General features: G+C 63.0%; 65 protein-coding genes and 1 tRNA gene (1 of these 66 only partly in view). 15 read left to right on the top strand and 51 right to left on the bottom strand.

The genetic code is table 11. The features are described 5' to 3' along the window. A protein-coding gene (locus tag BMY84_RS01440; protein ID WP_093018429.1) for a hypothetical protein crosses the window boundary here: on the top strand, window positions 1–38 show its 3' end. The gene continues 184 nt to the left of window position 1, outside the view; the window shows 38 of its 222 coding nt (coding positions 185–222); its start codon lies beyond the left edge, outside the window; it ends in the stop codon at window positions 36–38. Between the two features lie 17 nt (window positions 39–55). Next, on the top strand, window positions 56–937 hold the full coding sequence (gene rarD / locus BMY84_RS01435; protein WP_093079706.1) for an EamA family transporter RarD: 882 nt from the start codon (window positions 56–58) through the stop codon (window positions 935–937). 142 nt (window positions 938–1,079) lie between these two features. Here the strand turns inward: rarD and BMY84_RS01430 are convergent, their stop codons facing one another. Beyond that, the gene (locus BMY84_RS01430; RefSeq protein ID WP_093079704.1) at window positions 1,080–2,015 is read right to left on the bottom strand and encodes an SDR family oxidoreductase; all 936 of its coding nucleotides are present in this window, start codon (window positions 2,013–2,015) and stop codon (window positions 1,080–1,082) included. 13 nt (window positions 2,016–2,028) lie between these two features. Further along, the gene (locus tag BMY84_RS01425) at window positions 2,029–2,904 is read right to left on the bottom strand and encodes a BKACE family enzyme (RefSeq protein WP_093079701.1); all 876 of its coding nucleotides are present in this window, start codon (window positions 2,902–2,904) and stop codon (window positions 2,029–2,031) included. 119 nt (window positions 2,905–3,023) lie between these two features. Between BMY84_RS01425 and BMY84_RS01420 the strand changes: the two genes are divergently transcribed. Next, entirely contained in the window at window positions 3,024–3,860 is an 837-nt protein-coding gene (locus tag BMY84_RS01420; protein ID WP_093079699.1) for a helix-turn-helix transcriptional regulator, read from the top strand. Window positions 3,861–4,000: 140 nt separating this feature from the next. On the opposite strand, the gene BMY84_RS01415 is transcribed toward BMY84_RS01420, so the two are convergent. From BMY84_RS01415 to BMY84_RS01400, 4 genes are all read right to left on the bottom strand, one after another. Next, window positions 4,001–4,264: a hypothetical protein gene (locus BMY84_RS01415; RefSeq protein ID WP_093018419.1), complete on the bottom strand. Its 264-nt coding sequence runs from the start codon at window positions 4,262–4,264 to the stop codon at window positions 4,001–4,003. A 38-nt stretch (window positions 4,265–4,302) separates the two neighbouring features. Next, window positions 4,303–4,974: a DUF4197 domain-containing protein gene (locus BMY84_RS01410; protein WP_093079696.1), complete on the bottom strand. Its 672-nt coding sequence runs from the start codon at window positions 4,972–4,974 to the stop codon at window positions 4,303–4,305. 142 nt (window positions 4,975–5,116) lie between these two features. Next, on the bottom strand, window positions 5,117–5,536 hold the full coding sequence (locus BMY84_RS01405) for an acyl-CoA thioesterase (RefSeq protein WP_093079694.1): 420 nt from the start codon (window positions 5,534–5,536) through the stop codon (window positions 5,117–5,119). Further along, window positions 5,533–6,201 (bottom strand): glutathione S-transferase family protein, encoded by a 669-nt coding sequence (locus BMY84_RS01400; RefSeq protein WP_093079691.1) that lies wholly within the window; start codon window positions 6,199–6,201, stop codon window positions 5,533–5,535. Before BMY84_RS01400 ends, BMY84_RS01405 begins: the two co-directional genes overlap by 4 nt. Before the next feature lie 201 nt (window positions 6,202–6,402). Between BMY84_RS01400 and BMY84_RS01395 the strand changes: the two genes are divergently transcribed. From BMY84_RS01395 to BMY84_RS01380, 4 genes are read left to right on the top strand one after another with little or no spacing between them, the layout of a single operon-like run. Continuing rightward, window positions 6,403–7,167 (top strand): glutathione S-transferase family protein, encoded by a 765-nt coding sequence (locus BMY84_RS01395; RefSeq protein ID WP_256214999.1) that lies wholly within the window; start codon window positions 6,403–6,405, stop codon window positions 7,165–7,167. A 3-nt stretch (window positions 7,168–7,170) separates the two neighbouring features. Continuing rightward, window positions 7,171–7,992: a glutathione S-transferase family protein gene (locus tag BMY84_RS01390; RefSeq protein WP_256214998.1), complete on the top strand. Its 822-nt coding sequence runs from the start codon at window positions 7,171–7,173 to the stop codon at window positions 7,990–7,992. Between the two features lie 11 nt (window positions 7,993–8,003). Further along, window positions 8,004–9,440 carry an aldehyde dehydrogenase family protein gene (locus BMY84_RS01385; RefSeq protein ID WP_093079689.1) on the top strand — a complete coding sequence of 479 codons (1,437 nt, stop codon included), beginning with the start codon at window positions 8,004–8,006 and terminating at the stop codon, window positions 9,438–9,440. Then, window positions 9,440–10,351 (top strand): CmcJ/NvfI family oxidoreductase, encoded by a 912-nt coding sequence (locus BMY84_RS01380; protein ID WP_093079686.1) that lies wholly within the window; start codon window positions 9,440–9,442, stop codon window positions 10,349–10,351. Before BMY84_RS01385 ends, BMY84_RS01380 begins: the two co-directional genes overlap by 1 nt. Before the next feature lie 7 nt (window positions 10,352–10,358). On the opposite strand, the gene BMY84_RS01375 is transcribed toward BMY84_RS01380, so the two are convergent. After that, window positions 10,359–11,690 (bottom strand): dihydroorotase, encoded by a 1,332-nt coding sequence (locus tag BMY84_RS01375; protein WP_093079683.1) that lies wholly within the window; start codon window positions 11,688–11,690, stop codon window positions 10,359–10,361. Between the two features lie 66 nt (window positions 11,691–11,756). Between BMY84_RS01375 and BMY84_RS01370 the strand changes: the two genes are divergently transcribed. Continuing rightward, a complete protein-coding gene (locus BMY84_RS01370) occupies window positions 11,757–12,494 on the top strand; it encodes a CAF17-like 4Fe-4S cluster assembly/insertion protein YgfZ (RefSeq protein WP_093079681.1) in 738 nt (245 codons plus the stop codon). Further along, a complete protein-coding gene (locus BMY84_RS01365) occupies window positions 12,491–13,237 on the top strand; it encodes a glutaminyl-peptide cyclotransferase (protein WP_093079678.1) in 747 nt (248 codons plus the stop codon). The genes BMY84_RS01370 and BMY84_RS01365 overlap by 4 nt, the downstream gene beginning before the upstream one ends. A 143-nt stretch (window positions 13,238–13,380) precedes the next feature. Here the strand turns inward: BMY84_RS01365 and BMY84_RS01360 are convergent, their stop codons facing one another. Continuing rightward, window positions 13,381–14,082, bottom strand: a complete 702-nt coding sequence (locus BMY84_RS01360; RefSeq protein WP_093079676.1) for a hypothetical protein — start codon at window positions 14,080–14,082, stop codon at window positions 13,381–13,383. Window positions 14,083–14,327: 245 nt separating this feature from the next. Beyond that, entirely contained in the window at window positions 14,328–14,714 is a 387-nt protein-coding gene (locus BMY84_RS01355; RefSeq protein ID WP_093079673.1) for a PH domain-containing protein, read from the bottom strand. 124 nt (window positions 14,715–14,838) lie between these two features. Between BMY84_RS01355 and BMY84_RS01350 the strand changes: the two genes are divergently transcribed. Then, window positions 14,839–15,387 (top strand): nuclease, encoded by a 549-nt coding sequence (locus BMY84_RS01350; RefSeq protein WP_093079671.1) that lies wholly within the window; start codon window positions 14,839–14,841, stop codon window positions 15,385–15,387. A 12-nt stretch (window positions 15,388–15,399) separates the two neighbouring features. Here BMY84_RS01350 and BMY84_RS01345 read toward each other — a convergent pair whose 3' ends face one another. The 4 genes from BMY84_RS01345 to lepA form a co-directional block, all read right to left on the bottom strand. Then, window positions 15,400–16,110: a hypothetical protein gene (locus tag BMY84_RS01345; RefSeq protein WP_093079668.1), complete on the bottom strand. Its 711-nt coding sequence runs from the start codon at window positions 16,108–16,110 to the stop codon at window positions 15,400–15,402. Between the two features lie 104 nt (window positions 16,111–16,214). Then, complete coding sequence (locus BMY84_RS01340; RefSeq protein WP_093079666.1) at window positions 16,215–16,514, bottom strand: hypothetical protein; 300 nt, start codon at window positions 16,512–16,514, stop codon at window positions 16,215–16,217. 213 nt (window positions 16,515–16,727) lie between these two features. Continuing rightward, complete coding sequence (locus BMY84_RS01335) at window positions 16,728–17,240, bottom strand: hypothetical protein (protein WP_256214996.1); 513 nt, start codon at window positions 17,238–17,240, stop codon at window positions 16,728–16,730. A 4-nt stretch (window positions 17,241–17,244) separates the two neighbouring features. Next, window positions 17,245–19,053 (bottom strand): translation elongation factor 4, encoded by a 1,809-nt coding sequence (gene lepA, locus BMY84_RS01330; RefSeq protein WP_093079663.1) that lies wholly within the window; start codon window positions 19,051–19,053, stop codon window positions 17,245–17,247. 152 nt (window positions 19,054–19,205) lie between these two features. Between lepA and BMY84_RS01325 the strand changes: the two genes are divergently transcribed. Then, the gene (locus BMY84_RS01325) at window positions 19,206–20,018 is read left to right on the top strand and encodes a CsgG/HfaB family protein (RefSeq protein ID WP_093079660.1); all 813 of its coding nucleotides are present in this window, start codon (window positions 19,206–19,208) and stop codon (window positions 20,016–20,018) included. 52 nt (window positions 20,019–20,070) lie between these two features. Here BMY84_RS01325 and BMY84_RS01320 read toward each other — a convergent pair whose 3' ends face one another. The 29 genes from BMY84_RS01320 to rpsL all read right to left on the bottom strand — a co-directional run bounded on the left by BMY84_RS01320 (window position 20,071) and on the right by rpsL (window position 39,115). Continuing rightward, window positions 20,071–21,114, bottom strand: coding sequence for an acyltransferase family protein (locus tag BMY84_RS01320; RefSeq protein WP_093079656.1), 1,044 nt, complete (start codon window positions 21,112–21,114; stop codon window positions 20,071–20,073). Window positions 21,115–21,254: 140 nt separating this feature from the next. After that, window positions 21,255–21,791: an SRPBCC family protein gene (locus BMY84_RS01315; RefSeq protein WP_093079653.1), complete on the bottom strand. Its 537-nt coding sequence runs from the start codon at window positions 21,789–21,791 to the stop codon at window positions 21,255–21,257. A 36-nt stretch (window positions 21,792–21,827) separates the two neighbouring features. Further along, window positions 21,828–22,484: an adenylate kinase gene (locus BMY84_RS01310; RefSeq protein ID WP_093079651.1), complete on the bottom strand. Its 657-nt coding sequence runs from the start codon at window positions 22,482–22,484 to the stop codon at window positions 21,828–21,830. 50 nt (window positions 22,485–22,534) lie between these two features. After that, window positions 22,535–23,899 (bottom strand): preprotein translocase subunit SecY, encoded by a 1,365-nt coding sequence (gene secY, locus BMY84_RS01305; protein ID WP_093020399.1) that lies wholly within the window; start codon window positions 23,897–23,899, stop codon window positions 22,535–22,537. A gap of 192 nt (window positions 23,900–24,091) precedes the next feature. Then, the gene (gene rplO, locus BMY84_RS01300) at window positions 24,092–24,625 is read right to left on the bottom strand and encodes a 50S ribosomal protein L15 (RefSeq protein ID WP_093079648.1); all 534 of its coding nucleotides are present in this window, start codon (window positions 24,623–24,625) and stop codon (window positions 24,092–24,094) included. 409 nt (window positions 24,626–25,034) lie between these two features. Beyond that, window positions 25,035–25,214 carry a 50S ribosomal protein L30 gene (gene rpmD / locus BMY84_RS01295; protein ID WP_093020403.1) on the bottom strand — a complete coding sequence of 60 codons (180 nt, stop codon included), beginning with the start codon at window positions 25,212–25,214 and terminating at the stop codon, window positions 25,035–25,037. A 5-nt stretch (window positions 25,215–25,219) separates the two neighbouring features. Beyond that, complete coding sequence (gene rpsE, locus BMY84_RS01290) at window positions 25,220–25,942, bottom strand: 30S ribosomal protein S5 (RefSeq protein WP_093079646.1); 723 nt, start codon at window positions 25,940–25,942, stop codon at window positions 25,220–25,222. Between the two features lie 2 nt (window positions 25,943–25,944). Beyond that, the gene (gene rplR, locus BMY84_RS01285) at window positions 25,945–26,310 is read right to left on the bottom strand and encodes a 50S ribosomal protein L18 (protein ID WP_093079643.1); all 366 of its coding nucleotides are present in this window, start codon (window positions 26,308–26,310) and stop codon (window positions 25,945–25,947) included. 1 nt (window position 26,311) lies between these two features. Continuing rightward, on the bottom strand, window positions 26,312–26,845 hold the full coding sequence (gene rplF / locus BMY84_RS01280) for a 50S ribosomal protein L6 (RefSeq protein ID WP_093079641.1): 534 nt from the start codon (window positions 26,843–26,845) through the stop codon (window positions 26,312–26,314). Next, window positions 26,845–27,240, bottom strand: a complete 396-nt coding sequence (rpsH, locus tag BMY84_RS01275; protein WP_093020411.1) for a 30S ribosomal protein S8 — start codon at window positions 27,238–27,240, stop codon at window positions 26,845–26,847. The genes rplF and rpsH overlap by 1 nt, the downstream gene beginning before the upstream one ends. 12 nt (window positions 27,241–27,252) lie before the next feature. Beyond that, complete coding sequence (rpsN, locus tag BMY84_RS01270) at window positions 27,253–27,558, bottom strand: 30S ribosomal protein S14 (RefSeq protein WP_093079638.1); 306 nt, start codon at window positions 27,556–27,558, stop codon at window positions 27,253–27,255. 69 nt (window positions 27,559–27,627) lie between these two features. Next, on the bottom strand, window positions 27,628–28,200 hold the full coding sequence (rplE, locus tag BMY84_RS01265) for a 50S ribosomal protein L5 (protein ID WP_093079635.1): 573 nt from the start codon (window positions 28,198–28,200) through the stop codon (window positions 27,628–27,630). After that, complete coding sequence (rplX, locus tag BMY84_RS01260; RefSeq protein WP_093020415.1) at window positions 28,200–28,511, bottom strand: 50S ribosomal protein L24; 312 nt, start codon at window positions 28,509–28,511, stop codon at window positions 28,200–28,202. The genes rplE and rplX overlap by 1 nt, the downstream gene beginning before the upstream one ends. After that, window positions 28,511–28,879: a 50S ribosomal protein L14 gene (gene rplN / locus BMY84_RS01255; RefSeq protein ID WP_093020417.1), complete on the bottom strand. Its 369-nt coding sequence runs from the start codon at window positions 28,877–28,879 to the stop codon at window positions 28,511–28,513. Before rplN ends, rplX begins: the two co-directional genes overlap by 1 nt. Window positions 28,880–29,043: 164 nt before the next feature. Further along, window positions 29,044–29,307 (bottom strand): 30S ribosomal protein S17, encoded by a 264-nt coding sequence (rpsQ, locus tag BMY84_RS01250; protein WP_093079633.1) that lies wholly within the window; start codon window positions 29,305–29,307, stop codon window positions 29,044–29,046. A 12-nt stretch (window positions 29,308–29,319) separates the two neighbouring features. Beyond that, entirely contained in the window at window positions 29,320–29,523 is a 204-nt protein-coding gene (gene rpmC / locus BMY84_RS01245) for a 50S ribosomal protein L29 (RefSeq protein ID WP_056691689.1), read from the bottom strand. 3 nt (window positions 29,524–29,526) lie between these two features. Continuing rightward, complete coding sequence (rplP, locus tag BMY84_RS01240) at window positions 29,527–29,958, bottom strand: 50S ribosomal protein L16 (RefSeq protein ID WP_093020421.1); 432 nt, start codon at window positions 29,956–29,958, stop codon at window positions 29,527–29,529. A gap of 21 nt (window positions 29,959–29,979) precedes the next feature. Continuing rightward, window positions 29,980–30,675: a 30S ribosomal protein S3 gene (rpsC, locus tag BMY84_RS01235; protein WP_066700950.1), complete on the bottom strand. Its 696-nt coding sequence runs from the start codon at window positions 30,673–30,675 to the stop codon at window positions 29,980–29,982. A gap of 4 nt (window positions 30,676–30,679) precedes the next feature. Beyond that, window positions 30,680–31,066 (bottom strand): 50S ribosomal protein L22, encoded by a 387-nt coding sequence (gene rplV / locus BMY84_RS01230; protein ID WP_004208717.1) that lies wholly within the window; start codon window positions 31,064–31,066, stop codon window positions 30,680–30,682. After that, entirely contained in the window at window positions 31,066–31,344 is a 279-nt protein-coding gene (rpsS, locus tag BMY84_RS01225) for a 30S ribosomal protein S19 (RefSeq protein ID WP_093020425.1), read from the bottom strand. The genes rplV and rpsS overlap by 1 nt, the downstream gene beginning before the upstream one ends. Window positions 31,345–31,349: 5 nt before the next feature. After that, the gene (gene rplB / locus BMY84_RS01220; protein ID WP_093079630.1) at window positions 31,350–32,186 is read right to left on the bottom strand and encodes a 50S ribosomal protein L2; all 837 of its coding nucleotides are present in this window, start codon (window positions 32,184–32,186) and stop codon (window positions 31,350–31,352) included. Window position 32,187: 1 nt separating this feature from the next. Next, window positions 32,188–32,505 carry a 50S ribosomal protein L23 gene (locus BMY84_RS01215; RefSeq protein ID WP_093020429.1) on the bottom strand — a complete coding sequence of 106 codons (318 nt, stop codon included), beginning with the start codon at window positions 32,503–32,505 and terminating at the stop codon, window positions 32,188–32,190. Then, complete coding sequence (rplD, locus tag BMY84_RS01210) at window positions 32,498–33,121, bottom strand: 50S ribosomal protein L4 (RefSeq protein ID WP_093020431.1); 624 nt, start codon at window positions 33,119–33,121, stop codon at window positions 32,498–32,500. The genes BMY84_RS01215 and rplD overlap by 8 nt, the downstream gene beginning before the upstream one ends. Before the next feature lie 3 nt (window positions 33,122–33,124). Continuing rightward, complete coding sequence (gene rplC / locus BMY84_RS01205; protein WP_093079627.1) at window positions 33,125–33,874, bottom strand: 50S ribosomal protein L3; 750 nt, start codon at window positions 33,872–33,874, stop codon at window positions 33,125–33,127. 283 nt (window positions 33,875–34,157) lie between these two features. Continuing rightward, window positions 34,158–34,466: a 30S ribosomal protein S10 gene (rpsJ, locus tag BMY84_RS01200; protein WP_007686587.1), complete on the bottom strand. Its 309-nt coding sequence runs from the start codon at window positions 34,464–34,466 to the stop codon at window positions 34,158–34,160. A gap of 206 nt (window positions 34,467–34,672) precedes the next feature. Then, window positions 34,673–35,863, bottom strand: coding sequence for an elongation factor Tu (gene tuf / locus BMY84_RS01195; RefSeq protein WP_093020435.1), 1,191 nt, complete (start codon window positions 35,861–35,863; stop codon window positions 34,673–34,675). A gap of 137 nt (window positions 35,864–36,000) precedes the next feature. Continuing rightward, the gene (gene fusA / locus BMY84_RS01190; protein WP_093079625.1) at window positions 36,001–38,094 is read right to left on the bottom strand and encodes an elongation factor G; all 2,094 of its coding nucleotides are present in this window, start codon (window positions 38,092–38,094) and stop codon (window positions 36,001–36,003) included. A gap of 163 nt (window positions 38,095–38,257) precedes the next feature. Further along, window positions 38,258–38,728: a 30S ribosomal protein S7 gene (gene rpsG, locus BMY84_RS01185; protein WP_093020440.1), complete on the bottom strand. Its 471-nt coding sequence runs from the start codon at window positions 38,726–38,728 to the stop codon at window positions 38,258–38,260. 15 nt (window positions 38,729–38,743) lie between these two features. Continuing rightward, window positions 38,744–39,115, bottom strand: a complete 372-nt coding sequence (gene rpsL, locus BMY84_RS01180) for a 30S ribosomal protein S12 (RefSeq protein WP_004208728.1) — start codon at window positions 39,113–39,115, stop codon at window positions 38,744–38,746. Between the two features lie 331 nt (window positions 39,116–39,446). Between rpsL and BMY84_RS01175 the strand changes: the two genes are divergently transcribed. From BMY84_RS01175 to BMY84_RS01165, 3 genes are all read left to right on the top strand, one after another. Next, window positions 39,447–41,729, top strand: coding sequence for a putative bifunctional diguanylate cyclase/phosphodiesterase (locus BMY84_RS01175; protein WP_093079622.1), 2,283 nt, complete (start codon window positions 39,447–39,449; stop codon window positions 41,727–41,729). Between the two features lie 172 nt (window positions 41,730–41,901). Then, window positions 41,902–43,083, top strand: coding sequence for a M23 family metallopeptidase (locus BMY84_RS01170; protein WP_093079620.1), 1,182 nt, complete (start codon window positions 41,902–41,904; stop codon window positions 43,081–43,083). Further along, window positions 43,064–43,447: a bactofilin family protein gene (locus BMY84_RS01165; protein WP_177203860.1), complete on the top strand. Its 384-nt coding sequence runs from the start codon at window positions 43,064–43,066 to the stop codon at window positions 43,445–43,447. The genes BMY84_RS01170 and BMY84_RS01165 overlap by 20 nt, the downstream gene beginning before the upstream one ends. 407 nt (window positions 43,448–43,854) lie before the next feature. Here the strand turns inward: BMY84_RS01165 and BMY84_RS01160 are convergent, their stop codons facing one another. From BMY84_RS01160 to yajC, 9 genes are all read right to left on the bottom strand, one after another. After that, window positions 43,855–44,490, bottom strand: coding sequence for a hypothetical protein (locus BMY84_RS01160; RefSeq protein WP_093079615.1), 636 nt, complete (start codon window positions 44,488–44,490; stop codon window positions 43,855–43,857). Between the two features lie 36 nt (window positions 44,491–44,526). Continuing rightward, a complete protein-coding gene (locus BMY84_RS01155; protein WP_093079612.1) occupies window positions 44,527–46,035 on the bottom strand; it encodes a YifB family Mg chelatase-like AAA ATPase in 1,509 nt (502 codons plus the stop codon). A gap of 18 nt (window positions 46,036–46,053) precedes the next feature. Next, window positions 46,054–46,740: an RlmE family RNA methyltransferase gene (locus BMY84_RS01150; protein ID WP_093079610.1), complete on the bottom strand. Its 687-nt coding sequence runs from the start codon at window positions 46,738–46,740 to the stop codon at window positions 46,054–46,056. Then, on the bottom strand, window positions 46,737–47,855 hold the full coding sequence (locus BMY84_RS01145) for a Ppx/GppA phosphatase family protein (protein WP_093079607.1): 1,119 nt from the start codon (window positions 47,853–47,855) through the stop codon (window positions 46,737–46,739). Before BMY84_RS01145 ends, BMY84_RS01150 begins: the two co-directional genes overlap by 4 nt. 186 nt (window positions 47,856–48,041) lie before the next feature. Next, on the bottom strand, window positions 48,042–49,466 hold the full coding sequence (locus tag BMY84_RS01140) for a M20/M25/M40 family metallo-hydrolase (protein ID WP_093079605.1): 1,425 nt from the start codon (window positions 49,464–49,466) through the stop codon (window positions 48,042–48,044). Between the two features lie 148 nt (window positions 49,467–49,614). After that, on the bottom strand, window positions 49,615–49,959 hold the full coding sequence (locus BMY84_RS01135) for an Mth938-like domain-containing protein (protein WP_093079602.1): 345 nt from the start codon (window positions 49,957–49,959) through the stop codon (window positions 49,615–49,617). Window positions 49,960–50,006: 47 nt separating this feature from the next. Next, window positions 50,007–50,996: a protein translocase subunit SecF gene (gene secF, locus BMY84_RS01130; RefSeq protein WP_093079599.1), complete on the bottom strand. Its 990-nt coding sequence runs from the start codon at window positions 50,994–50,996 to the stop codon at window positions 50,007–50,009. A gap of 18 nt (window positions 50,997–51,014) precedes the next feature. Further along, complete coding sequence (secD, locus tag BMY84_RS01125) at window positions 51,015–52,613, bottom strand: protein translocase subunit SecD (protein ID WP_093079597.1); 1,599 nt, start codon at window positions 52,611–52,613, stop codon at window positions 51,015–51,017. A gap of 8 nt (window positions 52,614–52,621) precedes the next feature. Next, window positions 52,622–52,957: a preprotein translocase subunit YajC gene (gene yajC / locus BMY84_RS01120; protein WP_093079594.1), complete on the bottom strand. Its 336-nt coding sequence runs from the start codon at window positions 52,955–52,957 to the stop codon at window positions 52,622–52,624. 185 nt (window positions 52,958–53,142) lie between these two features. Between yajC and BMY84_RS01115 the strand changes: the two genes are divergently transcribed. Further along, window positions 53,143–53,219: transfer RNA gene (locus tag BMY84_RS01115), tRNA-Pro, on the top strand. Window positions 53,220–53,548: the final 329 nt, after the last annotated feature.

The raw sequence follows: 53,548 nt of genomic DNA, 5'->3' as shown, positions 1-53,548 counted from the left end.
GCGCGCTGCGCCTGTTCCTGGGCGGAGGCATTTTCTGACCGACGCCCATGCAGAGATGCGGCGCGGCCTGCTGGCCGCAGCCGGCGCCTATGGGCTGTGGGGGCTGTTGCCGCTCTTCTTCCGCCTGCTGCACCATGTCGACCCGGTGGAGATCGTGACGCAGCGCGTGCTGTGGTCGCTGTTGCTGATTCTGGCGCTGCTGGCCCTGCGGAGCGGCCTGCCGCCCTTTCTGGCGGCGTTACGGACGCCGCGCTTGCTGCTGCCGCTGGCCGGTTCGGCGCTGATGATCGGCATCAACTGGCTGACCTATGTCTGGGCGGTCAATGACGGGCACGTGGTTGCGGCCAGCCTTGGCTATTTCCTCAACCCGCTGGTCGTCGTCACGCTGGGCGTGCTGGTGTTGAAGGAAAAGCTGCGCCGGTCGCAGATGCTGGCCATTGGCGTCGCGGCGATCGGGGTCGCTATTCTGGCGGCATCGGCGCTGACGACCCTGTGGATAAGTCTGGCGCTGGCCTTCAGCTTCGCCTTTTATGGCCTGTTGCGTAAGCTGACACCGGTAGCCCCAATGACGGGTCTGGGAGTGGAAACGCTGCTGCTCACCCCGCCGGCCATCGCCTATCTGCTGTGGGAAGCGAGCCATGGCAGTGTCGGCTTCGGGCAGGATGCGCCGACCACCGCGCTGCTGATCATTTCGGGTGCGGTGACGACGGTGCCGCTGGTACTGTTCGCGATGGCGGCGCAGCGACTGCCGATGGCGACGCTGGGCCTGCTGCAATATCTGGCGCCGACGCTGCAATTTCTGTGCGGCATCATCATCTTTGGCGAGACATTGAGCGGCGGGCAGATTGCCAGTTTCGGGCTGATCTGGCTGGGCCTGATCCTGTTCGCCAGCGACAGTTTTATCACTGCGCGGCGAAACCGGCTGGCGACGGCTTAGAGCATCGCACCTTTACCCACATCCGTTCGTCCTGAGTAGCCATTGAGCTTGTCGAAATGGCTACTCAGGACGAACGGTTCAGATTAAAGGCGCTATGCTCTAAAATACTGGTCCCGCTTTCAACGGGACCGGTGCCTTTGCATCAGGATGGCAGGAGTTGCCCGGTGCGCCGCCGGGCAAGCTGGTCGTCGAACACCGGATTGCCCAGCAGGAAGCTGATTTCCTTCGCCCGGTCCTGATTGACCATTTCGTCCGGCATCGACGCCAATATCGCGTCGAAGCGCGTGCGCATGCCGTCGGCAAATTCGGGGTGGGTCAGGATATAAAGGTCATTGGCGCATATCCCCGCCAAGACCCGTTCGCCCACTTCATCCGCGCTCATCCATAAAGGCGATATCGGGCGCTTCTCCAGATCCTCCTCGCGCTGGCGATAGCCGCTGTCGTTGCGATTTTCGGCGGGGCGCAATTCGCCGCTATGGGCGATATTGCTCTGCACCGGCCCCGGCATGAAGGCGGAGACGCCGATATTTTCCGCAGCCAGCTCGCCCCGGATCGCTTCGGAAATGCCCAGCACCGCCGCCTTGGCCGCCGTGTAGATGGCCGAATAGCTGATCGGGATCAGCGCCGATTGCGACGATGTGGTGACGATCTGCCCTCCTTCCCCATGTGCCTTGATGCGCGGCAATATGGTGACGAGGCCGTTGATGACGCCGCCCAGATTGACGCCCATGCCCCAATCCCAGTCATCGAACCGCGCGTCCAGCACTGGCCCCATCACGCCGATGCCGGCATTGCCGATCAGCATGTGGATCTTGCCGAAGCGTGCCTCCGCCGCGTCGGCGGCGCGGGCGAAACCGGCGCGGTCGGTCACGTCCAGTTGCACTATTTCCACCTGTGCGTCGGCGCCAAGAGCGGCCTTCGCTTCCGCCAGGGATTCCTCGCGAATATCGGCGATCACCACATTGCCCCCCGCCCGCACCAGCGCGCGGGCGATGCCAAGGCCTATGCCATTCGCTCCGCCGGTGATGAAGGCCGTCCTGCCCCGCACATCGCCCATCGGCGCCTTTACCTGTGTCATCCCATCCTCTCCCTTATTGCTTCAGGCCCAGCATGGCCCGTGTTTCGCCCGCACTTGCCAGGTCGCCGCCGATCTTTTCAATGATGTCGACGCCCCAGCGCACCAGTTCCGCATTATCCGCCGCCAGACGGCCACGCCGCAGATAGATGGTATCTTCAAAGCCCACCCGGATATGCCCGCCCAGCAGCGCCGATTGCGCCGCCATGGGGAAGCTATGGCGGCTGACGCCGAAACCGGTAAATTGGGCGCCGCGCGGAATCTGGTTCTTTGCATAGAGCATCGCCTCCGGCGTGGCGGGCAAGCCATATTTGGTGCCCAGAACGAAGGTGAAGGGCACATTTCTGGGAATCGCGCCCTTGGCCATCAGATCGTCGGCGAAGACGAAATCGCCCGCCTCGAAACATTCGATTTCCGGCAGCACCCCGGCATCCTGAATCATATGGCCCATTTTCGTGATCATCGGGTCCAGATTGATCGCCACCCCGCCCCAGAGTTGCATGGTGCAGATGTCGAGCGTGCACATGTCGGGCTTGAGGTCGAGAATATGTTCCAGCCGCCGTTCGGCCGTGAACATCAAGGTGCCGGGACCGCAGACCGCCGGGTCTTCATCGCCCTGCATCCAGGTGCAGCCCGGCCCGGTGGTCACGTTCAATATGACTTCGCTATTCTTTGCGCGAATGAGGCCGACAACCTCGCGATAATCTTCCAGCGCCTGTGACGGCGCGCCTGTTTCCCGGTCGCGGACATGCAGATGGATGATCGACGCTCCGGCTTCCGCCGCTGCCAGTGCTTCCGCCGCGACATGATTGGGGCGGAAGGGGAAATTGGGGTGTGACGGCATGGGCGAACTTCCCGTCACCGCGCATGTCACAAATAGCTTGCCAGCCAATATCGCTCTCCTGTGTCATCTCGGCTATGCTGCCGACCGCAGACCAGAAGGTCTTGCAGAGGAGATGGCCCGCAAGAAGGCCGGTGGATGTCCCATTATTGCGAGTAACTGGATAAGGCATGGCACAAAGGGAAGAATTGACGCGGTTTCTGAAAGCCGCACGCGCGAAGCTGGCGCCGTCCGAAGTCGGGCTGCCGGCGGGCGAGCGTCGCCGCACGCGCGGCCTGCGGCGGGAGGAAGTGGCGACGCTCGCGGGGATGAGCGTGACCTGGTACACCTGGTTCGAACAGGGCCGGGAAGTGCAATTGTCCGCGCCGATGCTGGAGCGGTTGAGCCGCACCCTGCGCCTCAGCCCCAATGAGCGGGAATTTCTGTTTGCGCTGGCCCAGCACCGGCCGCCGCCACTGGCCCGCCGCGCGGACGAGACGATTCATGCCGGCACCCAGCATCTGATGGACGCGCTGTCCTTCCCCGCGCTGGTGATCGTGGAGGACTGGACGGTGATCGGCTGGAACCGATTCGTGGGGCAGGCCTTTCGCGATTACAGCCTGTTGCCGCGCGAGGAGCGCAATCTGTTCCGCATCCTGATGCTGCATCCGCGCTATCGCGCCGATCCGGACAAGTTTCAGGATATGTGCCGACGGCTGATCGCGCGGTTCAAATGGGATTATAGCCGCACCGCCCAGCCCGACGTGTTCGAAGGCATCATCGCGGACATGATGGAACAGTCCGAATTCTTCCAGCGATACTGGCAGGATTCGGAGATCATGGCCCATTTCGAGGATACGAATATCGCCGACATGCCGGGCGTGGGCGAAATCATGTTCCGCCACACCAGCTATGCGATCGAGGAGGCACCGGGCCAGCGGCTGTTGCTGTTCGCGCCGCTGGACGATGTCAGCGCCGCGCGCCTCGCCCGGCTGGTGGCCGATGCGGAGGCGCCGGCGCTGGCCTGAATTTTCTTCAGACCGTTCGTCCTGAGTAGCCACTGAGCCTGCCGAAGTGGCGTATCGAAGGATCAGCGCGGTGCAGGATGCTTCGATACGGGGCTTCGACTTCGCTCAGCCCCCTACTCAGCACGAACGGAATTTGGGGATTAATTCGTCTCGCGCTTCAGCCGTTCGGCCAGTGCGCCGATCTCTTCGGGTTCCAGCAGCCAGGTGCGGGTCTTGCGGCCTTCGCGATGGACCGGCTGGGTCAGCAGGACGCGAGCCTGTGCCTTTGCATGGTCCTTGTAGAGGCCGAAATGGACGGCGCAGTCGCGAATCGTGCCGATCAGCGGCGGCTTACCGTCCAGGTCGATCATGGTCGCGGGCTGTTCCCAGGGGATGCCGGCGACACCGGGATATTTCTGTTCCATGGCGCGGGGACACCATGCCGCGCCATGGAAATCAAGACTTATCGAAGGAGTGCCATCAGGATCGGGTCGCGCGTGGCGGCGGGATCGCGGCGGATTTCCGCTTCTTCCCGGCCGATTGCATGGAAGATCGCATCGCCTATCTGGCCCGACACATTGTCCGCCATCGCGACGATATCCTTGTTCCCGGCCGCCGCCAGCGCGACCGACAACATGTCGAACAGGTCCGATCGCAGCGCGCGCGACGCGCCGGGCAGCAGCGCCTCGACCACGGAGCCGCGGGCTTCGCGCGCCAGCAGATCGGTCGCCGCCGTCGGGCCGCCGCGCAGCACCGACACCGCATCGACCAGAGTCATCCGATGCACCGCATCCATCACCACCGGCGTCGCATTGTCGGCCAGATCGACCGCCACATCATTGAGCGCGCGCGACACCTGATTACGCACGGTGTTGGTGCGCAGCAGGGCGGCGAGCACGGCGCCTCCCTTCCCGCCGCCCAGATCGGGAGGGACGATGCGGGTCAACTGGTCGTCGTAGAAACCGCCCGGTTCGGTCAGCCGGGCAAAGGCGCGCTGGCTCGACAGTTCGAGCAGGCGGCGCACCGCATCCTCCACCGTATAGCGGCCCATCGGCGTGGCGCAGGCCGCCAGCGGCAGCAGCGCCAGCGTCGCGATCAGGCTGCGCCGGTCGGAAAGGCCGAATGAGTGTTCCATGACGCATCTCCCTTTTTACCGGGGATGCTATGGCGCGGCGAGGCTTGCCGGACGGTGAACGCCATCCCGTCATTGCGAGCGGAGCGAAGCAATCCATGGGTACGCCGGTGGATTGCTTCGCTCCGCTCGCAATGACGAAAGTTCAAGCGAACAGGATCCGGACCGAATCCGGCACCCGTTCCGCCCGCAGTCCGCCTGGGCGGCTGGCATCCGGCACGGTCCAGACCCGTTTTTCGGTGCATTCCACGCACAGCTTGCCATCCAGCGACAGGCGATGGGCGACGGTGAAGCTGCTATTGCCGAAGGACGGCGCATCCGCCTCCACCAGCACATCGTCACCATAGGCGGTGGGGATGAAGAAGCGGGCCGACACATCGACCATGGGGAAGCCGGCAAAGGGCATGGTCGCCAGCATCTGCCGCTTCTTGGGCAGGCCGGCCTGTTCGAACAACAGCATCGTGCTTTCGCCGAAAATGTCGAAATAGCGGGGCGCATGGACGATGCCGGCGGGGTCGCAATGCCCCCATTCGATGCGGACGATCCGCTGGAGGAAGGCGCTCACGCGAGAATGGTCTTTCCTTGCTTGGTGGTCTTTTCCGCCATCTCTTCGGGCGTTGGCGGCGTGGGGATAAGGAGCCCGCGCTGCACCGCGGGCCGCGCTGAAATTCTTTCGAACCAGCGCTGAAGGTGGGGAAAGCCGCCCATGTCCACACCGGCCCAGTCATGGCCGCGTATCCAGGGGAAGCAGGCGATATCGGCGATCGAATAATCGCCGACCAGATAATCATTATCGGCAAGGCGCGCGTCCATGACGCCGAACAGGCGCTGGCTTTCGCGGACATAGCGATCGATCACCGAAGGCAATTTTTCGTCGAAATAGCGGGTGAAGACGGTCGCCTGCCCCATCATCGGGCCAAGGCCGGACATCTGCCACATCACCCATTGGATCACCCGGCTGCGATCCTGCGCTTCCGTGGGGATGAACCGCCCGAACTTCTCCGCCAGATAGAGCAGGATCGCGCCGGATTCGAAGATGGCAAAGTCGCCTGCATCATGATCGACCAGCGTCGGGATGCGGCCATTGGGATTGAGCGCGACATACCAGTCCTGCTTCTGCACCCGGTCGGTCAGCGATATCGGCGTCACCTGATAGGGCACACCCAGTTCCTCCAGCAGGATCGCGACTTTCCAGCCATTGGGTGTTTCCGACGTCAGCAGTTCCAGCATCTTCCTCTCCAAATGTCTTTCCCCATGCAGAGCAAAGGCTTGCCGCCGCTGCAAGACGAGTGGCGGCGCTATCATTGAAACTGACAGGTTAAGGTGCCGGGTAGTGGCGCTGATAGTATCGACAGAGGCCTTGCGACCCGCCGGAACGCCAGCCACTTTCCCACTCGAAGGCGCCAAAGACGCCATAACCACAAGGTGAGGATGAACCAGCGCATGTTGACGCTCTACAGCTTCGGTCCGGCCGCCAATTCGTTGAAACCCCTGCTGGCTTTGTATGAAAAGGGGCTGGAATTCACCCCCCGCTTCGTCGACCCGACCCGGTTCGAACATCATGAGGACTGGTTCAAGGCGATCAATCCGCGGGGGCAAGTGCCCGCGCTGGACCATGACGGGCATATCATCACCGAATCGACCGTGATCTGCGAATATCTGGAAGATGCCTTCCCGGATGCGCCGCGCCTGCGCCCGGCCGATCCGGTGCAGATTGCGGAGATGCGCGTCTGGACCAAATGGGTGGACGAATATTTCTGCTGGTGCGTGTCGACGATCGGCTGGGAACGGATGATCGGCCCGATGGCGCGCAAATTGTCCGACGCCGAATTCGAGGAGAAGCTGAAGCATATCCCGGTCCCGGAGCAGCAGGCCAAATGGCGCAGCGCCCGCGCCGGATTCCCGCAGGCGGTGCTGGACGAGGAAATGCGCAAGATCCGCGTATCGATCGACCGGCTGGAGCAGCGCCTGTCGCAAAGCCTGTGGCTGGCGGGCGAGGACTATACGCTGGCCGATATCTGCAACTTCGCGATCGCGAACGGGATGCAGTTTGGCTATGCCGACATCGTCAACAAGGACATGACGCCGCATCTGGTCGCCTGGATCGAGCGGATCAATGCCCGGCCGGCCACGCAGGCCATGTTCGCCAAATCAAAGAGCGAAATGCCAGCCCGCCCCACCGCGACGGCGGCCTGATCCATGGGCTGGCAGGACGAACCGCCCGCCGGGCAATTGCGCATGTATCATATCCCCGGTTGCCCTTTTTCGGAGCGGATCGAGCTGCTGCTCGATCTGAAGGGGCTGCACGGCATCATGGCCGATCATGAGATCGACATATCGCAACCCCGGCCCGACTGGCTGCTCGCCAAGACGCGCGGGACCACTTCGCTGCCCGCGCTGGAACTGGAAAATGGCGAGACGCTGAAGGAAAGCATGGTCATCATGCGCTATTTCGAGGATCGCTTTCCCGATCCGCCGGTGGCGCGGCAAGACCCCTATGAACATGCGGTCGAGGCGATGCTGTGCGCGACCGACGGGCAATATACCGGGGCAGGATATCGCATGATCCTGAACCGCGACCCGGCGAAGCGCGATGAGCACAAGGCCGAGATCGACGCCCAATATGCGCGGCTGGACGAATTTCTGCGCCATTATGCGCCGGACGGGGATTTTCTGTTCGACCGGTTCGGCTGGGCGGAGGTCGCCTTCACGCCGATGTTCAAGCGGCTGTGGTTCCTCGATTATTATGAAGCCTATCAGATCCCGCAGCATCTGACCCGGCTGCTGCGCTGGCGCGATGCCTGTCTGGCCCATCCGGTGGCGCAGCGACATCACGGCCATCGCGAACTGATGACGCTTTATTATGATTATAGCCAGGGTGGCGGCAACGGACGCCTGCCCGAAGGCCGCACCATCTCCAGCTTCACGCTCGATCCGCCCTGGGACAGCCGCCCCCTGCCGCCGCGCGACAAATGGGGCACGCCCGCCACCGACGCCGAACTCGGCCTTCTTCCCGCATAAGGACATTCATCATGCCCAATACGCTCCAGCATTATATCGATGGCCAGTGGGTCGACAGCCAGGGCGGTCGTACCATCGCCGTCATCAATCCCGCCACCGACCAGAGCGCCGCCGACCTGATATTGGGCACGGCCGCCGATGTGGACGCAGCCGTGATCGCCGCCCGCCGCGCGTTCGAGACATTTTCGCTGACCGGCCGGGAGGAGCGCGTCGCGCTGCTGGAACGCATCATCGCTGAATATCAGAAGCGCGTGCCCGATATCGCCCGCGCCATCGCGACCGAAATGGGCTGTCCCATCTCCATCGCCCAGACGGCGCAGGCGGGATCGGGCCTTGGCCATCTGGGGCAGGCGCTGGCGGCGCTCAAAAATTACGAATTCAGCGAGAAGATCGGCGACAATCGCGTGGTGCGCGAGCCGATCGGCGTGGTGGCGCTGATCACGCCGTGGAACTGGCCGATGAACCAGATCGTGGCCAAGGTTGGCCCGGCGCTGGCGGCGGGTTGCACCATGATCCTGAAGCCATCCGAAGAGGCGCCAAGCTGCGCCGCGATCTTCGCCGAAATACTGGAGGCGGCGGGCGTGCCGGCCGGCGTCTTCAATCTGGTGCAAGGCGATGGCGAAGGCGTGGGCACCGCGCTCGCGAAACATCCCGATATCGACATGGTGAGCTTCACCGGATCGACCCGCGCGGGCATCATGGTGGCGAAAAATGCCGCCGATACGGTGAAGCGTGTCGCACAGGAACTGGGCGGCAAGTCGCCCAACATCATCCTGGAAGGGACGCCGCTGGACGTGGCGCTGCCGGGCGGCGTGGGCGGCGTGCTGCTCAATAGCGGCCAGAGTTGCGTGGCCCCTACCCGCATGCTGGTCCACCGGTCGCAACATGACGAAGCGGCACAGAAGGTCGGCGCGCTGTTCGCCGCCAAGAAGGTCGGCGATCCGCAGGCGGAGGGCGATCATATCGGCCCGGTCGTCAGCCAGCGGCAATGGGACCGGATTCAGGGCCTGATCCAGACCGGCATCGACGAAGGCGCCACGCTGATCACCGGCGGCACCGGGCGGCCCGAGGGGCTGGAAGCCGGCAGCTATGTGCAGCCGACCGTCTTCGCCAATGTGACGCCGGACATGACGATCGCGAAGGAAGAGATTTTCGGTCCCGTGTTGGTCCTGATGCCCTATGAGGATGACGAGGATGCGATCCGCATCGCCAATGACACCCCCTATGGTCTGGGCGCCTATGTTGCCGGCGACCCGGCCCGTGCCCGCAAATTCGTCAGCCGGATTCGGGCGGGCGCGGTGTTCGTGAATGCGGGCGGGCTTGCCTTCGACATGCCCTTTGGCGGCTACAAGCAATCGGGCAATGGCCGGGAATTCGGCAAGTTCGGGCTGGAAGAGTTTCTGGAGGTCAAGTCGGTGATCGGCGCGCTGCCCGAAGAGGTGGCGTGATGGCGACGCTGGCCAGAACCGAGGATATTGAGGACAGCGCGCGGCAGGCACCCGCGCTGATCCGCTATCTGGACGAGGGCGATTTCGTCACGCGGCGCTATGTGTCGCAAGGGGTGGAAATCAACACCGGCACCTATAGCGACCATCGCATGATGGTGCGCGACGGGATGCCGATCCGCGATCATTTCGAATTCGACACCCATGGCTTCATGCTGGGTCGACATCGCAGCGCGATCCGCGATTTCTTCGACAAGGAAGAGGTCGATCGCCTCTATCTGCGCGAATGCGAGGCGGCGATACAGGCGCTGACCGGCGCCTCCTGCGTGTCGGCGGGCGGGTGGATGATCCGCACCTCGGCCGACCTGACCGCGCGGGCGCAGGAGAAGGTGGAAAATTATCGCCATGAAGGCGGCATCCAGCCGCCGGCCGGCGAAGCACATGTCGATTATAATGAGATTACCGGACGGCGCGCGGCCGAGCGGGCCTATGCCGCCGCTTTCCCCGATGGTCCGGGCTATAGACGGTCTGTCTGCTTCAGTTTCTGGCGAACCTTCTCACCCGGCCCGCAGGACTGGCCGCTGGCGGTGTGCGACGGGCGCACCGTGTCGGATGAGGAAGCGACGTCCAACACTTTGTTCGTGGTGGACGAATTGCCGACCGGCGAGGCGCTGACCGTGCCGGTCGATGGCGAGGATCAGATGATCGCCGCCTCCATCTTCCGCCATCGCGACCGGCATCGCTGGTGGTATTTTTCGAACATGGCGGCGGACGATGTGCTGCTGTTCAAATTTCAGGACAGCGACCATGATGTGACATGGCGCTGTCCGCATACCGCTTTCCACGACAGCAGCCTGCCCGACACGCGGACCCGATCCAGTATCGAGGTCCGCGCCGTCGCTTTCTTCGAGTAAACAGGCGTCAGGCGAACTGCGTCGCTTCGAAACGCACCGGTTCGCCCACTGCGGCATTGGCGAGCGTGTCTTCCCACATCACGCGGTGACCGCGGATGATGGTGCCGATCGCCTTGCCGGTCAGGTCCATGCCTTCGAAGGGCGACCAGTTGCAGCGCGAGGCGAGCCATTCGCTGCCCACGGTCCAGCGCTTCTTGAGGTCGACCACGGTGAAGTCGGCGTCATAGCCGAGCGCGATCCGCCCCTTGCCGGTCAGGCCGAACACGCGCTGCGGCCCGGAGCTGGTCAGTTCGATGAAGCGGCGTAGCGTCAGCCGCCCTTCCGCCACATGGTTGAGCAGCAGCGGCACCAAAGTCTGCACGCCGGGCATGCCGCTGGGCGAGGCGGGATAGGCCTTCGCCTTTTCCTCGATCGTGTGGGGTGCATGGTCGCTGCCCAGCACGTCAGGCACGCCCTGATTGAGGAAATGCCACAGCCCGTCGCGATGCGCGCCCGACCGGATCGGCGGGTTCATCTGCGCATAGGTGCCAAGGCGCGGATAGGCATCTTCGCCCGCCAGCGTCAGATGCTGGGGCGTCACTTCGCAGGTGGCGATATCCTTGTTCTGGCCGATATAGTCCAGTTCGGCCGGCGTGGTGATGTGCAGGATATGGATGCGGCGGCGCGCCTTGCGGGCGAGCGCGATGATGCGCTTGGTCGCGATCAGCGCGCTTTCATCGTCGCGCCAGACCGGGTGGGAGGACGGGTCGCCCTCCACGCGATAATCCTTGCGCGCGTTCATGCGCGTCTCATCCTCGGCATGGATGGCGACGCGGCGGGTGCCGCTTGCCAGCACGCGGGCCAGCGCATTGTCATCATCCACCAGCAGGCTGCCGGTCGAGGCGCCCATGAAGATTTTCACCCCCGACGTGCCGGGAATGCGCTCCAGTTCCTTGAGTTGCTCGGCATTTTCCGCCGTCGCGCCGACATAGAAGGCATGGTCGCACCACATGCGATGATGCGCGCGCTTCAGCTTGTCATGCACCCGGTCGGCGGTGTCGGTATTGGGATTGGTGTTGGGCATTTCGAAGACGGCGGTGACGCCGCCCAGCACCGCCGCGCGGCTGCCCGATTCGAGATCTTCCTTATATTCCAGACCCGGCTCGCGGAAATGGACCTGACTGTCGATGCAGCCGGGCAGCACGTCCAGCCCGGCGCAGTCGATCACTTCGCCAGCATCGCCCAGACTGGTGCCGATCGCTACGATCTTGCCGTCGCGCACGCCCACATCCACGCTCTCCGCGCCGCCCGGCGTATGGACGGTGCCGTTCTTGAGGATCAGGTCATAGGTCTGGGTCATGGCTTTCGACTCTCTTCTCGGCCGGGACGGCTTGGATGTTGTGCGGGAGTGTCCTACCTAAAGCCGATGACCGGCACCACCCTGCGCAACCGCGCGCTCTTACGAATTTCGGGCGAGGAAGCCCGCCCCTTCCTTCAGGGCCTGCTGACCCGCGACGTGGTGAAGCTGGCGCAAGGCGAACCGCGCTGGACGGGGCTGCTGACGCCGCAGGGCAAGGCGCTGTTCGACTTCATCCTGTGGAGCGACGGCGACGATGTGCTGATCGATTGCGAGGCTGAGCAGGCGGATATGCTGGCCAAGCGCCTGACCCTGTATCGCCTGCGCCGCAAGGTGGTGATCGCGCGCGACGAATCGCTGGCGGTGCACTGGTCGCTGGATGCGGCCGACCAGCCGCATGATCCACGCCTGCCCGCGCTTGGCCATCGCTGGATCGCGCCGGCCGGTGAGGGGGATGCGTCCGCGCCCCTTCGTGCCCATCGGCTGTCGCTTGGCATTTTCGAAGGGGTGGCCGAACTGGGGCAGGACCAGATATTGTGGCTCGAAACCAATGCGGAAGAGCTGAACGGCGTCGATTATGACAAGGGCTGCTATGTCGGCCAGGAGAATACTGCGCGCATGCATTACCGCAACAAGGTGAGCCGCCGTCTGGTCGCCGTGCCGCTGGCGGCCGCCGATGAGAAACGCCAGCGCGCTGCACTGGAAGATGTCGGCCTGTCGATCGAACTGCGCCGGGTCGAAAGCATCGATCCCGCCACCCTGCCCGGCTGGCTGGCCGCCGCGATCGAAAGCCAGGCGGCGGAATGAAGCGTCTTGCTCTCGCGCTTGTCAGCGCGCTCGTCCTTATTTCGCCGGCGCAGGCCGACACGCCGTGGAAACTGGTGCGCAGCTATCCGCACGACACGTCCGCCTTTACCGAGGGGCTCTTCTATCTCGACGGCGCGCTTTATGAGAGCACCGGGCTGGAGGGCCAGTCGGAAATCCGCAAGGTCGCGCTGCGGACTGGCAAGGTGCTGCAACGCCGCGTCATCGAACGCCCCTATTTCGGCGAGGGCATCGTCAACTGGAAGGACCGGCTGGTCAGCCTGACCTGGCGCCACGGGCAGGGCTTCGTCTGGAAGCTAGCGGATTTTACGCCGGTTTCGGGTTTTCGCTATGATGGCGAGGGCTGGGGCATGACGCAGGACGGGCACAGCCTGATCATGAGCGACGGTACCGCGCAAATCCGCTTCCTCGACCCCGACAGTCTGGCCGAGGAGCGCCGCATCACCGTCCGCTGGAACGGTCGGCCGGTCGATCGGCTCAACGAACTGGAATATGTGAAGGGCGAGATCTGGGCCAATATCTGGTATGATACGAAGATCGCCCGGATCGATCCCGCGACCGGCACGATCATCGACTGGATCGACGTCGCCGCCCTGCGTAAGGCGGCCGGGGCAACCGACAGCGAAGCGGTGGCCAACGGCATCGCCTATGATGCGAAGGCCGACCGTGTCTTCATCACCGGCAAGAACTGGTCGAAACTGTTCGAGATCAAGGTCGGCGGTTAGAGTGAGATGCGTTAACCCGTTCGTCCTGAGTAGCCATTGAGCTTGTCGAAATGGCGTATCGAAGGATCGGTGCTTCGATACGGGTCTTCGACAAGCTCAGACCCTACTCAGCACGAACGGTTCATGGGCAGAGTGAATTCCTGTCAAAGCTCCAGCCCGATCAGCGTGCCGCTGCCGATGCGATCGACATAGCGTTTGCCGTCAATCTCCAGCCAGTCGGGTGTGATTTCCAGCCGGCGGCCCTTGATTGTGGTGCGCAGATGTTCGACCGCGATGCGATTGCGCGCCACGATCCGCAGCACGCACAGGCCATCCCCGCGCGCGGCCATCATCGAATAGCGATCGCCGCGCAGCAGGAAGTGCCAGCCGCCGTCGCTGGGCTTCCATTCATTGCCGTCGATCACCTGCATCGCTTCGCCATCCGGCGCGCCCAGGCGCACGCTGATGCGGGTCGCGCCATTGGTCCGCCGGGGCGGCGCGAACATCAGGATCGGTTCGCCTTCCAGCGTGATCGGGATCGGCGTGTCGCGCAGCAGTCGCGATCCGCCGACGATCAGTTGCGGCAATTCCGCCGAAAAGGGCAGGCGGTCACGGGCGAAATGCCGCTGGCGCACCACCGGATTGGCGTGGAAACTGTGGACCTGCGTCGCGGTCAGCCGGCCTTCCTCGACCAGTCCATGGCAGGTCGGGCATAGCAGCGTCGCCCCCGGCCCGTCGGGCAGCCCCAGATAGCGGTAAATCGTGACGCCGCAGCGCACACAGGCAAAGCCACAAGCCTGACGGATTTCCGCCCGCTTCTCGGCCGTCAAATCCGGCAGAGACGGCATCACTCGCAAGCCAACCATGGCGACACCCCTTCGCGCGCCGTCCACACCTTTGTGGACGGTCGTTCCTGACATGGCGTCCTCTAGCGATGGTTGCTCGGCCGGCCCCCTTGGTTACTCTATCGTTGAAATAAATCGGCCCAAGTCAAGGGGCTGGCGCAATTGTCTTACAATGAGCGCGAAAAAATGCAGCAAAAACACCGACTCAGGCCGTTGTTTTTTAAAACTGATAGCGAAGACGATGACTCTTCGCTCGGCTGCACGTCCTATCGCTGCGGCAGCAGGTCGAGATTGCGGGCCGCCGCAATCGCCCGGATGCGGTCGGGACGCGGCATATTCTTGATCGCGATTTCGGCAATGTCGCCGGCGCTGAACAGTTCGACATGGCCCACGCCGAACATCCGCTGGCCCAGACTCTGGGTGATCCGCACCGACCGGATGGAGGTGAGCGCTATCTCGGTCCGCTGCTTGGACAGCAGCCCCCGCTCCATCAGCACCTCGCGCTCGCTCAGCGCCAGCCGCTCGCCCTTGTGCATCACCCACCAGATCCCGATCGCGAGGATGCCGACGACCGACACCAGCAGCAGGATGAACAACAGGGGATGCGCGCGGAACATCGCGGGGTGCTCGTCATACAGCCAGGTTTCGCTCATGCGGCCTCCTTCACCGGTCTTTGATCACGCCGCCCGGCCAGCGTCAAGGCAGCCATAGCTGATCCAGATTAACGGAAAATTCGCGATAGTTTGTCATGAAAGGCCCGACTTTCGGGGGCAAATAATGGCACGCAGCCTATATGATGTGGGGGATCGCAACCCCGACCGGGACAATAGCTGGCTGAATGACAGGCAGGAGAAATCCGCCCGCGTCGTGCCCGCAGGCATGATATTGGCAGCTCTGGTCGTGGCGGCTCTGGGGGCGATGCTGATCAGGACGGTTCTGCCCTCTCCGGGGAGCGCCAGCGCGCAGGATGGGCCAACGATGATCGCGGACCAGTTCGCGCTATGCGACGATCCGAAGGGACAGGCCTGCGTCCTGACCGCCGACAGCTATGCCTGGCGGGGTCATCTTTATCATCTGACCGGAATCAGCGTGCCCAGCCTGACCGGCGCCCGCTGCGCGCGGGAGGCCGACCTTGCTCGCCGGTCCCGCGCCACGCTCGCCGCGATGATGAATGGCGGCAGCTTCGATGCCCGGCCCGACCCTGCCGACAGCGATCCGGACGCACGCCTGCTGATGCGCGATGGCGTGTCGCTGGGAACGCTGATGATCCTGAAAGGGCAGGCAAAAGAGTCGTCCTCCCAGCCTGTCGACTGGTGCAGCGCCTGATCCGCCGCCGATTCAGGATGCCGAAGCGTTGAGGAAGGGTTGCACGCGAATAGGCGGGAAAACCTCTTCCAGCGATTTGGTGTCGGGCATCACATAGACATAGCCGCCCTTCTTCTGGAAGATCGGGCGCACCTTCGCCCCGTAAAAGGCCCTGGGCAGGTTGATGCAGCCAAAGGTGATGCGATTATCATCGCTGGTGGGCGAGAGCATCCGTTCGACCCTGCGTTCCTTGGGATTGCCCGGCGGGATCGTGTGCAGGGCGACCGAGGTCGCATAATCGACCCACAATATTCTTTGCTTGCCCGCCGCCCAGCCGAATTTCGCGAGGAAGCGCCCAGCCGGCGTCGTCTTTTCCGCCGGGCCGATCTCAGCCAGATTTTTGCTGCCGATGCCCGGCGTCGCATCATCGCCAGTCGCGATGCCGATCAGCACCGGCGCCGACCCCAGCGCCTTGCCCTTCGCATCGAACAGGAAGATGGCCGCCGCCTTCTTGTCGACGATGGCATAGGGATAGCCGGCATTGTTGCGGGAGGAAGCGATCCAGTCGATCATGCGGGTGGCATCGACGGAAGCCTGTGGATCAGGAATTTTCTGCGCCGGTTTTTTGGGCGCGCTCTTCACCTTTTTCTTGGCAGCAGCAGCGACCGGTTTCTTCGCGCCGTGGGACGCGGCGACGGCGACATGCGGGGCGACACTGGCCAGCGCCAGCAAAATGGGGATCATCTAGAGGGACACTCGAAAGAGAGGGCAAAAAATCGGGCCGGCGCCAAGGGGAAGCGCCGGCCCGAAAGGCCGTGTGGTCGGTCAGCTTGCGCCGCCCTGCCGGATCAATTGCGGGCGCGCTTCTTCTGCGCTTCCTGCAACCGCTGCTCGACGCCGTCGACGCGGGCGTTGAGTTGATCGATGCGCTGGCCGTTATTCTGAGCCTGGCCGGATGCCGACTGCGCTTCCGCCAGCGCCTGCTTCGCGGTGCCGTCCGTCGCCTGCAACCTGGAATCGAGCGCGTCGACGCGCTGGTTCACGGTCGCGACCTGTTCGCGCACGAAACCCTTGGTGGCGCAGCCCTGCAAGCCGAGCGACCCGATCAGGATCGCAGAGAGCGGGACAATCTTGCTCATGAGGGGCATCAAAATCTCCTTACCGTTACAAAAGCGTAACGCGTGAAGCGCACGGCGGATGCATTCGACAATGCGATTCTGACCGGCTGTGCATCCTGTCAGGTGAACCGACGGAGCGGTTTTCAGCCTGATTCGGCTATCCACAACCCACGGAAAACAGACGTTTTTTGCCTTTCATGAACCTTAGCTGCGCAGAAAAGCGGTTGGCGATCATTCGTCGCGCTATCGCAACCGCCCGTCGTTCGCGCGGGCCGGATCGGCCGTCATCCGCCCCCGTAATGCCACCAGAACATCCCCGGCGAGGCGGGCATAATCGGCGCAGGCCTGTTGCATGAGAATTTCGGCGTCATCGCCCCGTACTTGTCCGAAACATTGCCGATTCTGTCCCGCGCGCATCTGGCGCAGGCGGCCACGCGCTTCGGCGGCCAGCCCCAATCGTGGCCCGGTGCGCCGCCAGGCTTCTGCCGCGCTATAGATGCGGCGGCCCGGATGGATGCCGGGGTCGCGCCCTGCCGCCATGCCAAGCCGGTCGATGCGCCCGGCCTCCACGATAAGGTCGGTCAGGAACAGGTCCAGTTCGCGTAGCCCGTTGCCGATCAGCTTGGCGGGCATGGCGCTGCGTCGCCGCCCTGCCGCATCCGGGCAGGAGCAAAGCGACATGCCGTTGGCCAGGAAGGCGGCGGCCCGCTCGATCCTTGCGACCTGCCCCGCAATCGGTGCGCAGCGGCCGCTCATCGGATCAGTTCTCGTCGCCCATCCGCAGCGCGGCGATGAAGGCTTCCTGCGGAATCTGGACGCTGCCATATTCGCGCATACGCTTCTTGCCTTCCTTCTGCTTGTCGAGCAGTTTCTTCTTGCGGCTGATGTCGCCGCCATAGCATTTGGCGGTCACGTCCTTGCGCATCGCGGCGATGGTTTCGCGCGCGATCACCTTGCCGCCGATCGCCGCCTGAATCGGAATCTTGAACAGATGGCGGGGGATCAGGTCCTTCAGCCGCTCGCACATGCCGCGTCCGCGCGATTCGGCGGTGCCACGATGGACGATCATGCTCAGCGCATCGACCGGCTCGCTATTGACCATGATGCTCATCTTGACGAGGTCACCCTCGCGATAGCCGATCTGATGATAGTCGAAGCTGGCATAGCCGCGGCTGATCGACTTCAGGCGATCGTAGAAATCGAACACCACTTCGTTGAGCGGCAGTTCATAGGTCACCTGCGCGCGACCGCCGACATAGGTCAGGTTCTTCTGGATACCGCGCCGGTCCTGGCACAGCTTCAGGATGGAGCCGAGATATTCATCGGGGCAGTAGATGATCGCCTCGATCCACGGCTCCTCGATCTCGTCGATCTTGGTGGGGTCGGGCATGTCGGCCGGGTTGTGCAGTTCGATTTCACCCGCGCCATAGGTGAGCTGAATCTTGTACACCACCGACGGCGCGGTGGTGATCAGGTCCAGATCATATTCGCGGGTCAGACGCTCCTGAATGATCTCCAGATGGAGGAGGCCCAGGAAGCCGCAACGGAAGCCGAAGCCCAGTGCCGCGCTGCTCTCCATCTCGAAGGAGAAGCTGGCGTCGTTCAGGCGCAGCTTCGAAATCGAATCGCGCAGCTTGTCGAAGTCGTTGGCGTCGACCGGGAACAGGCCGCAGAACACCACCGGCTGCACTTCCTTGAAGCCCGGCAGCGGCGTCGTCGCACCATTCTTCACCGTGGTGATGGTATCGCCGACGCGGGTCTGGGCGATTTCCTTGATCTGCGCGGTGATGAAGCCGATTTCACCGGCCGCCAGTTCGGGCAGCGCTTCGATCTTGGGTCGCATGCAACCGACGCGGTCGATCAGATGTTCGGTGCCGCCGATCATGAACTTGATCGCCTGCCCCTTCTTGATGACGCCGTTGACGACGCGCACCAGAATGACGACGCCCAGATAGGGGTCATACCAGCTATCGACCAGCATCGCTTCCAGCGGGGCGTTGCGGTCGCCTTTGGGCGGCGGGATCTTCTTGACCACGGCTTCCAGGATATCGTCGATGCCGATGCCGGACTTGGCGCTGGCCAGCACCGCTTCCGACGCATCGAGGCCGATCACATCCTCGATTTCCTTGCGCACCTTTTCCGGCTCGGCGGCGGGCAGGTCGATTTTGTTCAGGACCGGCACGATCTCATGATCATGTTCGATCGACTGATAGACGTTCGCCAGCGTCTGCGCTTCCACGCCCTGGGCGGCGTCCACCACCAGCAACGCGCCTTCGCAGGCTGCGAGCGAACGCGACACTTCATAGGCGAAGTCGACATGGCCCGGCGTGTCCATGAGGTTCAGCTCATAGGTCTGGCCGTCTTTGGCGGTATAGTCGAGGCGCACGGTCTGCGCCTTGATGGTGATGCCGCGCTCTTTCTCGATATCCATATTATCGAGCACTTGTGCGCTCATCTCACGGTCGGTCAGGCCGCCCGTCCGCTGGATCAGCCGGTCGGCCAGCGTGGACTTGCCATGGTCGATATGCGCGATGATGGAGAAATTACGGATATGGCTGAGATCGGTCATCGGCGCCCGATAGCAGCGATTCTTCGCGCTGTCAGCAAGTCACCGCACGCCATGTAGGCAAGGCCAGGACGCTATGCTATGCCGTCCCGTCCTTTGTGGGTCGCATCATAAACAAAATGCTATCATATCAACCACATCAGAGGAATTGGGGCATGTTGAAGACGGTTCCCGCGCTCGCCGCGTCGGTAGCGCTGATCGCAACGCCACTGGCTGCAAGTGCACAGACGAGCACGAGTTCGTCGGGCAAGACGTACAAGGATGGCACCACCAAGGGCGCCTCCTCCGGCCGCCGCTCGCAGGAGCGCGCAACACAGGAAATCCCCCACTGCACCCGCCGCATCGGCACGGTCGCGATCGTCGAACCCGACAATCAATGGTGGCGTGAACTGAATCTAGGCAGCCCGGAAGCCATTTTGAAGGTCTTCATCCAGCAATCCGGCTGTTTCACCATCGTCAATCGTGGCCGCTCCATGCAGAGCCGCGCGATGGAACGCGCCATGGCGGATTCCGGTGAACTTCAGGCGGGATCGAATCTGGGTAAGGGTCAGGTCAAGACGGCCGACTATTATCTGGAGCCCGATATCGTTTCGTCCAACCGCAACAGCGGCGGCGGCGGCATTGGCGGCGCGCTGGGCGGCATGCTGGGCGGCACTTTCGGCGCGATCGCCGGTGGCCTGAACATCAAGAAGAAGGAAGCCAATGTCACCCTGTCGATCGTCAACGCCCGCACGACCGAGGAAGAGGCGCTGACCGAAGGCTATGCGCGCAAGACCGACATCGGCTTTGGCGGTGGCGGCGGGGCCGGCTGGTGGGGCGGCTTTGCGGCGGCTGGTGGTGGTGGCTACCAGAATACCGAAATCGGCCAGGTGATCGTGCTCGCCTATCTGGACGCCTATACCAAGCTGGTGACCCAGTTGGGCGGCCTGCCCACCAATGCGGCAGCGGCAGCGCCCGTCGCGCAGTAAGCGCATCGCGATGTGAGGAAGAGGCGCGCCGGCCATTGCTGGCGCGCCTTTTTCATGTCCGGCTGGCAGCAGCCTTGTCGAGAGGAGCGCGGCCTTCGCGACGCCGTTTCCACCAGCGCAGTATCGCCTCCCCTACTGGCCGTTCGACCAGATAATGGATGGTCGTTCCCAGCGTCAGCGCGACGGTAAAGGCCGTGGCAAAGCCGATCCACGGGCTGTAGCCCGCCTTGGCGCATTCCAGCATGATGACGAAGCCGACATGCTGGTGGATCAGATAGAAGCTGTAGCTGATCCCGCCGAGCCAGACGAGCGGCCGGATGCTGATGAAGCGCAGATAGCCATGGATCAGCGCGACATAGAGGGCGACCAGCACGCAGCCCATCACCGTCACGTCCCATGTCTCCATGGTCGCGATCGACGCCAGCGCCAGCAGCGCATAGGGCGCCTGCTGCTTCAGGCTACGCTGCCCCTTCCACAGCCGATAGGCGAGCATGCCGATTACGAAGAAGGGCGTATAGCGCAGCACCAGCAGCATGATCAGCCGTTCGGGCATATCGGGCCAGAACCAGTAGAGCCAGCGTAGCAGCAACCAGACCGCCAGCACCGGTTCCAACCGGCGGAGGCCGATGAATTTCCAGATCGCGATCATGCAGAAATAAAAGGCGATCTCGACCGTCAGCGTCCAATAGGCGCCGTCCACCTCCGGCAGGAAGGCGAAGCCCTGCAACATGGTGAAGTTCGCCAGAATCGCGACCGGCCCGATCAGCAATTGCGTCGCCTGCGCCAGATATTCGATCGACAGGGTCAGCAGCATCGCGACCAGATAGGCCGGATAGAGACGGGCGAACCGGTTCACCACGAAATCGGCCACGGTGCGGATACGGTCCAGCGTGAAGAAGATCGCGAAGCCGGAAATGGTGAAGAACAGCAGCACGCGATAATTGCCGCCGATGAAGCTGAACGGCACATGCGCGGCTTGCGGGAAGAGTTCGTGGAAGCGCGTCGAATAATGGAACAGCAGCACGCACAGCGCCCCGACACCGCGCAGCGCGTCCAGTTCCGTCAAGCGGCCATGATGAAGCGGCGTTCCCATCATGCAGCCTTATAGCAACAGCGCAGCAACGAATCCGTTAAGATCGTAGTTAACCTACGCACGATTCACCGGTTTCTTTGCCGGTTTCGGTACCGAAACGCCGTCAGCACCGCTTTTCCGTCAGCCAGACCGCCCTGTCCGCCTCATTGCGCCGACTCGGCCGCGCGCTTGAGGCCGACCAGTTGCTCGCCCAGAACCTGATCGACCAGCGGCGCGATCTTGTCCGGGCCGGCGCGCAGATAGCCGCCGACCACATAGGCCATCGTCACTTTGACGCCCTTCCCCGCGGGGGTGATGGCGATATCCAGCGTTCCGGCCACGCCTTCGCTCTGCAACGGGCCGAAGCCGCCTGAGAAACGCAGCCTCTGACCCGGCATGGCATAGAGGATGCGGGCATGTTCGATCGTACCGGAGGCGCCGTCCTTCGACGGGATCGTCTCGCAGAAGCATCCGCCTGCGCGGGGATCGATCGTCATATTGGCCGAATCGCCGCTATAGCTATGCGCGTCGCTCCACCAGCGGCCCGGCGTTATCAGCAGAGCATAGACGTCCGCCGCATCGGCCGCGATTTCCACGCTGCTTTCGGTCGCAAAGCCGATCGCGCTGCTGCCCGTAACAGCAGCATGGGCCGGCGCGGCCATCGCCGCACCAGCCCATGCCAGTAACCCTATAATCCGCATATCTGCCTCCCCTGCCATGCAGGGAAGCAGGATAGCTCAGGCCGCGCCGCCGTCCAAGATCGCAGCGATCGCGACGGTCACGTCATTCATGTCAGCCATGCCGTCCACCCGCGAGACGATGCCGCGCGCTTCGTAAATCGGCAGGATCGGCGCGGTCTTGGCGCGATATTCGGCCATGCGGGTACGCACGGTTTCCTCATTATCGTCCGGACGGCGCTTGAACTCATGCCCATGGCACTTGTCGCACTCGCCCTCGACCTTGGGCTGCTTGAAGCTGTCATGATAGCCCGCACCACAGGTGGCGCAGGTGAAGCGGCCGGTGATGCGCTCGACCAGCGCGTCTTCGTCCACTTCCAGTTCGATCACATGGTCGAGCGTGCGGCTGCGGTCGCTCAGGATCGTGTCGAGCGAATGGGCCTGCGCCTCCGTCCGCGGATAGCCATCGAAGATCACGCCGGTATCGGGCGACAGCGCATCGAGCGCTTCGCCGATGATGCCCGACACGACTTCGTCCGGAACCAGCGCACCCGATTCCATCAGCGCCTTGGCCTGAAGTCCTACCGGCGTTCCCGCCTTCACCGCCGCGCGCAGCATGTCCCCTGTCGACAGCTGCACCATGCCACGATCGTCAACCAGCCGAGTCGCCTGGGTGCCCTTGCCGGCCCCCGGAGGGCCAAGCAGAATGATATTCATTGCGCGCATTCTCCCCTGTTCGTGCGCTGATTAAAGTGCCGAAACGCCCCTCAGCGCATGCGACCCTTGAGCTTCGCCTTCTTGATCAGATCGCCATATTGATGGGCGAGCAGATGGCTCTGAATCTGGGTCACGGTGTCCACCGTAACATTGACCACGATCAACAGGCTAGTCCCACCAAGGTAGAAGGGAATGCCCGCCCGTGCGATCGCGAATTCCGGCACAAGGCAGATGAAGGCCAGATAGGCCGCGCCGATGACGGTGATGCGCGTCAGCACATAGTCCAGATAATTTTCGGTGTTCTTGCCCGGACGGATGCCCGGAATGAAGCCGCCATTGCGCTTCAGATTGTCGGCCGTCTCTTCCGGATTGAACACGACTGCGGTGTAGAAGAAGCAGAAGAAGACGATGCCCAGACCATAGAGCGCCATATAGAGCGGCGTGCCATGGGCCAGATACTGGTTGAGCGAGAGAACGAAGTCGCCCCACTTGCTTTCCCCGGCAACGGTCTGGCCCGCGAACTGCGAAATGGTCAGCGGCATCAGCAGCAGCGACGAGGCGAAGATCGGCGGGATGACGCCGGCGGTGTTGACCTTCAGCGGGAGATGGCTGCGGTCGGCCTGCATCAGGCCCTGGCGCGTCTGGCGCTTGGGATATTGGATCAGCACCCGGCGCTGCGCCCGCTCCATATAGCAGATCAGCAGCACCAGCCCCATCAGGGCCACCACGATCACGAAGATCAGCAGGCCGGAAATCGACCCTTCGCTGCCCGACTTGAACAGGTTGCTGAGCGTCACGGGAAGCTGGGCGACGATGCCCGCCATGATGATCAGCGAGGTGCCGTTACCAATGCCGCGCGAGGTGATCTGTTCACCCAGCCACATCAGGAACATCGTGCCGCCGATCAGCGAGACGACGGCGGTCAGGCGGAACAGCAGGCCTGGCTCGATCACCGCCTGCACGCCCGACTGGGCGCCAAAGCCCTCCAGGCCGACAGCGATGAAATAGCCCTGCACGGCGGTCAGGCCGACGGTGCCATAGCGGGTATATTGGTTCAGCTTCTTGCGGCCGCTTTCGCCTTCCTTCTTGATCGCCGCAAGCTGCGGCGAGAGGGAGGCGCCAAGCTGCACCACGATCGACGCCGTGATATAAGGCATCACGCCCAGCGCGATCAGGCTCATGCGCGACAGCGACCCACCCGAGAAGGTGTTGAAGATGTCGAGGATGCCGCCATTGGTCTGGCTGTAAAGCTGCGACAGGGCAGTCGGATCGACGCCGGGCAGCGGCACGAAGCTCAGGAAGCGGAAGACGATCAGCGCCCCCAGCGTGAACCACAGGCGCTTCTTGAGGTCGGTCGCCTGGCTGAACTTTGCGAGGCTGAGATTGGATGCGAGCTGGTCGGCTCTCGATGCCATGGTGGCTGCCCTTCAAATCACTCGTGCCCGGATACAATATGGGCCGGAATCGGGAATCCCCTTAACGGGGCTGTGGGGCGCTGTCGAACCGGGATTTGTCACTTATGCGACAAAATAGCGTCCCCCGATGCACATGACCCCGCCAACCCATATCGGGCAGCGGGGTCATGCATGCAAGTCTCAGGCGAAAAATCAGCCCTGCTTGGCGGCCTTCTTGGCAGCCAGGGTGGTGCCCTTCTTGGCCTTCGCCTTTTCGGCGGCCGGAACGACGACGATCACTTCGACCTTGCCGCCGGTCTTTTCGACGGCGTCGATGGCGCTCTGCGAGGCACCGGCAACCAGGAAGCTGACCTTGGCGGTCAGTTCACCCTTGGCCAGCAGGCGCACGCCGTCCTTGCCACCGCGGGTCAGGCTGGCAGCGTTCAGGGCAGCCTGATCGATGGTGGCGCTGGCGTCCAGCTTGCCTTCGTCGATCGCCTTCTGCACGGCGCCCAGGTTTACGATCGCGTAATCCTTGGCGAAGATGTTGTTGAAGCCGCGCTTCGGAATGCGCATGTGGAGCGGCATCTGGCCACCCTCGAAGCCGTTGATGCTGACGCCCGAACGCGCCTTCGCACCCTTCTGGCCGCGACCGGCGGTCTTGCCCTTGCCCGAGCCGATACCACGGCCGACACGCATCCGGCCCTTGCGGGCGCCGGCATTGTCATTGATTTCGTTGAGCTTCATAATTTGCACTCGCTTTCGCTTGGTTCGCGCTGAAATGGAAGCGGCGCCCATAGCGGGATGCGGCCCCATTGTCACCCCCTAATGCGCCGGAATGCGGCGGCTGACCGGGCGTAGCGCGACAGGCCCTGTTGGAAAGCGCGGGCTTAACTTCGCATATGTCCCGCGCATTACGACATTTCCTGTCCAATGTTGGAAATTATCTTTCCATACCATGGCTTTGCCCATGATCGGCCCTGCCCTCCCCGCCTTAGCTTCCCTGTCACGCCGTCCAGCCCCGAAGACAGGGCATCAGCGGCGCCAGAATGGCATGGCGGCCGGACATAGGAAAATGGCGCCGGGGCCCCAAACGCAGAAAGGGCCGATTCGCCTGCGCGAATCGGCCCTTTCTATTTTCCGGTGATCGGAAGGCTTAGCCTTCGACCACAGCCACCATGTGGGGCAGCTTCTGGATCGCACCGCGGACTTCCGCCGTGTCTTCCAGTTCCACCACGCGGTTCATCTTGCCAAGGCCCAGGCCGATCAGAATCTTCTTCTGGGCTTCGGGGCGGCGGATCGGCGAACCGATCTGCTTGATCTTGATCTTCGCCATATCAGTTACTCCGCAATCGCTTCGGCATCAGCCTGCGCGACGTCGGCGGAGGCACCACCGCGACGCAGAAGGTCAGCGACCTTCTTGCCACGACGCTGGGCCACCGACTTCGGGCTGGTCTGTTCGACCAGAGCCGCGAAGGTCGCACGGATCATGTTGTAGGGGTTCGACGTGCCGTTCGACTTGGTCACGACGTCAGCGACGCCGAGGCTTTCGAACACGGCGCGCATCGGACCACCGGCGATGATACCCGTACCGGCCGGGGCCGAACGGACAGTCACCTTGCCGGCGCCGAAGTGGCCGAGACCGTCATGATGCAGGGTGCGGCCTTCCTTCAGCGGAACGCGAACCATTGCCTTCTTGGCAGCGGCAGTCGCCTTGCTGATGGCTTCAGGCACTTCGCGCGCCTTGCCATGGCCGAAGCCTGCACGGCCCTTGCCATCGCCCACGACGACGAGAGCTGCGAAACCGAAGCGCTTACCGCCCTTGACGGTCTTCGAGACGCGGTTGATGTGAACCAGCTTCTCGATCAGTTCTTCGCCCTGCTCCTCGTCGCGGTTGCCGCCACGGCGGTCATCGCGACGGCCACGGCCGCCACGATCGCCACGGTTGCGATCGCCACCGCCACGGTTGCCACGGCCACGGCCGGGACCACGACCTTCGGTCGGTGCAGTCGCTTCGGCGCCCTCGACGGGTGCGACGACTTCGTTGGTGTTTTCGTCAGCCATGATCAGAACTCCAGCCCGGCTTCACGGGCCGCATCGGCCAGCGCCTTGACGCGGCCATGGAACAGGAAGCCACCGCGGTCGAACACGACCTTGGTGACGCCAGCGGCGGTCGCCGCAGCGGCGACGCGCTTGCCGACATCGGCAGCGGCTTCGGAGGAAGCGCCGGTCTTGCCCAGAGCCTTCGAACCGATTTCCTTGTCCAGGGTCGATGCAGCAGCGACGGTCTTGCCGGCGGCGTCATCAATGACCTGGGCGTAGATGTGACGGCCCGAACGATGGATGCTGAGGCGCGGGCGAGTGCCCGAAACAGCCTTGAGCGCGGTGCGAACGCGGCGACGACGCCGCGCGAAGAGGGAAAGCTTTGCCATCTTACTTCTTCTTCCCTTCCTTGCGGAAGATGAATTCGCCAGCGTACTTGATACCCTTGCCCTTATAGGGTTCGGGCTTGCGCCAGCGGCGGATCTCAGCAGCGACCTGACCGACCTTCTGCTTGTCGATACCAATGATCTCGACCGTGGTGTTATCCGGGGTCTTGATCTCGATACCTTCCGGGATCTCGAAATCGACGTCATGCGAATAGCCGAGCTTCAGGTTCAGAACCTTGCCCTTCGAATCCGCACGATAACCGACGCCGGTGATCAGCAGCTTCTTGCTGTAACCTTCGGTCACACCGGTGATCAGGTTGGCGACCAGCGTGCGCTGCATGCCCCAGAAAGCGCGAGCGCGCTTGCTGTCATTGGCAGGCTTCACCGCAATCACACCATCTTCGATGCTGTAGGTGACTTCGTTGGCCAGCGGCATGGCGAGGGTGCCCTTGGGCCCCTTCACCGACAGCTGACCGTCAGCGATGGACGCGGTCACGCCCGAAGGCACGGTGACCGGCTTTTTGCCAGTACGGCTCATCAGAACACCTCCGCCAGCACTTCGCCACCAACATTCTGTTCACGCGCTTCGGCGTCGGACAGAACGCCACGGGGCGTCGAGACAATGGTGATGCCCAGGCCATTGCGCACTACCGGCAGTTCCTTGGAACCCGAATAGACGCGGCGGCCAGGCTTCGAAACGCGGGCGACATGCTTGATCGCCGGTGCGCCTTCGAAATATTTCAGCTCGATGCGCAGGCCAGGATGCTGGCCAAGCAGCTCTTCGGAATAGCCACGGATGTAGCCTTCACGCTGGAGCACGTCGAGCACGCGGGCGCGCAGCTTGGAAGCGGGGGACATAACGCTGTCCTTCTTCGCCTGCTGCCCGTTGCGGATGCGGGTGAGCATATCACCCAGGGGATCGGTCAATGCCATCTCAAATGATCCTTACCAGCTCGACTTGGTGACGCCGGGGATCAGGCCCTTGTTGGCCAGATCACGCAGCTGCACGCGGCAGAGGCGGAATTTGCGGTAATAAGCGCGGGGACGCCCCGTCAGTTCGCAGCGGTTCCGAACGCGGGTCGGGTTGCCGTTGCGGGGGATCTCCGCCATCTTCAGACGCGCGATCAGACGATCGCCATCTTCAGCCGCGGTATCATTCGCGATCGCCTTGAGCTTCGCATAACGGCCGGCATATTTCTTCACCAGCTTCTTGCGGCGCTCGTTCTTGTTGATCGAACTCAGTTTCGCCATGACTTAAGTTCTCTTCCTTAGCTTAAGCGGTTGGGAGAGAAGCGGGGCCAGAATTCCCTAAAAAGGGCTTCAGGCCGCCTGCTTCTCTTCGATCGGGAAGGGGAAGCCGAAGAGGCGCAGCAGTTCGCGCGCTTCATCGTCCGTCTTCGCCGTGGTGGTCACGATGATGTCCATGCCACGCACCTTGTCGATCTTGTCATAGCTGATTTCCGGGAAAATCAGCTGTTCCTTGATGCCAAAGGCGTAGTTGCCACGACCATCGAAGCTCTTGGGGTTCAGACCACGAAAGTCGCGAACGCGCGGCAGAGCGATGTTGATCAGGCGGTCCAGGAATTCATACATGCGCTCGCGGCGCAGCGTGACCTTGGCACCGATCGGCATGCCTTCACGCAGCTTGAACTGCGCGATCGACTTGCGAGCCTTGGTGATGACCGGCTTCTGACCGGCGATCAGCTCCATTTCCTCGGCGGCCTGCGTGACCTTCTTCTTGTCCTGCGTCGCTTCGCCCACGCCCATGTTGAGCACGATCTTTTCGATCTTGGGGATCTGCATGACGTTCGTGTAACCGAACTTCTCGGTCATCGCCTTGACGATTTCGGCGTCGTAGACAGCCTTAGAGCGCGGGATATACTTGTCGCTCATTACAGCACCTCACCGGACTTGACGGCGACACGGACCTTCTTGCCGTCGCGATCCTCGAAACGGACGCGGGTCGGCTTGCCATCCTTGTCGGCGACAGCAACGTTCGAAATGTGCAGCGGCGCAGGCTTGCGATCGATGCCACCCTGCGGGTTGGCCTGATCGGGCTTGCGATGACGCGCATGCACGTTGATGCCTTCGACGAGGACCTTGTCCTCCTTCGGCATGACCTGGAGGACGGCGCCGGTACGGCCCTTGTCCTTGCCGGCCAGGACGACGATCTTGTCGCCCTTCTTGATCTTTGCAGCGCTCATTACAGCACCTCGGGAGCGAGCGAGATGATCTTCATGTGCTTCTTGGCGCGCAGTTCACGAACCACGGGGCCAAAGATACGGGTGCCGATCGGCTCCTCGTTCTTGTTGATCAGCACAGCGGCATTGCCGTCGAAGCGAATCACGCTGCCATCAGCGCGACGCACGTCCTTGGCGGTGCGCACGATGACGGCACGATGCACGTCACCCTTCTTCACCTTACCACGAGGCGCAGCTTCCTTGATCGAGACGACGATGATGTCGCCCACGCCAGCGAAGCGACGCTTCGAGCCGCCCAGCACCTTGATGCACTGGACGCGCTTGGCGCCGCTGTTGTCAGCGACGTCAAGATTGGATTGCATCTGGATCATAGATCCGGTTCCTTCTTATTTGGCCTACCGGGGCAATTCCCGGCGGTTCCGAATTTCGTGCCTAGAGCCTTTGACTCTACGCGAAGCGCGGGCCTGTACCCTTTCCGAAAGGAAAAGGCCAGCCCCGCGCAGCGTTTTTCTTCAAAGGCCCGAACGAGCTACCCTTAAGCGGCCGTCTCCGGCGACTTGTGGGTGTCTACGCGCTCGATGACCTTCCAGGTCTTGAGCTTGGAAATCGGAGCGGTCTCTTCGATACGGACCGTTTCGCCTTCCTTGTAGACGTTGCCCTCGTCATGGGCATGGTACTTCTTCGACATACGGATGATCTTGCCGTAGAGCGCATGCTTTACCTTGCGCTCCACGCGAACGACCACCGTCTTGTCGGTCTTGTCGGAAACCACAGTTCCCGTCAGCACGCGCTTGGGCATCGTGTGGTTCCTTTACTTGGCAGCGGAGCTGTTACGCTCCGTCTGCAGGGTCTTGATCTGAGCGATCGACCGACGGACTTCCTTCACGCGGCTGGGCTTTTCCAGCTGGTTGGTAGCCGCCTGGAAGCGCAGATTGAACTGCTCACGCTTCAGGTTGTTGAGTTCGGTCGACAGTTCGTCGTCCGTCTTGGTCTTGAGGTCTGCAACGTTGGCCACAGCTTAACCCTCCAGGTGCGAGGTGTCGCCGAGGCGGGCAACGACCTTCGTCTTGATGGGCAGCTTCATCGCGGCGCGCGAGAAGGCCTCTGCTGCGAGCGGACCGGGCACGCCGTCCAGTTCGAACAGGATGCGGCCCGGCTTGACGCGAGCAGCCCAATATTCGACCGAACCCTTACCCTTACCCTGACGGACTTCGGCAGGCTTCTTGGAAACCGGCACGTCGGGGAATACGCGGATCCACAGACGACCCTGACGGCGAAGGTGACGCTGGATCGCGCGGCGAGCCGCTTCGATCTGACGTGCGGTGACGCGCTCGGGTTCCATGGCCTTGAGGCCGTAGGCGCCGAAATTCAAAGCCGAACCGCCCTTGGCGTCGCCCTTGATCCGGCCCTTGAAGGCCTTGCGGAACTTCATTTTCTTCGGTTGCAGCATGACGCTATTACCTTCTTATTCTCAGCGCGCCGGGCGCACGCCGGAGGTCTGAGCCTCCAGCATCAGCCGGTCGGTGGCGAACGGATCATGGCCGAGAATCTCGCCCTTGAAGATCCAGACCTTGATGCCGCAAACGCCATAGGCGGTGTGCGCCGTGGCTTCGGCATAGTCGACGTTCGCACGCAGCGTGTGCAGCGGAACGCGGCCTTCGCGATACCATTCGACGCGCGCGATCTCTGCGCCGCCCAGACGGCCGCCGCAGGTGATCTTGATGCCTTCGGCGCCCAGACGGAGAGCCGACTGCACCGCACGCTTCATGGCGCGACGGAAAGCAACGCGGCGTTCCAGCTGATCGGCGATGCCCTGTGCGACGAGCTTCGAATCGATTTCCGGCTTGCGGATTTCGACGATGTTCAGCGACACGTCCGAAGACGTCAGGCTGCCCAGCTTCTTGCGCAGCTTTTCAATGTCCGCACCCTTCTTGCCGATGATGACACCGGGACGGGCAGCGTAAATCGACACGCGGCACAGCTTGGCCGGACGCTCGATCACGACCTTGGAGATCGCGGCCTGCGGCAGGGTCTTCATGATGAACTGGCGGATCTTGAGATCTTCCAGCAGCAGACGACCATAATCCTGGCCTTCCGCAAACCAGCGGCTGTCCCAGGTGCGGTTGATCTGCAGACGCAGACCGATCGGATTGCTCTTGTGACCCATGTGCTTACGCCTCCGCCTCTTCGCCAGCTTCACGCACGACAATGCGTACGCGGCTGAAGGGCTTCAGGATCCGGGTCGACTTGCCGCGGCCGCGAGCGTGGAAGCGCTTCAGGGTGAAGCTCTTGCCCACCGATGCTTCCGCGACGACCAGAGCGTCGACGTCCAGATTGTGGTTGTTTTCCGCATTGGCGATGGCCGAAGCCAGCACCTTGCGCACGTCGACGGCCATCGCCTTCTTCGAGAAGGCGAGGATGTTCAGCGCGTCCTCGACCTTGCGGCCGCGGATGAGCGTGGCGACCAGGTTCAGCTTCTGGGCCGAACCACGGATCTGCGTGCCAACGGCCAGCGCCTCATTGTCGGCGACGCGACGGGGAGCCTTTTCCTTGCTCATTAGCGCTTGCCCTTCTTGTCGGCAGCGTGACCAGGGAAGTAGCGGGTCGGGGCGAATTCGCCCAGCTTGTGACCCACCATTTCCTCGTTCACGACAACCGGAACATGCTTGCGGCCATTATAGACGTTGAACGTCAGGCCAACGAACTGCGGCAGGATCGTCGAACGGCGCGACCAGGTCTTGATCGGACCGGTACGGCCATTGGCGTCCTGCGCCGTTTCCGCCTTCTTCAGAAGGCTGAGGTCCACGAAAGGACCTTTCCAGACGGAACGAGCCATCTCGCTTACCTCTTCTTCTTCGCGTGGCGGCTACGGATGATGAACTTGTCCGTCGCCTTGTTGTGGCGGGTGCGTGCACCCTTGGTCGGCTTGCCCCAAGGCGTAACCGGATGACGGCCGCCCGAGGTCCGGCCTTCACCACCGCCATGCGGGTGATCGACCGGGTTCTTGGCAACACCGCGGGTCAGAGGGCGAATGCCGTTCCAACGGTTGCGGCCTGCCTTGGCAAGGTTGGTGTTGCCATTGTCCGGGTTGCTGACGGCGCCGATGGTGCCCATGCAGTCCGAACGGATATAGCGCTGTTCGCCCGAAGACAGACGCACCATCACCATGCCGCGATCACGACCGACCAGCTGAGCATAGGTGCCCGCCGAACGGCAGAGCTGACCGCCCTTGCCCGGCTTCATTTCGATGTTGTGGATGATCGTGCCGACCGGCATCTGACCCAGTTCCATCGCGTTGCCCGGCTTCACGTCGGTCTTCTTGCCCGCGATGATCTTGTCACCGGGAGCCAGACGCTGCGGCGCCAGAACATAGTTCTGCGTGCCGTCGGGATAGTTGACCAGCGCAATGAAGGCGGTGCGGTTGGGGTCATATTCCAGACGCTCGACCGTACCTTCGACATCCCACAAGCGACGCTTGAAGTCGATGATACGATAGCGCTGCTTATGACCGCCACCGATGCCGCGCGAGGTCACATGACCCTTGTTGTTACGGCCACCAGTCTTGTGCTTGCCTTCGGTCAGCGCCTTGACGGGCTTACCCTTGTGCAGGCTGGACTTGTCGACCAGGATCAGGCCACGACGGGCCGGGCTGGTCGGGTTATAATGCTTAAGAGCCATCTTAACGGACTCCCTCGGTGATATCGATCGACTGGCCTTCGGCCAGGCGGACGATCGCCTTCTTCACGTCCGAACGCGTGTAGGGCTTGCCCTTCCAGCGCTTCGTCTTGCCCTTGGTCACCAGCGTGTTGACGCTCTTGACTTCGACGCCCCAGATCGCCTCGACAGCGGCCTTGATCTCCGGCTTCGTGGCATCGCCAGCGACCTTGAAGACCACGGCGTTGTTCTCGGAGAGAAGGGTCGACTTCTCGGTGATGTGCGGGGCGACAACGACGTCATAATGACGGTTGGCGACGGCCGCGGCTTCTTTCTTAGCCATTGAAACGGGCCTCCAGCTTTTCGACCGCGGCGCGGGTGAGCACCAGCGAGTCGGCCTTCAGGATGTCATAGACATTGGCGCCAACGGCAGGGAGCAGGTCCACACCGATGATGTTCGCCGAAGCCTTTGCGAAGCTGATGTTCACGGCGTCGCCGTCGATGAACAGCACCTTGGTCAAGTTCAGCTTGGCCAGGTTGGCAACCAGAGCCTTGGTCTTGCCTTCGGCAACATCCAGGCTGTCGATGATCGTCAGCGTTCCCGCCTTGACCTTCGACGACAGCGCCATCTTCAGACCCAGCGCGCGAACCTTCTTGTTCAGCGAGGGGTTGAAGTCACGAACGCGGGCACCGTGGGCCTTACCACCACCGATGAACACCGGCGCGCGGCGATCGCCGTGACGGGCGGTACCGCCGCCCTTCTGGCGACCGAACTTCTTGCCGGTGCGAGCGACATCGCTACGCTCACGGGTGCCGCGGGCGGTACCGCGACGCTTCTCGAGCTGCCAGGTGACGACGCGGTGCAGAATGTCGGCGCGCGGTTCAAGACCGAACACGTCGTCATTCAGCTCCAGTTCGCCGGCGGCCTGCGCGTCGAGGGTCTGTACATTGACCTTCATGGTTTAGCCCTCCTGGCCTTCGGTCGCTTCGGGAGCGGCTGCTTCAGCAGGCGTTTCCGCAGCGGTGTTGCTGTTAGCGGCAGCCTTGAGGCTGGCGGGATACGGCACGTCGGCAGGACGCTTCACCTTGACGGCGTCGCTGACGGTCAGCCAGGTGCCCTTGGCGCCCGGAACCGAACCCTTGACGAACAGCAGGCCACGCTCGACGTCCGTGCGGACGATTTCGAGGTTCTGCTGGGTCCGCTCACGGTCACCCATATGGCCGGCCATCTTCTTGTTCTTGAAGACGCGACCCGGATCCTGGCGGTTACCCGTCGAACCATGGGCACGATGGCTGATCGACACACCGTGGGTGGCGCGCATACCGCCGAAGCCCCAACGCTTCATGGCGCCGGCAAAGCCCTTACCCTGGGTGTGACCGGCGACATCGACCAGCTGACCGGCGATGAAGTGATCGGCCGCGATTTCAACGCCGACATCGAGGAGCGCGTCCTCGGCGACACGGAATTCGACCAGACGCGCCTTCGGCTCCACTTCCGCCTTGGCGAAGTGACCGCGCTGCGGCTTGGCGACATTCTTGACCTTCGCGACGCCCGCACCGAGCTGAACCGCGACGTAGCCGTCACGATCAACTTCCTTGCGAGCCACGACCTGATTGCCCTCAAGGGCAAGAACCGTAACAGGAATATGACGTCCGTCCTCTTGGAACAGACGGGTCATCCCGACTTTCTTAGCGATCACGCCTGTGCGCATCACTGATTACTCCCATAGAGGCCCGCCTTAGCAGCGGGCGTATCCAACGAAAAAACCGCTCAGCATCTCTGCTTCGCGGCCCAACCCAAATTACAGATCACCCCGTCCGGGTTAGATGCCGATCCCTCTCGGGAAAGGCGACGGGGGACCAGGACCACGCGCCTGCCCGGTTTACCGGGGAGGCCGTGCGGTATCCCTTGTGTCGTTTGAGCTTCCGCTCCCAGGTAGGGAGCCAGAATGCCCGATACCCTGCCCACCTTTCGGAGAGCAGGGACTTGCCGGCTTAGGCCAGCTTGATCTCGACGTTCACGCCGGCAGCCAGGTCCAGCTTCATCAGCGCGTCGACCGTCTGCGGCGTCGGCTGCACAATGTCAAGCATACGCTTGTAAGTGCGGACCTCGAACTGCTCGCGCGACTTTTTGTCGATGTGCGGACCACGGTTGACCGTGAACTTTTCGATGCGCGTCGGAAGAGGAATCGGACCGCGAATGAGGGCGCCAGTGCGGCGGGCGGTGTCGGCGATGTCGCCGGTCGCCTGATCGAGCACGCGATGATCGAACGCCTTGAGGCGAATGCGGATGTTGCTGTCCATAGTTCCTGTACCGATGCGAAAGAGCCAAAAACCGGAGCATTTTCAGAAATCAGCCGGAGCAGCCAATGACTTGTGAAAATGCGCCACAAAAAATATCCGCCCCGCAAACTGCCCTTCTAGCTCATTCGAGCCGGAGAAAGGCGATCCGGGGCGGTTAAAAACTTCAGCGGCGCGAATCAGGCGATTCGCGCCGCTGCGGTCCTATATTACTTCGAGATCGTGCCGACAACCCCTGCGCCGACGGTACGACCGCCTTCACGGATTGCGAAGCGCAGACCAGCGTCCATGGCGATCGGAGCGATCAGCTTCACGCCGAGCTTCACGTTGTCGCCAGGCATAACCATCTCGGTGCCTTCCGGCAGGATGACTTCGCCGGTGACGTCCGTGGTACGGAAGTAGAACTGCGGACGATAGTTCGCGAAGAACGGGGTGTGACGGCCGCCTTCTTCCTTCGACAGGACGTACACTTCCGCGTCGAATTCGGTGTGCGGGGTGATGGTGCCGGGCTTCGCCAGAACCTGACCACGCTCAACTTCTTCACGCTTCGTGCCACGCACCAGGGCGCCGATGTTGTCGCCTGCACGACCTTCGTCGAGCAGCTTGCGGAACATTTCCACGCCGGTGACGGTGGTCTTGGCGGTGTTCTTCAGGCCGACGATTTCGACTTCTTCACCAACCTTGATGATGCCGGTTTCGACGCGGCCGGTCACAACCGTACCACGACCCGAGATCGAGAACACGTCTTCGATCGGCATCAGGAAGGGCTTGTCGATCGGACGCTCGGGCTGCGGGATCCAGCTATCGACAGCGGCCATCAGCTTCAGAACGGCGTCGTGGCCGATTTCCGGGGTCTTGTCCTGGAGAGCGGCAACGGCCGAACCGGGAATGACGGGGATGTTGTCGCCGTCGAAATCGTAGCTGCTGAGCAGTTCACGGATTTCCAGCTCGACCAGCTCGAGGATTTCGGCGTCGTCGACCAGGTCGACCTTGTTCATGAACACGACGAGCTGCGGCACGCCGACCTGACGGGCGAGCAGGATGTGCTCACGGGTCTGGGGCATCGGGCCGTCGGTAGCCGAAACGACGAGGATCGCGCCGTCCATCTGGGCAGCACCGGTGATCATGTTCTTCACATAGTCAGCGTGACCCGGGCAGTCGACGTGCGCATAGTGACGGGCTTCGGTTTCATATTCGACGTGAGCGGTCGAAATGGTGATGCCGCGCTCGCGCTCTTCGGGAGCCTTGTCGATGTTATCGTACGAGGTGAAGGTCGCGCCGCCGGTTTCGGCCAGAACCTTGGTGATCGCTGCGGTCAGCGAGGTCTTGCCATGGTCGACGTGACCGATGGTGCCGATGTTGCAGTGCGGCTTGTTCCGCTCAAACTTAGCCTTAGCCATTTTATCCTACCTTCTAATCAAAATCAGCTTGGGTCTGACCGCTCGGCCGCGCCTCGCGAAGGCGCGTCCATAGCAGCAAATTTACAGATTACCAGCCCCTAACCGAGCCGTTTGCACGGCTCGGCGCGGGAAAGTCATCAGGCCATCTTCGCCTTGACTTCATCCGCCACATTCTGCGGCACTTCGTCATAATGCGAGAAGGTCATCGAGTAGTTCGCGCGGCCCTGGGTGAAGGAACGCAGCGAGTTCACATAACCGAACATGTTGGCCAGCGGCACCATGGCCTCGACGATCTGCGCGTTGCCGCGGGTGTCGGTGCCCTGGATCTGACCGCGACGGCTGTTCATGTCGCCGATGACGTCGCCCAGATATTCTTCCGGGGTGACGACTTCGACCTTCATGACCGGCTCCAGCAGGGTGATGCCCGCCTTCTGCGCCGCTTCACGCATCGCTGCGCGACCGGTGATTTCGAAAGCCAGCGCCGACGAGTCGACGTCATGATAGGCGCCGTCATAGAGGTTGATTTCGAAATCGATGATCGGGAAGCCGATCAGCGAGCCGGTGGCCGCCGTTTCGCGCATACCCTTTTCAATGGCGGGGATATATTCTTTGGGAATATTACCGCCCTTGATTTCATCCTTGAAGATGATGCCGGCGCCGCGTTCGCCCGGCGTCAGCTTCACCTTGATGCGTCCGAACTGGCCGGTGCCGCCCGACTGCTTCTTGTGGGTGTAGTCGACGTCGACGGCCTTCTTGAGATATTCGCGATAGGCCACCTGCGGCGCACCGACATTCGCCTCGACCTTGAACTCGCGCTTCATGCGGTCGACCAGGATTTCGAGGTGAAGTTCGCCCATGCCCTTGATGATGGTCTGGCCCGATTCGTGATCGGTCGAAACGCGGAAGGACGGATCTTCGGCAGCCAGGCGGTTGAGCGCGACGCCCATCTTTTCCTGGTCGGCCTTGGTCTTGGGTTCCACCGACAGTTCGATGACCGGCTCGGGGAATTCCATCCGCTCCAGAATGATCGGCTTGCGCTCGGCGCACAGCGTATCACCGGTGGTGGTTTCCTTCATGCCAGCCAGCGCAACGATGTCGCCGGCATAGGCCGCATCGATATCTTCACGGCTGTTCGCATGCATCAGCAGCATACGACCGATCTTTTCCTTCTTGTCCTTGACCGAGTTCAGGTACGTGCCCTTGGTCAGGGTACCCGAATAGACGCGCAGGAAGGTGAGCGAACCGACGAAGGGATCGTTCATGATCTTGAACGCCAGGCCCGAGAAGGGCGCGTCGTCCGCAGTCGCACGGCTGTCAGGCTCGTCAGTGTCGGGGTTGATACCCTGCACGTCTTCGATGTCCAGCGGCGAAGGCAGATAGTCGACAACCGCGTCGAGCAGCGGCTGAACGCCCTTGTTCTTGAAGGCCGAACCACACAGCACCGGCACGAAGGCCTGACCCAGCGTACCCTTGCGGATCAGCTTCTTGAGGGTCGCGGTGTCGGGCTCATTGCCTTCCAGATAGGCTTCCATCGCCTCGTCGTCCTGTTCGACGGCGAGTTCGATCAGCTTTTCGCGATATTCGGCAGCCTTGTCAGCCAGGTCGGCCGGAATCTCTTCATAGGAGAATTCGGCGCCCAGGCTTTCATCCTTCCAGATGATCGCACGGTTTTCGACCAGATCGACCAGACCCTTGAAGTCCGCTTCCGCGCCGATGGGCAGATAGAGGACGGCAGGGACGGCGCCCAGACGGTCGATGATCGTCTGCACGCAATAATAGAAGTTGGCGCCGGTGCGGTCGAGCTTGTTGATGAAGCACATCCGCGGAACCTTGTACTTGTCCGCCTGGCGCCACACGGTTTCCGACTGCGGCTCAACGCCGGCAACGCCGTCGAACGCGGCAACCGCACCGTCGAGCACGCGCAGCGAACGTTCGACTTCGATGGTGAAGTCGACGTGGCCGGGGGTGTCGATGATGTTCAGGCGATGCTCGGGGCCCTTGCCCTCAGCCGCCTTCCACACGCAAGTCGTCGCAGCCGACGTGATGGTGATACCACGTTCCTGCTCCTGCTCCATCCAGTCCATGGTCGCGGCGCCGTCATGGACTTCGCCGATCTTGTAGGACTTGCCGGTGTAATAAAGGATACGCTCGGTCGTGGTGGTCTTGCCGGCGTCAATGTGCGCCATGATACCGAAGTTACGATAATGTTCGAGCGGATGGCTGCGGGCCATGATGCTTCTCCGTTGCCGGCGCACCGGCGGTGAGGGGATTCGTTAAATCTGCGCGTGGCCCCTAAACCAATCCGTTCGCCATGGGTAGCCACCCATGACGAACGGACCGATTTTGGAAACCAGATGACACAACAGGCGTCTTGCGGCGCCCGCCTGCCTCTTTTTACCAGCGGTAATGCGAGAAGGCGCGGTTCGCTTCCGCCATGCGGTGCGTGTCTTCGCGCTTCTTCACGGCATTGCCGCGGTTGTTGGCGGCATCCAGCAACTCACCCGACAGACGGGCTGCCATGGTGGTTTCGCTGCGGTTGCGCGCGGCGGTGATCAGCCAGCGGATCGCCAGAGCCTGCGAACGTTCGGGACGAACTTCGACAGGGACCTGATAGGTCGCACCACCGACACGGCGGCTGCGAACTTCGATTCCGGGCTTCACATTGTTGAGGGCGTCATGGAACAGACCGATCGGGTCCTTCTTGGCGCGGGTCTCGACAGTGTCGAGAGCGCCATAGACGATCGATTCGGCAACGGCCTTCTTACCGTCCTGCATGATGCTGTTCATGAACTTCGACAGCACGATATCACCGAACTTGGGATCCGGCAGGATAACGCGCTTTTCGGGGCGACGACGACGTGACATATTCCTGTTCTCCCCTTACTTCGGACGCTTCGCGCCGTACTTCGAACGGCTCTGCTTGCGATCCTTGACGCCCTGGGTATCCAGAACGCCGCGAAGAACGTGGTAACGCACGCCCGGAAGATCTCGCACACGGCCGCCACGGATCAGCACGACGCTGTGTTCCTGGAGGTTGTGGCCTTCACCCGGAATGTAGGTGATGACTTCGCGCTGGTTGACCAGACGCACCTTCGCCACCTTACGGAGAGCCGAGTTCGGCTTCTTCGGGGTCGTCGTGTAGACGCGGGTGCAAACGCCGCGCTTCTGCGGGTTCGCATCCATCGCAGGGACCTTGGACTTGGTCTTCTGCAGTTCGCGGCCCTTGCGGACCAGCTGGTTGATTGTTGGCATGAAGCCCTTCACCTTTTCAGTTACTTTACCGGCATTCCAGTGTCCTGCCGCCTGAAGGCATAACCTCCAAACAGCAAAGGCCCCGGGGGCAAAAACCCCCTGGAGCCACGAGAGCACCCGGTAATGTTCAGCTCTGTTGGCGCCCAGCCATATATCGCGAGGAGACGAGTCTTCGCACGGCAGACCTCTGGGCAGGGCGGGCCTATAGCGATGTGAGGGCAAAGGGTCAAGCAAAGCCCCCGACCATCCGGGCAGCATCCGGATTTCAAAGGGTTAGGTAATTGGTAACCACGCCAACCTATCCTTTTGCCTCGCACAGAATGGGCAAGACGTGACGACATTATCCACATTTACCGGCGAATTCTTCAGAGCGTCGCGAGAATCGGCCTTTCAGGCGGAGCGCCTGCCCGAGTCCCGACGCAATGCCCGCCTGCTCTTCCTGCTGTCCGCGCTGCTCAACGGCCTGTTCCTGATCAGCGACTGGCGCTTTGCCGGCACGCCCCATTTCTGGGTCGCCGTGCCCGCGCGGGTCGTGGTCGTGCTCTGGTCGCTTTATTGCCTGTCGCTGTGTGGCCGGATGACCAGCTTCCGTGCGGTCGAACGCATCTGCTTCGCCTGGCAGGTCGTCACCGCGATCGGCGTCGCCCTGCTCGTCAGTTCGCGCAGCGACATCGCCATCTTCGTGCTGGTGATGCTGCCGCTGGTCTTCTACCTCGTCGTGCCGACCAGTTTTCGCGGCAATGTCGGCGGCGGGCTGGGCTGTGGCGCCGTTCTGCTGATCGGCTATCTGGCCCCGGCGCCGGCTTCCTCCACCATGCTGGGTATGGTCCTCGCCATGCTGATCCTGCATTGCGGCATGTGGCTGGCGATCGCGCGGCGCAATCGGCTTCAGCGGCAGGAATGGACCGCAGGCCGCATGGCGCGCGAGGCGCAGGCAGCGCTGGCCGACAGCCGGGACACGCTGGAACGGATGTTCATGGCGGTGCCCCTGCCCCTGCTCGTCACCTGCCGCGACGGCAATGTCCTGCGCCAGAACCGCGCCGCGGCCGAAGGCTATGCCATGGGGCGCGACGTGACGCTGACCAACGTCAATCACAGCTATGTCGACCCGGCCACGCGTGACAGGCTGTTCGACCTGCTTCAGCGGGGCGAGGCGATCGACAATTTCGAATGTCGCCTGCGCCGGGGCGATGGCGAGATTCGCGACACATTGCTGTCGTCCCGGCCGATCGTCATCGACGGACAGCCCTGTTTCGTGACCAGCGTCGTGGACATCACCGAACGCAAGGAAGCCGAACAGAGGCTGGAGCGGCTGGCCATGTCGGACGCACTGACCGGCCTTGCCAATCGCGCCCATTTTATGGCTGCCGTCGCGCAGGCAACCGCGAATAAGACGGGCGGCGTTGCCCAGTCAGCCATACTGCTGGTCGATCTGGACGAATTCAAGCGGGTCAATGACACGGCGGGTCATGACGCTGGGGACGCCCTGCTCTGCGCCGTTGCCGAACGGCTGCACCATGCGCTGCGGCCCGGCGATCTTGTCGCGCGTATGGGCGGCGACGAATTTGCCGTGCTGCTGACCGACCTGCCCGATACGGACGCGCTGCACTCGATCCTCGCCCGCATCGCCGAGCATCTGCATGCGCCTTTGAACTATCGCGGTCGGCCGATCGAGAGCCGGGCCAGCATCGGGGTCGCCCTGTTCCCCGACCATGGCGATGATGGCGCGGCGCTGATCAAACATGCAGACATTGCGCTATACCACGCCAAGAATAACGGGCGCGGGCGGGCCACCCTCTTCTGCCCCGGCCTGCTCGAAGACTGGGAGCGGGAGGCCGCGATGCTGGACCGGGCGCGCCATCTGCTGGCGCAGGAACGGCCCAGCCCCTGGTATCAGCCCAAGATCGCGCTCGACACCGGCGAACTGATCGGGTTCGAAGCGCTGTTCCGCTGCCCGACCGCCAGCGGCGCGATAATCATGCCCGGCGATATTGCCGCCGCCTTCGAACATCCCGAACTCGGCCCGGCCATCACCGCGCAGATGATCGACGGTATCGTCACCGATTGCGTCCGCTGGCGCGCGGTGGGCCTGCCCTTCGGCCATGTCGCCGTCAATATATCGGGCGCCGATCTGGACGACGACGCTTTTGGCGATCGGCTGCTCCATAGTCTGGAGCGGGCAGGCCTGCCGTCGTCGGCGATCGAACTGGAAGTCACCGAATCGGTGTTTCTGGGCCGCAACGCCGACCGGGTGGGTCGGTCGCTCCAGCAACTCAGCGACGCGGGCATCGCCATCGCTCTGGACGATTTCGGCACCGGCTATGCCTCGCTGTCGCATCTCAAGCAGTTTCCGATCGACATCATCAAGATCGACCAGCGCTTCGTGCGCGATCTGGAAAGCGATCCGGACGATGCCGCGATCGTGCGCACGGTGCTGAATCTCGCCTACAGCCTGGGCATCCGCACCGTGGCGGAAGGCGTGGAAAATCAGCAGCAACTCGATTATCTGCGCGCGGGCGGATGCCATTATGGTCAGGGTTTCCATTTCGGCGCCGCCATGCCGCGCGCGGCGGTGGAAGATTTGCTGCGCGACGCCATGCTGGCCCGGCGCTAAGCAGGTCCGCCACAAAGTGAAAAATATTGTCATCCGGACGGAACCAATTCGCCCGAGGCTCATTTCACCGCATTCACCCTTCGACTCGTCACGAGTCCGTCCACACGGATTCGCGCGCGCGGTGTAGCTTTGGTAGCGGCCCGACTCGCAAAAGAAGAGTCGCGGGGTCGCATTGTCGCATCAGAAGAAAAAGGGGGTAGCCGGCCTCCGGGACCGGCTGAACGCCCTGTGCCCTGAGCGGGAGATTTTCCTGCGTTCTGGTGGGCAGGTGAAATTCATCCGCATCTCCCGCCGTCTTCAGATCGGCGCGGCTGGGCTGCTGTCCGCAGCACTTATCGGCTGGGCCGGTATCACCGTCTCGATGATGGCCGGCAGCGCCGCCGTCGCCCAGCAACAGGCCGCCCTCGACCAGCAGGGCCGCTCCGTCGCCAGCGCCGCGAGCAAGGTCGCCAATTATCGCAAGTCCGTCGAGGATCTCGCCCAGGATCTGGAAGCCCGGCAGGACTTCATGGACGATCTCTACAAGACGCATTTCGGTTCCGAGGACGGCAATGCCGCCGGCGCCGATCTGGTCGGGCCGGAGAAGGACGGCAAGAAGGACAGCCTGTCCACCAAGATCAGCAGCGCGCCGGAAGCGGCGCCGCTGGTCCGGCTGGAACAGCGCCAGCGCCGCTTCGCTTTGCTTCTGACCCATGCGATCGAACGCCGCGCCGACAAGGCCGCCAGCGCGATCCGCAGCTTCGGCCTCAATCCCGACGCCCTCGCCCGCAACGCTGCCCGCGCACAGGGTGGCCCCTTCGTGCCCTGGAAGGGCGAAAAGGGCGCGATGACCGACGAGTTGGAACATCTGGCCGACGCGATGTCGCGGATGGAATTTCTGGAACGCAGCCTTCTGGCGATCCCGTCCGGCCAGCCGACCGCCGCGCCGATGCTGACCAGCAGCTACGGATATCGCCGCGATCCCTTCAACGGCCATGCCGCCTTCCATGCCGGGCTCGATTTCCCCGGCCGCTACGGCCAGTCGATCAACGCCGCCGCCAATGGCAAGGTCAGCTATGTCGGCCAGCGGCAGGGCTATGGCAATGTCGTCGAGGTGGAGCATGGCAATGGCATCATGACCCGCTATGCCCATCTGTCCGGCTTTGCCGCCCGCGTAGGGCAGAAGGTCGCGCGCGGCGACACGATCGGCCGCATGGGCTCGACCGGCCGATCGACCGGCACGCATCTGCATTTCGAGGTCCGGCTGAACGGCCAGGCCGTCAACCCCCGCCCCTTCCTGGAGGCCCGCAAAGATGTTCTCCAAGTCCAGCAAGTCGCCACGGCCCGTTTCGCCGATGTCCGCAACCGGGGGTAAGTCCATTCCCTTCTCGCTGATCGGCGGCGACGTCACCATCACCGGGAATGTCGCCGCATCGGTCGACCTGCATATCGACGGCGCGATCGAGGGCGACATTAGCTGCGCGTCGCTGGTGCAGGGACCGGACAGCCGGATCACCGGCCATGTCACCGCGCAGAGCGCCCGTCTGGCGGGACTGGTCGACGGATCGATCAGCGCCGACGAACTGGTGGTGGAAAGCAGCGCCCGGATCACCGGCGACGTCACCTATGCCACCATCACGATCGAGCCGGGCAGCCGGATCGACGGCCGCTTCACCCACAAGGATGGTGCCACCCCGGCGGCCGAACTCAAGCTGATCACCAGCGATAGCGTGGGTTGAACCAAAACTTCCGTTCGCCCTGAGTAGCCCCTTCGACTGCCTGCCAAGGTCCAAAGCAGGCACGTGACTGCTTTGGACGCTCAGGACAGGCATTGAGCGAAGTCGAAATGGCGTATCGAAGGACATGTACTTCGATACGGGTCTTCGACAAGCTCAGCCCCTACTCAGCACGAACGGACGATGGTGATGTCCTCGCCCTAACCATATTTGTCACTGGAAAGGCGGCCGCCGCGCTCCTAATCCCCGCGCCATCATCCCAAGGGGAAGAGGTGCGCCATGGAACGTCCCGACTTCTGGCCCGACATTCGCCGTTTCCTGATCGGCTTCACCGGCAGCGGCATCGCCATCGGCATCTACACGCTGATCAGCGTTCGACCGGTGCCTTGAGGGCGCATGCCAAGCTTCTGCTATGCTCCAACTAAATACGGCTCGCTCCCGGAAAGCCTAGAAATTTCATCATATTTGATTTTCATGACCTTCGTAGCTTCGACTTCCAGTTCAGGTACGACAGGAGGCCGCTGCCCATTAGCGGTGGGCTTGAATTGAGCGATCAAATGCGCCTCAACACCTCTGACATGCTCATCAGAAAGACCGGGGGTAGACACGGCTACAATGTGTGTCGTGCGAGACTTCAATAGCGCTTTCTTGACGTGCTGTTCCGATTTTGAGCTGCCATCCCATTCTTGGTAGGCCGAAAGCCAGCGATCTACAAAATACGCATATCCGTCTGGACGCAAACCGAGCCAGACAAACGATCTTTCGTTCTTCAGCTCTTTCTCAATCCGCGCACGGATAGAATTAGTTTTGCCAAGATGGGCTTTACCGACATAGACAGACCGCCACTGCTGCTTTTCATCAAAGAAGCCCCATAAGTAAAAGCCCTTCTCGATAGGGAATGCTCGGGCAATTTCGGCGGCCAACTTGCCATATGCTCGACCAAGCGGGCTCTTGCCCAAAAACGCTGAGCACTCGGGATCAGCCCTACAAAAATCATATAGGCTGGCGAGTGAAACTGAATGCCCAATCATGGCTGCCTCCATCATCTAATCCCTGACATAGCTGTCTGACGGCCTACCTGTTCAATTCACCGGCGCTCTTCGCCTGTAGCTCAGCGCTTCCGCTACATGCACCCGGCCGACACGCTCGGCGCCAGCCAGATCGGCGATGGTGCGGGCCACGCGCAGCACGCGGGTATAGCCGCGTGCTGACAATTTCATCGCGGCGGCGGCCTGGGCCAGCAATTGCCGACCCGCCTCGTCCGGCCCGGCGACATCCTCCAGCCGCTCGCCATCCACCTCCGCATTGGTGCGTATGCCGCTGCCATTGTAGCGCGCGGTCTGCACTGCCCGCGCCGCCGCGACCCGTGCCGCGACCTCGGCCGATCCTTCGGCAGGCGGGGGCAGGACCAGATCGGCGGCCGTCACCGCCTGCACCTCGACATGCAGGTCGATGCGATCGAGCAGCGGCCCCGACACCTTCGCCTGATAATCCGCGGCGCAACGGGGCGCGCGCGAACAGGCGAGCGCCGGATCGCTCAGATGGCCGCAGCGGCACGGGTTCATTGCCGCGATCAGTTGCACTCTGGCCGGGAAGGTCACATGCGCATTGGCGCGCGCCACCGTCACCTCGCCCGTCTCCAGCGGCTGGCGCAGCGAATCGAGCACGGTCCGCTGAAATTCCGGCAGTTCGTCCAGGAACAGCACGCCCAGATGGGCCATGCTGACCTCCCCCGGCCGCGCCTTCAGGCCCCCGCCGACCAGCGCCGCCATCGACGCGCTGTGATGCGGGTTGCGGAAGGGGCGCGCCCGGCTGATCCGGCCGCCTTCCAGCGTGCCGGCGACACTGGCCACCATAGAGCTTTCCAGCGCTTCGGACGGGGTCATGTCGGGCAGGATGCCGGGCAGGCAGCTGGCCATCAGCGATTTGCCCGCGCCCGGCGGCCCGACCATCAGCAGATTATGTCCGCCCGCCGCCGCAATCTCCAGCGCGCGCTTGGCGACTTCCTGCCCCTTCACCTGTTTGAGGTCCGCGCCGCGCACCGGCGCATCGACTATGCCCGGCTGCGGTGGCGAGAGGGCGGCAGTGCCCTTGAAATGGTTGAGCAGGCTGAGCAGGTCCGGCGCCGCGACCACTTCCACCTCGCCCGCCCAGGCCGCTTCCGCGCCCTGCGCCGCCGGGCAGACCAGCCCCTTGTCCTGGCTACCCGCATGGAGCGCCGCCAGCAGCACGCCGGGCGACGGCGCGGTCCGCCCGTCCAGCCCCAGTTCGCCGACCACGACATAGCCCGCCAGCGTTTCGGCATCGATCACGCCCATCGCCCCCAGCAGGGCAATGGCTACGGGCAAATCGAAATGCGATCCTTCCTTGGGCAGGTCGGCCGGGGACAGGTTCACCGTGATCCGCTTGGGCGGCAACGACAGGCCGATCGCGGCGATGGCATTGCGCACCCGCTCGCGGCTTTCCGCCACGGCCTTGTCGGGCAGGCCGACCATGATGAAATTGGGGAGGCCGGGGACCAGCTGGCACTGCACCTCCACGGCGCGCGCCTCCAGCCCCAGATAGGCGACCGTCGAAACCGTTGCGACCAAATGCCCCCCAAATCTATCCTATTCGGTCGGATCGCTTCCTTCGTCCGGCCGCCCCTTGAACCCCTGAGCCACGACATACCATTCGACGCTGCCCTTGCGGCTGGCCGGTGGCTTGGCGTGCTTGATCGTCGTGAAATTCTTCTTCAGCAGCACCAGCAATTCGCCGTCCGTGCCGCCCGCGAACACCTTGGCGACGAAGGTGCCGCCCTTGCGCAGATTTTCCACCGCAAACCAGGCCGCTGCTTCGACCAGCCCCATGGTACGCAGATGGTCGGTCGCGGCATGGCCGACCGTATTGGCCGCCATGTCGGAAATGATGAGGTCCGGTTCCTGCCCCAGCGCGTCGCGCAACAGGCCCGGCGCCTTGTCGTCCATGAAATCCATTTCGAACAGGGTGACGCCCTGAATCGGATCGACCGGCAGCAGGTCGATGCCGACCACGGCCGCCTTGGGCGCCATCTTGCGCACCACCTGCGCCCAGCCGCCCGGTGCGACGCCCAGGTCGACGACCGCCTTCGATCCCTTCACGAAATGGAATTTCTCGTCCAGTTCAATGAGCTTGAAGGCAGCGCGGCTGCGCCAGCCCTCTGCCTTTGCCTTGCGGACATAGGGGTCGTTCAGATGGCGCTCCAGCCAGCGCACCGACTGCGCCGTGCGCCCCTTGGCGGTTTTGACCCGCACCTTGCCAACACCAGAGCCTCTCACATCACTCTCCCGCCGCGGTCCATCAGCCCGCGCAATATCCCCTCCCGGATGCCGCGGTCGGCGACACCCAGTCGCTCCGCAGGCCAGATGTCGAGGATCGATTCCAAAATAGCGCAACCCGCCACAACCAGATCGGCCCGCTCCGTGCCGATGCAGGGCAGCTTCTGCCGTTCCGCCAGCGCCATGCCGGACAATCGGTCGGAAATGGCGCGCATCGATTCGCAGGGCACGATCAGCCCGTCGATCGCCTGCCGATCATAGCGTGGCAGGCCCAGATGCAGGCTGGCGAGCGTCGTCACCGTGCCGGACGTGCCGAGCAGGCGAATATCCTGCGCATCCTTGGGCAAACGGCGGGCGAGTGGCGAGAAAGCTTCGGACACGCGCGCGCGCATCCGGCCATAGGCGGCGGCCCGCTCGATCGCATCACCATGGTCGAAGGCCTCGCTCTCCGTCAGCGACACCACGCCCCAGGGCGCGCTCACCCAATCGACAATGTGCGGCGTGCCGTCGCCATGCGCGTCGACCAGCACCAGCTCGGTCGATCCGCCACCGATGTCGAAGATCAGCGCCGGGCCATCGCCCGGCTCCAGCAGCGCATGGCACCCCAGCACCGCCAGCCGCGCCTCTTCCTGCGCGCTGATGATGTCGAGGGCGATGCCGGTTTCCTTATAGACCCGGCGGATGAATTCCTCGCCGTTGGACGCGCGGCGACAGGCTTCGGTCGCGACCGATCGCGCCAGCGTGACATGGCGACGGCGCAGCTTGTCGGCGCAGACGGACAGGGCGGCGATGGCCCGGTCGATCGCAGCGTCGCTGATCCGCCCGGTCGCGGCCAGCCCCTCGCCCAGCCGCACGATCCGCGAAAAGGCATCGACGACGATGAAGCCATCGGCGGACGGCTTGGCGATCAGCAGCCGGCAATTATTGGTGCCAAGGTCGATCGCGGCATAGGATCGGCGATCGCGCCCGCCATAAGGGGCGAAGCCCCGCTGTGTGGAGGGCGGAGGAATGGCCGCAGCCTGGCTCCCATCGCCCGAACCGGAACGGGCGCGCTTGCCCGCATAACGGCCGGTCGGGCCGGAACTCTGCGGCGATGGGCGGCTCTGCTGCACCATGCCGTAACTCACTTCTGCTTATCGCCAGCCCCAAATACGGGGCCGGAACTTGCCCTCATGCTTAAGCGGATAATGGGCGATACGCAAGGCAGGGGGAGTCGCCTGTCGCAGACGGCTCCCCATTGGGCTTATCGGGTGCGGCTGCGCCGCACGGGTCGCACCTTTCGCGCATTTCAGGACAAACACTTACTGGGTATAGAGTTTCACCAGACGATAGAGGAACGCGCGCCCATCCATCAGCGATTTGACGCGAATGCGCTCGTTCAGGCCGTGGACGCCCTGCCCGTCCGGATCGGCGAACATGCCCGACACACCATAGGTCGGAATGCCCGCCGCATTGGTGAAGCGCCCGTCGGTCGCCCCGGTCGCCAGACGCGGGATCACCGGCACGCCCGGCCACATCTCCTTGGTCAGCGCAGTGATCGGCCCCATGATCTGGGGCGTCAGCTCCGGCGCGGAGGATTTGGGCTGGGGCGGATCGGCCAGCGTCACCTTGACCTTGCTATCGCCGGCCACCTCCTGAAGCCGGGCCAGGATCGATTCGACGCTTTCGCCCGGAATGATCCGGCAATTGACGTTGGCGGTTACCGATTGCGGCTGGGCATTGGGGGCATGCCCGCCGGAGATCAGCGTCGGGATGCAGGTGGTACGCAGCGTCGCGTTCCAGCTTCCGCTTTCGGCCGACACGGCAGCATAGTCCGCATCGGTCGCCTTGCCCGCGCCGATCGCCGCCATCGCGGCCGACACCTTGCCCGGATAGAGTGGGGCCGACGCTCCGAAATAGGCCTTGGCCGCCGGGGTCAGATCGACCGGGAAATCATAATCATTCACCCGTGCCAGCGCCGCCGCCATCCAGCCGATCGCATTGAAGCGCGGCGTCTGGCGCGAACTGTGCCCGCCCGGCGCGGTCGCGGCGAAGGTGAAGTCCTGATAGACTTTCTCCCCCGCCTGCACGCCCTGACTGACCGGCTTGCCCGCTTCGTCCAGCGAACCACCGCCGCCTTCATTGAGCGCCCAACCCGCTTTCAGCGCATCGGGATGGTTCTTGAGCAGATATTCGACACCGTTCAGCGCCTTTTCCGTTTCCTCGCCACAGGTCAGCGCCAGCTTGATCGTGCGCTTGGGCTTATAGCCCTCCGTCTTGTAGCGGACCATCTGGTCGGTGAAGGCCGCCGCCATCGCCTTGTCATCGGAGGTGCCGCGCCCGTAGAAATAGCCGCCTTCCTCGATCAGGGTGAAGGGATCACGCTCCCAGTCGGCGCGCTTGGCCGCGACCACGTCGATATGGGCGAGCAGCAGGATCGCAGGCAGCTTCGCGTCGCTGCCGCGCAGGATGGCAGAGAGGTTGCCTTCCTTCGGGTGTGCCGGATCGACGATGATCGACACGTCGCTGTCGGCATAGCCCGCCGCCTTGAGGCGCGCGCCCATCCGTTCGGCCGCGACCGTGCAACTGCCGTCCGGCCAACTCGAATCGGTTTCGACCAGTTCCTTGTAGAGAGCGCGGAAGGCGGGCTCATCGCCCCGCGCCTGCCCATCCGGCGTGGCGGCATGGGCGCTGGTGGAGACGAGCAGCGCCGCCAGAAAGGCAGCGGCGGGACGGCGGAATGACATGAAAAAGCCCCCTCGATTCAATGAGGGGGCGACATTGGCCAAAGCGCAGGAGGAGGGCAAGCCATCACCCGTCATTGCGAGCGCAGCGAAGCAATCCACTGGTGCGCAGATGGATTGCTTCGCTGCGCTCGCAATGACGATGGAGGGGTTACAGCGGCAGCAGCGCCGCCACGATCTGCCGTTCCTCGGCGCGCAGCACGCCCCAGGCGCGGGCCGCCGCGCGGCTGTCCATCGCCTCAACGCCGATGCCCAGCGCCTCGACCGCGCGGACGAAGGGGCGCGGCGGCTGGCGCAGCCCTGCGCCGGTGCCCAGCAACAGGAATTCGGGACGCGGATCAGTGTCGAACAGGTCGCCCAGCGCGTCCAGCGTCAGCGCCTCGACCCCCGCCGGCGCATTCGCCCAGGCCAGCGCCCGCACCGGGCTGAGCAGCAGGCCATCGGGGAACACATCGTCGCGCACGCGAAAGCCGCGCCCCTGGAAGCCGGTGACGATCGGCCCCTGACCGCTGTCATCGCGGCGCAGCTTTATGCCGGCGTCGGTCAGGGTCGCGCCCCATCGTCGCGCGGCCCGACGCGCTCGGCCGTACCGGTATAGCCGCTCTTCTTGGTGCTCTTCTTCTCCGCCGTCTGCGGGCTGAGGCCCAGCGAGATCAGCAGCGAGGAGGACACATAGACCGACGAATAGGTGCCGACGATGATGCCCAGCATCATGGCGGCGGTGAAGCCGCGCAGCACATGGCCGCCCAGCAGCAGCAGCGCACCCAGCGCCAGCAGAATGGTGACGGAGGTCATCACCGTGCGCGGCAGGGTTTCGTTGACGGACAGGTCGATCAGCGCCTTCATGTCCATCTTGCGATATTTGCGCATATTTTCGCGGATACGATCGTCGATCACCATCTTGTCGTTGATGGAGTAGCCCACGATCGTCAGCACGGCGGCGATGATGTTGAGGTCGAATTCGAGCTGGGTGATCGCAAAGAAGCCCAGCGTCATCAGCACGTCATGCACGATCGCGACGAAGGTCGACACACCGAACTGCCATTCGTAGCGGAACCAGCTGAAGATCGCGATGCCCACGATCGCCAGCACCACCGCCAGCACGCCATTCTGGATCAGTTCGCCCGACACCTTGCCCGACACCGTGTCGTAACGGGAGAATGTGACGCCGGGGAATTCCGTGGTCATCGCCTTGCGGGTCTTTTCCACGACAGCATTCGCGGCGCCGGCACCGCCCTGTTCGGGCAGCGGCAGGCGAATCTGCACCGTATCCGCGTCACCGAACTGCTGGAGCGAGCTTTCGCCCACGCCCAGCCGGTCGATGGTGGCACGGACCTTGTCGGTTTCCACCGCCTGCGGGAATTTCGCCTCGATCATCAGGCCGCCGACAAAGTCGACGCCCAGATTGAGGCCCTTGTGGAAGGTCGCGCCGACCGCCAGCACCGTCAGCAGCGCGGTCAGGGCGAAGGCCCACTTCCGTATGGCGACGAAGCCGATGTTGGTATTGTCGGGGACAAGCTTGAGCAGTTTCATTTTTTCTCTCTCGCCCCGTCAGATGTTGATTTCGGTCGGGCGCTTGGTGCGGACCCAATGGGCCGCCAGAACGCGCGTGAAGGTTACGGCGGTGAACACGCTGGTCGCGATACCGATCAGCAGCACGATCGCGAAGCCCTTGACCGGGCCGGAGCCCAGCGCGAGCATGATGCCGCCGGCAATGGCGTGGGTCACGTTCGCCTCGAAAATAGTGCGGCTGGCTTCCTTATAGCCGAATTCGATCGCCTGCACCACGCCGCGCCCGCGCCGCCGCTCTTCGCGGATGCGCTCATAGATCAGCACGTTGGCGTCGACCGCCGTACCGATGGTCAGCACGAAACCGGCGATGCCGGGGAGCGTCAGTGTCGCGCCCAGGATTCCCATCACGCCCAGGATCACCAACACGTTGATGGCGACCGCGATGTTCGCATAGACGCCGAAACGGCCATAGCTGAAGAACATGAAGGCGGCGACCGCGACCACCGCGACGATTGATGCGATCAGGCCCGCGCGGATCGAGTCGGCGCCAAGGCCCGGCCCGACCGTGCGTTCTTCCACCACGGCAAAGTTCACGGGCAGCTTGCCCGATCGCAGGGCGATGGCGAGCTGGTTGGCGCTTTCGACGGTAAAGCTGCCGGCGATCTGCGCGCTGCCGCCCAGAATCGGTTCGTTGATGTTCGGCGCCGACAGCACCTTGCCATCCAGAATGATGGCGAAGGGGCGATTGACATTCTGCGACGTCACCTGGCCGAACTTGCGCCCGCCCGACCCGTTGAAGCGGATATTGACGATCGCTTCGTTGCTCTGGCCATAGCCCTGCGTGGCGTCGCTCAGGTCTTCACCCGACACCATCACCTGCCGCTTTACGGCGATATAAGGGACGCCGGCCGGGTTGGTCGGATAGGGCAGGACTTCGCTGCCCACCGGGGCGCGGCCCTGCGCCACTTCGGACGGGTTGGCATTGACGTCGACCAGCTTGAATTCAAGTTTCGCGGTCTGGCCCAGCAGCGCCTTCAGCGCCTTGGGATCCTGCAGACCCGGCACCTGCACGACGATACGATTGTCGCCCTGCTGCTGGATGGTCGGTTCGCGCGTGCCCATTTCGTCGATACGGCGGCGGATGACTTCGGTCGAAACCTCCATCGCGCTCTTGATCGCATTCTTGATGCCCGCGTCGGTCGGCGTGATCGTGATGGTGGAGCTGTTCACCACCTCGACATTGAAGTCGCGCTGGCCGGTCAGCCCCGCACCCTGCGTCAGCGGCCGGATGCGCTCGACGGCGGCATCGACCTGACTGGGTTCGCGGACCATGAAGCTGAGCTTGCCGTCGCGACTGCTGATGTCGCCGATCGCGATCTTGGGCTCGCCCCGGCGCAGTTCCGTGCGGACCTGCTCCTCCATATTGGCGAGCCGCTGCTTGGCGACATCCTGCGTCGACGCTTCGAGCAGCAGATGGCTGCCGCCCGCAAGGTCGAGGCCCAGATTGACGCGCGTCTGCATGACGCGGGGCAGCTTTGCCACGGTCGCTTCGGGCAGGAAGGTCGGTATGGCGCACAGGGCGCCAAGGACCAGCGGCAGGAGGATCGCGGCGACCGCCCAGCGCGAAAAGTTCAGCATCGGTGCGCTCAGTCGTTCGCAGGCTTGGCGGCGGTCGGGTCGATCACTTCGGTCAGGGTCGACTTGACCGCCTTGACCTTCATGTTCGGGGCCAACTCGATATCGGCATAAATCTCGTCGACGCGCACGACCTTGCCGACCAGACCGCCACCGGTGACGACCTGATCGCCCTTCTTCACGGCGTCGATCTTGGCCTTATGCTCCTTCATCTTCTTTTGCTGCGGACGGATCAGCAGGAAATAGAAGACGACGAAGATCAGGACCAGCGGCGCCATCTGCATCACGATGCCGGCGCCGGACGCTTGCCCGCCAGCGGTCTGGGCAAGGGCTGGGGTAATGAACATGGGAGGGACTGCCTTATTTTCTGTCGGTCGCGGGACACCCGAAAGCACCCACGCATCAAGGGCGCGCGGCTAACACAGATAAGGGCGCAGAGGCAATATGATTAGGAATTCTGGCCGGTCGTCAAAAGAGTGACGATTGAACGCTTGCGCTTTCCGGTTTGCCCTTCTAAAGGGCGCCCTCCGGTCGGGACGTAGCGCAGCCTGGTAGCGCATCACACTGGGGGTGTGGGGGTCGGAGGTTCGAATCCTCTCGTCCCGACCAAAATAATTCAGCCAGTCTGGCGATATATCGGGCAACGAAAGCTGCCCGTTTTGGCATGTGCGGCGCATAAGCAGACCGTAAGTTGCCCCACTTAATCGCCACTGCTCAACCTGTGCCCCACGTCGCCTAGGTGCGGGGTGCTGCTAGCGTCAGGCGAGCAGAACGCTAGCAAGCAGTTCCAGTTCGAACTACGGTGTAGAATGCTCTGTCGTTTGACACCCCTTCTCCTATTCCTTCTAGCCGGATGCGTAACCACGCGAGGCCGGGAGGAAGATCACGAACTACAATATGCTTGCGGTGATTTGGTCGTCGTTGGTCGAATAGCCACG

It is taken from the genome of Sphingobium sp. AP50 (assembly GCF_900109095.1).
GTDB lineage: Bacteria > Pseudomonadota > Alphaproteobacteria > Sphingomonadales > Sphingomonadaceae > Sphingobium.
The sequence above is the reverse complement of the archived record's forward strand: the minus strand, read 5'-3'. Positions and strand labels throughout refer to the sequence as shown.

Coding starts and splice junctions, on each gene's coding strand:
- BMY84_RS01165 (WP_177203860.1), top strand. CDS start 43,064: ATGTCCGCAACCGGGGGTAAGTCCATTCCCTTCTCGCTGATCGGCGGC.
- BMY84_RS01400 (WP_093079691.1), bottom strand. CDS start 6,201: ATGCTGGAACTGCTGACGTCGGAAACACCCAATGGCTGGAAAGTCGCG.
- tuf (WP_093020435.1), bottom strand. CDS start 35,863: ATGGCTAAGGCTAAGTTTGAGCGGAACAAGCCGCACTGCAACATCGGC.
- BMY84_RS01375 (WP_093079683.1), bottom strand. CDS start 11,690: ATGACCCAGACCTATGACCTGATCCTCAAGAACGGCACCGTCCATACG.
- lepA (WP_093079663.1), bottom strand. CDS start 19,053: ATGACCGATCTCAGCCATATCCGTAATTTCTCCATCATCGCGCATATC.
- secF (WP_093079599.1), bottom strand. CDS start 50,996: ATGAAACTGCTCAAGCTTGTCCCCGACAATACCAACATCGGCTTCGTC.
- BMY84_RS01145 (WP_093079607.1), bottom strand. CDS start 47,855: ATGGTGCAGCAGAGCCGCCCATCGCCGCAGAGTTCCGGCCCGACCGGC.
- yajC (WP_093079594.1), bottom strand. CDS start 52,957: ATGTTCATTACCCCAGCCCTTGCCCAGACCGCTGGCGGGCAAGCGTCC.
- BMY84_RS01360 (WP_093079676.1), bottom strand. CDS start 14,082: ATGGTTGGCTTGCGAGTGATGCCGTCTCTGCCGGATTTGACGGCCGAG.
- secD (WP_093079597.1), bottom strand. CDS start 52,613: ATGCTGAACTTTTCGCGCTGGGCGGTCGCCGCGATCCTCCTGCCGCTG.
- rplE (WP_093079635.1), bottom strand. CDS start 28,200: ATGAGCGACAAGTATATCCCGCGCTCTAAGGCTGTCTACGACGCCGAA.
- rplO (WP_093079648.1), bottom strand. CDS start 24,625: ATGAAGCTCAACGAAATCAATGACAATGCCGGCGCCCGCAAGGGCCGG.
- BMY84_RS01315 (WP_093079653.1), bottom strand. CDS start 21,791: ATGCGGATTATAGGGTTACTGGCATGGGCTGGTGCGGCGATGGCCGCG.
- BMY84_RS01215 (WP_093020429.1), bottom strand. CDS start 32,505: ATGGCTAAGAAAGAAGCCGCGGCCGTCGCCAACCGTCATTATGACGTC.
- BMY84_RS01430 (WP_093079704.1), bottom strand. CDS start 2,015: ATGACACAGGTAAAGGCGCCGATGGGCGATGTGCGGGGCAGGACGGCC.
- rpsE (WP_093079646.1), bottom strand. CDS start 25,942: ATGGCTGACGAAAACACCAACGAAGTCGTCGCACCCGTCGAGGGCGCC.
- BMY84_RS01415 (WP_093018419.1), bottom strand. CDS start 4,264: ATGGAACAGAAATATCCCGGTGTCGCCGGCATCCCCTGGGAACAGCCC.
- BMY84_RS01320 (WP_093079656.1), bottom strand. CDS start 21,114: ATGATGGGAACGCCGCTTCATCATGGCCGCTTGACGGAACTGGACGCG.
- BMY84_RS01410 (WP_093079696.1), bottom strand. CDS start 4,974: ATGGAACACTCATTCGGCCTTTCCGACCGGCGCAGCCTGATCGCGACG.
- secY (WP_093020399.1), bottom strand. CDS start 23,899: ATGGCATCGAGAGCCGACCAGCTCGCATCCAATCTCAGCCTCGCAAAG.
- BMY84_RS01350 (WP_093079671.1), top strand. CDS start 14,839: ATGGCACGCAGCCTATATGATGTGGGGGATCGCAACCCCGACCGGGAC.
- rplD (WP_093020431.1), bottom strand. CDS start 33,121: ATGAAGGTCAATGTACAGACCCTCGACGCGCAGGCCGCCGGCGAACTG.
- BMY84_RS01325 (WP_093079660.1), top strand. CDS start 19,206: ATGTTGAAGACGGTTCCCGCGCTCGCCGCGTCGGTAGCGCTGATCGCA.
- BMY84_RS01365 (WP_093079678.1), top strand. CDS start 12,491: ATGAAGCGTCTTGCTCTCGCGCTTGTCAGCGCGCTCGTCCTTATTTCG.
- rplV (WP_004208717.1), bottom strand. CDS start 31,066: ATGAGCAAGGAAAAGGCTCCCCGTCGCGTCGCCGACAATGAGGCGCTG.
- rpsJ (WP_007686587.1), bottom strand. CDS start 34,466: ATGGACAGCAACATCCGCATTCGCCTCAAGGCGTTCGATCATCGCGTG.
- rpsL (WP_004208728.1), bottom strand. CDS start 39,115: ATGCCAACAATCAACCAGCTGGTCCGCAAGGGCCGCGAACTGCAGAAG.
- rpsC (WP_066700950.1), bottom strand. CDS start 30,675: ATGGGTCACAAGAGCAATCCGATCGGTCTGCGTCTGCAGATCAACCGC.
- BMY84_RS01395 (WP_256214999.1), top strand. CDS start 6,403: ATGAACCAGCGCATGTTGACGCTCTACAGCTTCGGTCCGGCCGCCAAT.
- rpsS (WP_093020425.1), bottom strand. CDS start 31,344: ATGGCTCGTTCCGTCTGGAAAGGTCCTTTCGTGGACCTCAGCCTTCTG.
- BMY84_RS01310 (WP_093079651.1), bottom strand. CDS start 22,484: ATGAATATCATTCTGCTTGGCCCTCCGGGGGCCGGCAAGGGCACCCAG.
- rplN (WP_093020417.1), bottom strand. CDS start 28,879: ATGATCCAGATGCAATCCAATCTTGACGTCGCTGACAACAGCGGCGCC.
- BMY84_RS01160 (WP_093079615.1), bottom strand. CDS start 44,490: ATGATGGAGGCAGCCATGATTGGGCATTCAGTTTCACTCGCCAGCCTA.
- rarD (WP_093079706.1), top strand. CDS start 56: ATGCGGCGCGGCCTGCTGGCCGCAGCCGGCGCCTATGGGCTGTGGGGG.
- BMY84_RS01355 (WP_093079673.1), bottom strand. CDS start 14,714: ATGAGCGAAACCTGGCTGTATGACGAGCACCCCGCGATGTTCCGCGCG.
- BMY84_RS01345 (WP_093079668.1), bottom strand. CDS start 16,110: ATGATCCCCATTTTGCTGGCGCTGGCCAGTGTCGCCCCGCATGTCGCC.
- BMY84_RS01385 (WP_093079689.1), top strand. CDS start 8,004: ATGCCCAATACGCTCCAGCATTATATCGATGGCCAGTGGGTCGACAGC.
- rplB (WP_093079630.1), bottom strand. CDS start 32,186: ATGGCTCTTAAGCATTATAACCCGACCAGCCCGGCCCGTCGTGGCCTG.
- rpsG (WP_093020440.1), bottom strand. CDS start 38,728: ATGTCACGTCGTCGTCGCCCCGAAAAGCGCGTTATCCTGCCGGATCCC.
- rpsN (WP_093079638.1), bottom strand. CDS start 27,558: ATGGCGAAACTGAGTTCGATCAACAAGAACGAGCGCCGCAAGAAGCTG.
- BMY84_RS01380 (WP_093079686.1), top strand. CDS start 9,440: ATGGCGACGCTGGCCAGAACCGAGGATATTGAGGACAGCGCGCGGCAG.
- BMY84_RS01335 (WP_256214996.1), bottom strand. CDS start 17,240: ATGAGCGGCCGCTGCGCACCGATTGCGGGGCAGGTCGCAAGGATCGAG.
- fusA (WP_093079625.1), bottom strand. CDS start 38,094: ATGGCCCGCAGCCATCCGCTCGAACATTATCGTAACTTCGGTATCATG.
- rpsH (WP_093020411.1), bottom strand. CDS start 27,240: ATGGCATTGACCGATCCCCTGGGTGATATGCTCACCCGCATCCGCAAC.
- BMY84_RS01340 (WP_093079666.1), bottom strand. CDS start 16,514: ATGCCCCTCATGAGCAAGATTGTCCCGCTCTCTGCGATCCTGATCGGG.
- BMY84_RS01370 (WP_093079681.1), top strand. CDS start 11,757: ATGACCGGCACCACCCTGCGCAACCGCGCGCTCTTACGAATTTCGGGC.
- rplX (WP_093020415.1), bottom strand. CDS start 28,511: ATGAGCGCTGCAAAGATCAAGAAGGGCGACAAGATCGTCGTCCTGGCC.
- rplF (WP_093079641.1), bottom strand. CDS start 26,845: ATGAGCCGTACTGGCAAAAAGCCGGTCACCGTGCCTTCGGGCGTGACC.
- rpmD (WP_093020403.1), bottom strand. CDS start 25,214: ATGGCGAAGATCAAGATCAAGCAGATCGGTTCGCCGATCCGCCGCCCC.
- rpsQ (WP_093079633.1), bottom strand. CDS start 29,307: ATGCCCAAGCGCGTGCTGACGGGAACTGTGGTTTCCGACAAGACCGAC.
- rplC (WP_093079627.1), bottom strand. CDS start 33,874: ATGCGCACAGGCGTGATCGCTAAGAAAGTCGGGATGACCCGTCTGTTC.
- rplP (WP_093020421.1), bottom strand. CDS start 29,958: ATGCTGCAACCGAAGAAAATGAAGTTCCGCAAGGCCTTCAAGGGCCGG.
- BMY84_RS01390 (WP_256214998.1), top strand. CDS start 7,171: ATGGGCTGGCAGGACGAACCGCCCGCCGGGCAATTGCGCATGTATCAT.
- rplR (WP_093079643.1), bottom strand. CDS start 26,310: ATGGCAAAGCTTTCCCTCTTCGCGCGGCGTCGTCGCCGCGTTCGCACC.
- BMY84_RS01140 (WP_093079605.1), bottom strand. CDS start 49,466: ATGTCATTCCGCCGTCCCGCCGCTGCCTTTCTGGCGGCGCTGCTCGTC.
- BMY84_RS01420 (WP_093079699.1), top strand. CDS start 3,024: ATGGCACAAAGGGAAGAATTGACGCGGTTTCTGAAAGCCGCACGCGCG.